The sequence below is a fragment of the Streptomyces exfoliatus genome (genome assembly GCF_000725545.1).
In the GTDB taxonomy this organism is placed as follows: Bacteria; Actinomycetota; Actinomycetes; order Streptomycetales; family Streptomycetaceae; genus Streptomyces; species Streptomyces exfoliatus.
The window spans coordinates 1-57,544 of sequence record NZ_JNZP01000003.1 but is presented as its reverse complement, the minus strand read 5'-3'; the positions used below and the strand labels follow the sequence as shown (position 1 = coordinate 57,544).

At 72.3% G+C, this 57,544-nt stretch carries 48 protein-coding genes, 1 tRNA gene and 1 riboswitch (1 of these 50 cut by a window edge); of the genes, 31 read left to right on the top strand and 18 right to left on the bottom strand.

What is annotated here, in order from left to right:
• Together glmU and IO20_RS0105205 are read right to left on the bottom strand one after the other, a co-directional pair.
• Positions 1-265: the beginning of a bifunctional UDP-N-acetylglucosamine diphosphorylase/glucosamine-1-phosphate N-acetyltransferase GlmU gene (gene glmU, locus IO20_RS0105210; RefSeq protein ID WP_030546494.1), read on the bottom strand. Its footprint begins 1,184 nt before the window's first position; only the first 265 of its 1,449 coding nucleotides appear in the window; its start codon is at positions 263-265; the stop codon falls past the left edge of the window.
• 109 nt (positions 266-374) lie between these two features.
• Positions 375-446 (bottom strand) — tRNA-Gln (locus IO20_RS0105205).
• A gap of 131 nt (positions 447-577) precedes the next feature.
• On the opposite strand from IO20_RS0105205, the gene IO20_RS0105200 reads away from it, so the two are divergent.
• Positions 578-1,891 (top strand): sensor histidine kinase, encoded by a 1,314-nt coding sequence (locus IO20_RS0105200; RefSeq protein WP_030546492.1) that lies wholly within the window; start codon positions 578-580, stop codon positions 1,889-1,891.
• A gap of 10 nt (positions 1,892-1,901) precedes the next feature.
• On the opposite strand, the gene IO20_RS0105195 is transcribed toward IO20_RS0105200, so the two are convergent.
• Both IO20_RS0105195 and IO20_RS0105190 read right to left on the bottom strand, forming a co-directional pair.
• The gene (locus IO20_RS0105195; protein WP_030546490.1) at positions 1,902-2,393 is read right to left on the bottom strand and encodes an SUKH-3 domain-containing protein; all 492 of its coding nucleotides are present in this window, start codon (positions 2,391-2,393) and stop codon (positions 1,902-1,904) included.
• 10 nt (positions 2,394-2,403) lie between these two features.
• Positions 2,404-2,916 (bottom strand): YwqJ-related putative deaminase, encoded by a 513-nt coding sequence (locus IO20_RS0105190; RefSeq protein ID WP_030546488.1) that lies wholly within the window; start codon positions 2,914-2,916, stop codon positions 2,404-2,406.
• 267 nt (positions 2,917-3,183) lie between these two features.
• Between IO20_RS0105190 and IO20_RS0105185 the strand changes: the two genes are divergently transcribed.
• The 6 genes from IO20_RS0105185 to IO20_RS0105160 all read left to right on the top strand — a co-directional run bounded on the left by IO20_RS0105185 (position 3,184) and on the right by IO20_RS0105160 (position 10,028).
• Positions 3,184-4,182: an SMI1/KNR4 family protein gene (locus IO20_RS0105185; protein ID WP_030546486.1), complete on the top strand. Its 999-nt coding sequence runs from the start codon at positions 3,184-3,186 to the stop codon at positions 4,180-4,182.
• A gap of 7 nt (positions 4,183-4,189) precedes the next feature.
• A complete protein-coding gene (locus IO20_RS37450) occupies positions 4,190-6,793 on the top strand; it encodes an SUKH-4 family immunity protein (RefSeq protein ID WP_051874282.1) in 2,604 nt (867 codons plus the stop codon).
• Between the two features lie 154 nt (positions 6,794-6,947).
• Positions 6,948-7,871 (top strand): coiled-coil domain-containing protein, encoded by a 924-nt coding sequence (locus tag IO20_RS0105175; RefSeq protein WP_030546482.1) that lies wholly within the window; start codon positions 6,948-6,950, stop codon positions 7,869-7,871.
• 188 nt (positions 7,872-8,059) lie between these two features.
• Positions 8,060-8,632, top strand: coding sequence for a dihydrofolate reductase family protein (locus IO20_RS0105170; protein WP_030546480.1), 573 nt, complete (start codon positions 8,060-8,062; stop codon positions 8,630-8,632).
• 63 nt (positions 8,633-8,695) lie between these two features.
• Complete coding sequence (locus tag IO20_RS0105165) at positions 8,696-9,232, top strand: VOC family protein (protein ID WP_030546478.1); 537 nt, start codon at positions 8,696-8,698, stop codon at positions 9,230-9,232.
• On the top strand, positions 9,225-10,028 hold the full coding sequence (locus IO20_RS0105160) for a MerR family transcriptional regulator (protein WP_030546476.1): 804 nt from the start codon (positions 9,225-9,227) through the stop codon (positions 10,026-10,028). The genes IO20_RS0105165 and IO20_RS0105160 overlap by 8 nt, the downstream gene beginning before the upstream one ends.
• Positions 10,029-10,058: 30 nt before the next feature.
• Here IO20_RS0105160 and IO20_RS0105155 read toward each other — a convergent pair whose 3' ends face one another.
• The gene (locus tag IO20_RS0105155) at positions 10,059-10,547 is read right to left on the bottom strand and encodes an ATP-binding protein (RefSeq protein WP_211270347.1); all 489 of its coding nucleotides are present in this window, start codon (positions 10,545-10,547) and stop codon (positions 10,059-10,061) included.
• A 103-nt stretch (positions 10,548-10,650) separates the two neighbouring features.
• On the opposite strand from IO20_RS0105155, the gene IO20_RS0105150 reads away from it, so the two are divergent.
• Together IO20_RS0105150 and IO20_RS0105145 are read left to right on the top strand one after the other, a co-directional pair.
• On the top strand, positions 10,651-11,511 hold the full coding sequence (locus IO20_RS0105150; protein ID WP_030546472.1) for a helix-turn-helix domain-containing protein: 861 nt from the start codon (positions 10,651-10,653) through the stop codon (positions 11,509-11,511).
• Positions 11,508-11,696 (top strand): DUF397 domain-containing protein, encoded by a 189-nt coding sequence (locus IO20_RS0105145; protein WP_030546470.1) that lies wholly within the window; start codon positions 11,508-11,510, stop codon positions 11,694-11,696. The genes IO20_RS0105150 and IO20_RS0105145 overlap by 4 nt, the downstream gene beginning before the upstream one ends.
• Before the next feature lie 74 nt (positions 11,697-11,770).
• On the opposite strand, the gene IO20_RS0105140 is transcribed toward IO20_RS0105145, so the two are convergent.
• The 5 genes from IO20_RS0105140 to IO20_RS0105120 form a co-directional block, all read right to left on the bottom strand.
• On the bottom strand, positions 11,771-12,322 hold the full coding sequence (locus IO20_RS0105140; protein WP_030546468.1) for a DinB family protein: 552 nt from the start codon (positions 12,320-12,322) through the stop codon (positions 11,771-11,773).
• An 11-nt stretch (positions 12,323-12,333) separates the two neighbouring features.
• Positions 12,334-14,955 carry a caspase, EACC1-associated type gene (locus IO20_RS37445; RefSeq protein WP_051874281.1) on the bottom strand — a complete coding sequence of 874 codons (2,622 nt, stop codon included), beginning with the start codon at positions 14,953-14,955 and terminating at the stop codon, positions 12,334-12,336.
• Between the two features lie 3 nt (positions 14,956-14,958).
• The gene (locus IO20_RS36265) at positions 14,959-15,324 is read right to left on the bottom strand and encodes an effector-associated constant component EACC1 (protein ID WP_051874280.1); all 366 of its coding nucleotides are present in this window, start codon (positions 15,322-15,324) and stop codon (positions 14,959-14,961) included.
• A gap of 138 nt (positions 15,325-15,462) precedes the next feature.
• Positions 15,463-15,801: a hypothetical protein gene (locus tag IO20_RS0105125; RefSeq protein ID WP_157850726.1), complete on the bottom strand. Its 339-nt coding sequence runs from the start codon at positions 15,799-15,801 to the stop codon at positions 15,463-15,465.
• Between the two features lie 119 nt (positions 15,802-15,920).
• On the bottom strand, positions 15,921-17,420 hold the full coding sequence (locus IO20_RS0105120) for an MFS transporter (RefSeq protein ID WP_030546460.1): 1,500 nt from the start codon (positions 17,418-17,420) through the stop codon (positions 15,921-15,923).
• A 201-nt stretch (positions 17,421-17,621) separates the two neighbouring features.
• Between IO20_RS0105120 and IO20_RS0105115 the strand changes: the two genes are divergently transcribed.
• The 3 genes from IO20_RS0105115 (at position 17,622) to mfd (ending at position 24,821) form a co-directional block, all read left to right on the top strand.
• Positions 17,622-18,461 carry an ABC transporter ATP-binding protein gene (locus tag IO20_RS0105115; RefSeq protein WP_397792484.1) on the top strand — a complete coding sequence of 280 codons (840 nt, stop codon included), beginning with the start codon at positions 17,622-17,624 and terminating at the stop codon, positions 18,459-18,461.
• Positions 18,458-21,031 carry an ABC transporter permease gene (locus IO20_RS0105110; protein WP_030546456.1) on the top strand — a complete coding sequence of 858 codons (2,574 nt, stop codon included), beginning with the start codon at positions 18,458-18,460 and terminating at the stop codon, positions 21,029-21,031. Before IO20_RS0105115 ends, IO20_RS0105110 begins: the two co-directional genes overlap by 4 nt.
• 253 nt (positions 21,032-21,284) lie before the next feature.
• The gene (gene mfd / locus IO20_RS0105105) at positions 21,285-24,821 is read left to right on the top strand and encodes a transcription-repair coupling factor (protein WP_030546453.1); all 3,537 of its coding nucleotides are present in this window, start codon (positions 21,285-21,287) and stop codon (positions 24,819-24,821) included.
• Between the two features lie 46 nt (positions 24,822-24,867).
• Here the strand turns inward: mfd and IO20_RS0105100 are convergent, their stop codons facing one another.
• The gene (locus IO20_RS0105100; protein ID WP_030546451.1) at positions 24,868-26,127 is read right to left on the bottom strand and encodes an SGNH/GDSL hydrolase family protein; all 1,260 of its coding nucleotides are present in this window, start codon (positions 26,125-26,127) and stop codon (positions 24,868-24,870) included.
• Positions 26,128-26,155: 28 nt separating this feature from the next.
• Positions 26,156-26,734, bottom strand: a complete 579-nt coding sequence (locus IO20_RS0105095) for a TetR/AcrR family transcriptional regulator (protein ID WP_030546450.1) — start codon at positions 26,732-26,734, stop codon at positions 26,156-26,158.
• Between the two features lie 150 nt (positions 26,735-26,884).
• Here IO20_RS0105095 and IO20_RS0105090 point away from each other — a divergent pair, with 150 nt between their 5' ends.
• From IO20_RS0105090 to IO20_RS0105080, 3 genes are all read left to right on the top strand, one after another.
• A complete protein-coding gene (locus IO20_RS0105090; RefSeq protein WP_051874293.1) occupies positions 26,885-27,793 on the top strand; it encodes an SCO6745 family protein in 909 nt (302 codons plus the stop codon).
• Positions 27,794-27,833: 40 nt separating this feature from the next.
• Complete coding sequence (locus tag IO20_RS0105085; protein WP_211270346.1) at positions 27,834-28,532, top strand: HNH endonuclease family protein; 699 nt, start codon at positions 27,834-27,836, stop codon at positions 28,530-28,532.
• A gap of 61 nt (positions 28,533-28,593) precedes the next feature.
• Positions 28,594-29,340, top strand: coding sequence for a hypothetical protein (locus IO20_RS0105080; RefSeq protein ID WP_030546445.1), 747 nt, complete (start codon positions 28,594-28,596; stop codon positions 29,338-29,340).
• A 69-nt stretch (positions 29,341-29,409) separates the two neighbouring features.
• On the opposite strand, the gene IO20_RS0105075 is transcribed toward IO20_RS0105080, so the two are convergent.
• A complete protein-coding gene (locus IO20_RS0105075) occupies positions 29,410-30,183 on the bottom strand; it encodes a hypothetical protein (protein WP_030546444.1) in 774 nt (257 codons plus the stop codon).
• 100 nt (positions 30,184-30,283) lie between these two features.
• Positions 30,284-31,081 (bottom strand): DUF4190 domain-containing protein, encoded by a 798-nt coding sequence (locus IO20_RS0105070; protein ID WP_030546442.1) that lies wholly within the window; start codon positions 31,079-31,081, stop codon positions 30,284-30,286.
• Between the two features lie 318 nt (positions 31,082-31,399).
• Between IO20_RS0105070 and IO20_RS0105065 the strand changes: the two genes are divergently transcribed.
• The 4 genes from IO20_RS0105065 to IO20_RS0105050 all read left to right on the top strand — a co-directional run bounded on the left by IO20_RS0105065 (position 31,400) and on the right by IO20_RS0105050 (position 36,432).
• Positions 31,400-33,511, top strand: a complete 2,112-nt coding sequence (locus IO20_RS0105065) for an N-6 DNA methylase (protein ID WP_030546440.1) — start codon at positions 31,400-31,402, stop codon at positions 33,509-33,511.
• Between the two features lie 122 nt (positions 33,512-33,633).
• On the top strand, positions 33,634-34,218 hold the full coding sequence (locus IO20_RS0105060) for a hypothetical protein (protein ID WP_030546438.1): 585 nt from the start codon (positions 33,634-33,636) through the stop codon (positions 34,216-34,218).
• The gene (locus tag IO20_RS0105055; RefSeq protein ID WP_030546436.1) at positions 34,215-35,900 is read left to right on the top strand and encodes a serine/threonine-protein kinase; all 1,686 of its coding nucleotides are present in this window, start codon (positions 34,215-34,217) and stop codon (positions 35,898-35,900) included. Before IO20_RS0105060 ends, IO20_RS0105055 begins: the two co-directional genes overlap by 4 nt.
• Positions 35,901-36,027: 127 nt before the next feature.
• Positions 36,028-36,432 (top strand): LppU/SCO3897 family protein, encoded by a 405-nt coding sequence (locus IO20_RS0105050; RefSeq protein ID WP_030546433.1) that lies wholly within the window; start codon positions 36,028-36,030, stop codon positions 36,430-36,432.
• Positions 36,433-36,501: 69 nt separating this feature from the next.
• On the opposite strand, the gene IO20_RS0105045 is transcribed toward IO20_RS0105050, so the two are convergent.
• On the bottom strand, positions 36,502-38,859 hold the full coding sequence (locus tag IO20_RS0105045) for a YfhO family protein (RefSeq protein ID WP_051874278.1): 2,358 nt from the start codon (positions 38,857-38,859) through the stop codon (positions 36,502-36,504).
• 126 nt (positions 38,860-38,985) lie between these two features.
• Between IO20_RS0105045 and IO20_RS0105040 the strand changes: the two genes are divergently transcribed.
• The 3 genes from IO20_RS0105040 (at position 38,986) to IO20_RS0105030 (ending at position 41,694) form a co-directional block, all read left to right on the top strand.
• Complete coding sequence (locus IO20_RS0105040; protein ID WP_037634726.1) at positions 38,986-39,981, top strand: glycosyltransferase family 2 protein; 996 nt, start codon at positions 38,986-38,988, stop codon at positions 39,979-39,981.
• Positions 39,982-40,061: 80 nt separating this feature from the next.
• A complete protein-coding gene (locus IO20_RS0105035; RefSeq protein ID WP_030546430.1) occupies positions 40,062-40,706 on the top strand; it encodes a SurA N-terminal domain-containing protein in 645 nt (214 codons plus the stop codon).
• Between the two features lie 19 nt (positions 40,707-40,725).
• Positions 40,726-41,694 (top strand): nucleoside triphosphate pyrophosphohydrolase, encoded by a 969-nt coding sequence (locus IO20_RS0105030; protein WP_030546429.1) that lies wholly within the window; start codon positions 40,726-40,728, stop codon positions 41,692-41,694.
• A 4-nt stretch (positions 41,695-41,698) separates the two neighbouring features.
• Here IO20_RS0105030 and IO20_RS36260 read toward each other — a convergent pair whose 3' ends face one another.
• Positions 41,699-42,898, bottom strand: a complete 1,200-nt coding sequence (locus IO20_RS36260; RefSeq protein WP_030546428.1) for a globin domain-containing protein — start codon at positions 42,896-42,898, stop codon at positions 41,699-41,701.
• Positions 42,899-42,996: 98 nt separating this feature from the next.
• Between IO20_RS36260 and IO20_RS0105020 the strand changes: the two genes are divergently transcribed.
• The 9 genes from IO20_RS0105020 (at position 42,997) to IO20_RS0104980 (ending at position 53,595) form a co-directional block, all read left to right on the top strand.
• Complete coding sequence (locus IO20_RS0105020) at positions 42,997-44,292, top strand: cytochrome P450 family protein (RefSeq protein WP_030546426.1); 1,296 nt, start codon at positions 42,997-42,999, stop codon at positions 44,290-44,292.
• Between the two features lie 94 nt (positions 44,293-44,386).
• Positions 44,387-45,475, top strand: coding sequence for a LysM peptidoglycan-binding domain-containing protein (locus tag IO20_RS0105015; RefSeq protein ID WP_030546424.1), 1,089 nt, complete (start codon positions 44,387-44,389; stop codon positions 45,473-45,475).
• A gap of 258 nt (positions 45,476-45,733) precedes the next feature.
• A riboswitch (cyclic di-AMP (ydaO/yuaA leader) is annotated at positions 45,734-45,907 on the top strand.
• Between the two features lie 3 nt (positions 45,908-45,910).
• A complete protein-coding gene (locus tag IO20_RS0105010; RefSeq protein WP_030546422.1) occupies positions 45,911-46,624 on the top strand; it encodes a LysM peptidoglycan-binding domain-containing protein in 714 nt (237 codons plus the stop codon).
• Between the two features lie 369 nt (positions 46,625-46,993).
• Entirely contained in the window at positions 46,994-48,280 is a 1,287-nt protein-coding gene (gene eno / locus IO20_RS0105005; RefSeq protein WP_030546420.1) for a phosphopyruvate hydratase, read from the top strand.
• Between the two features lie 109 nt (positions 48,281-48,389).
• A complete protein-coding gene (locus IO20_RS0105000) occupies positions 48,390-48,860 on the top strand; it encodes an FtsB family cell division protein (RefSeq protein WP_030546418.1) in 471 nt (156 codons plus the stop codon).
• Between the two features lie 30 nt (positions 48,861-48,890).
• Positions 48,891-49,442: a DUF501 domain-containing protein gene (locus tag IO20_RS0104995; protein WP_030210731.1), complete on the top strand. Its 552-nt coding sequence runs from the start codon at positions 48,891-48,893 to the stop codon at positions 49,440-49,442.
• Positions 49,439-50,353, top strand: coding sequence for a Ppx/GppA phosphatase family protein (locus tag IO20_RS0104990; protein WP_030546416.1), 915 nt, complete (start codon positions 49,439-49,441; stop codon positions 50,351-50,353). Before IO20_RS0104995 ends, IO20_RS0104990 begins: the two co-directional genes overlap by 4 nt.
• A gap of 380 nt (positions 50,354-50,733) precedes the next feature.
• Positions 50,734-52,113: an NAD(P)/FAD-dependent oxidoreductase gene (locus IO20_RS0104985; RefSeq protein WP_030546414.1), complete on the top strand. Its 1,380-nt coding sequence runs from the start codon at positions 50,734-50,736 to the stop codon at positions 52,111-52,113.
• 174 nt (positions 52,114-52,287) lie between these two features.
• Positions 52,288-53,595 (top strand): SAM-dependent methyltransferase, encoded by a 1,308-nt coding sequence (locus IO20_RS0104980; RefSeq protein WP_030546412.1) that lies wholly within the window; start codon positions 52,288-52,290, stop codon positions 53,593-53,595.
• Between the two features lie 61 nt (positions 53,596-53,656).
• Here IO20_RS0104980 and IO20_RS0104975 read toward each other — a convergent pair whose 3' ends face one another.
• A complete protein-coding gene (locus IO20_RS0104975; RefSeq protein WP_030546410.1) occupies positions 53,657-56,188 on the bottom strand; it encodes an ABC transporter permease in 2,532 nt (843 codons plus the stop codon).
• Positions 56,189-56,271: 83 nt separating this feature from the next.
• Positions 56,272-57,042 (bottom strand): ABC transporter ATP-binding protein, encoded by a 771-nt coding sequence (locus tag IO20_RS0104970; RefSeq protein ID WP_030546408.1) that lies wholly within the window; start codon positions 57,040-57,042, stop codon positions 56,272-56,274.
• Between the last annotated feature and the right edge of the window lie 502 nt (positions 57,043-57,544).

Genomic DNA, 57,544 nt, shown 5'->3' with positions numbered 1-57,544 from the left:
CGGCGTGCCCGGTGCCGTTCTGCTCCTCCTGGACGGCGGTACGGGTCCCGGCGTAGTGCTCCTCCAGGTGACCCTTCACCTGCTCACGGGCGTGCCCGACGACCACGACGAGGTGCTCGGGCTCCAGCTCGCGGGCGGCCGAGACGACGTGCCCGACGAGGGACCGCCCGGCGATCTCGTGCAGGACCTTGGGGGTCTTCGACTTCATGCGGGTGCCCTCACCCGCTGCGAGGACGACGACGGCTGCCGGGCGATTGGCGCTCACGGGAATGCCCTTCGGCTTTGGGTGGTGGACGCACGAAGGATACCGGGGTGACGGGCGGCGGACATGAGTGCGGGTCCTGACCCGTGAGGGCAGGACCCGGATGAAGAAGCTCCCCCGCCAGGACTCGAACCCGGACATAAGGCACCAAAAGCCTCAGTGCTGCCAATTACACCACAGGGGATGGCGTGTAGTGCCAAAGCGGACATCCCGTCGGTCCTGTGCCCTGGCGGCCTCCACTATGCCGTACCAGGCGCCTTCCATGCGACGGTATAGCTCGGCACTGCCGGGGGGCACGCCCGTAGGGTGGGTGGCATGACCGTGACGGGGGCAGACCGGGACGCTGGGGGCGTCCGGAGTTGGTTGTGGTGGGGGAGACGGCGGAGTGCCGTCCTCGATGTCGGGCTCGCGTTCGTGTCCGCGCTGGAGTGCGCGGTCGAAGGCGTCGGGTTCGCCGAGAAGGCCGGGCTTCCCGTGCCCGTGGGGGTGCTGTTCGGGCTCGTCGTCGGGTCCGTCCTCGTCGTGCGGCGGCGGTGGCCCATCGGCGTCGTGCTCGTGTCGATCGCCGTCGCGCCCGCCGAGATGGGCTTCCTCATGGGGATCGTCGGGCTGTACACGCTCGCCGCCTCCGAGGTGCCGCGCCGGATCACCGCCGTGCTCGCGGGGATGTCGACGGTCGCCGTGTTCGTCGTGACCGTGGTCCGGATGCGGCAGGACGTCGCCCAGGCCGACGTCGGAGAGCCGGACATCGACCCGAGCGGCTGGTACGTGCCCGTCGTCTCGGTGTTCATGACCCTCGGGCTCAACGCGCCGCCGCTGCTCTTCGGCCTCTACATAGGGGCGCGCCGCCGGCTCATGGAGAGTCTCCGGGAGCGGGCGGACAGCCTGGAGCAGGAGCTGTCGCTGCTCGCGGACCGGGCGGAGCAGCGGGCGCAGTGGGCGCGGCAGGAGGAGCGGACGCGGATCGCGCGGGAGATGCACGACGTGGTGGCGCACCGGGTGTCGCTGATGGTGGTGCACGCCGCCGCGCTCCAGGCGGTGGCCCTGAAGGATCCGCAGAAGGCCGTGCGGAACGCCGCGCTCGTGGGGGACATGGGGCGGCAGGCGTTGACCGAGCTGCGGGAGATGCTGGGGGTGCTCCGGGAGGGGACGGCTCCGGCTCCGGCTCCGGTGCCGTTGGCCGCTGTCGGTCGGGCGGCCGCCGCGGCGGCGGAGGCCGCCGCCGAGGACGGGCCGTGCCTGGACGCCCTGGAGGCCCTGTGCGAGCAGTCGCGGCTCGCGGGGGCGGCGGTGGAGTTCGTGGTGGTGGGTGAGCCACGGGCGTACGCGCCGGAAGTGGAGCGCACGGCGTACCGGGTGGTGCAGGAGGCGCTCACGAACGTCCACAAGCACGCGGCGGGCGCGAAGGTCGTGGTCCGGCTCGCGCACCGGGAGGCCGAGGTCGCGATGCAGGTGGAGAACGGTCCGTGTCCTTCGGACGCGGGTGACGCGGACGTACGGCTGCCGAGCGGCGGGAACGGGCTCGTCGGGATGCGGGAGCGGGTGCTGCGGCTCGGCGGCGTGTTCGTCTCGGGGGAGACCGACGCCGGCGGGTTCAAGGTGTCCGCGGTACTGCCCGACCGGCCCTAGGTCCTGGGCCCTAGCCCGCGGTGAGGCGGGTCGGCTGGGCGCCGGTGACGAGGGTCGAGAGGGCCGCGTCGATGTCCTTGCCCAGGTACCAGTCGCCCGCGTGGTCGAGGCTGTAGACGCGGCCTTCGGCGTCCATCGCGAGGAGGGCCTGGTGGTCGCCCTCCTCGCCGAGCGGTGCGATCTCCGTGTCCAGGGCGCGGCCGAGGTCGGCGAGGGTGCGGGAGAGGTGGAGTCCGGCGAGCGGGTCGAAGCGGACGGCGGCGGGAGCTATCTGCCGGCCGTGGCCGGGTGCGGTGATCCGCAGGCCGCCGAATTCGGCCCAGGCCTCGACGGCGGCGGGGAAGACGCTGTGCCGGTGGCCGGCGGGGGAGACGTGGGCGCGCAGGGCGTCGGCCCATTCTTCGGCGAGCTTGATGTCCCAGCGGCCGGGCTGCCAGCCGGCCTCGCGGAGGGCGGCGTCGACGTTGACCGGGAAGCGGGTGGTGCTGAGGTGGTCGGGCATGGGTGTGCGGTCAGCCGTTCTCGACAGGCGTGGTGGGGTCGACGGCGCGGACGCCGAAGTGGGCGAGCATCGCCGTACAGGAGCGGCAGGGCGCGGCGTAGCTGCCGTGCAGCGGGTCGCCGTCCTCGCGGATGCGGCGGGCGGTGATCTTGGCGTGCTTGAGGGAGCGGCGGGCCTCGCCGTGGGTCAGGGGCTTGCGCTGCGCGCGCTTGGAGCGGCTCGTCTCCGTGGCCGTGAGGTGCCGGGAGAGCAGGATCGCTTCGGGGCAGCGCCCGGTGAAGCGCTCCCGCTGGCTGCTGGTGAGGGTGTCCAGGAAGTCCTGGACGAGGGCGTGCAGGGCCGGCGGGCGGTCACCCCGGCCGGCGGTGCACGTGAGGGTCTCGCCGCGCACGGAGAGGGCGGCCCCGACGGTGGGAAGGATTCCGTCGCGACGGTGACGCAGTAAGGGTGCCCGGGTGGCCTCGGCGCTGCTGCTCCAGTTGAGGCGTGGGTCACCCTGTGTGGGTGTCGTTGCTGTGTGCATGGTGCTGGTCTTCCCCTCCTGCAATCCCCCGAGTTGCGTGCACAGCCTGCCAAATAGGAAGCCACATGGGGAAGCTGGGGCGGGGAAACGTGGCTTCGGTGTGTCGGAATCATGGTCCACCTGTCATGGGCTCGTGACACTTGGTGACCGTCGGATCGGGCCGGTTCGGGCTCTTGTGGCAGCGCATAGGCTGTGCGGCATCAGTCAGCAGCAGCCAGCGGCTGCGGGTAGTAGCAGTCAGCGACGCCAGTGCAGGGGGCAACCGCCATGACGACAGGTCGGCTCGGGCAGGACACCGCGCCACCGAACGCGGCCTATGCCGGGCAGGTCGTGCACTTCCCGGACCCGGTCCGTGCCTCCCGGCATCCGCGAGGGGTGCGGGTCGACGAGTTCGGCCATCCGGACTTCTCGCCGTACGCGCGTGCGGCGGCGGAGATCGCCGACCCGCCGGAGGGCTTCGGGGTCGACGAGCTGCGGCTCACGGACTACGTGTCGGCGAACGCGGCGATGGCCGCGACCGGCCATGAGCTGTGGGACACGATTCCCGCGGTGGCGACGCCGCACGGCTGGACGTGGCACCACGTGGCGCGCAGTCGCCGGATGGAGCTGGTCCCGGTCGAGGTGAAGGCGCTCCTTCGCCACCACGGCGGGGTGGCGACGGCTGCCGTCGACCACGCGAAGCGGGGTACGCGTCCGCTGCAGGAGACCCGGCCGGTGCACTTCGGGCTGCCGAAGGGCGTGGTGTCGGTGTCGGAGCAGCAGTTGCAGGGTGTCGAGGAGGACCTCGGCTACCGGCTGCCGGGGGCGTACCGCTCGTTCCTGAAGGCGGCGGGCGGCTGCGCCCCGGTGGGTGCGGCGCTGGACGCGGAGCTGGGGCTCCTGGTGGACCAGCCGTTCTTCACGGTGCGGGAGGAGGCGGGCGTCAACGACCTGGTGTACGTCAACAAGTGCCTCCGTGACCATCTGACCAAGGACTATCTGGGCGTGGCGTTCGTCCAGGGCGGTCTGATCGCGCTGAAGGTGCGGGGCGAGGGGGTCGGGTCGGTGTACTTCTGCGCCTACGACGACGCCCGGGACTCCGGCGAGGTGGCGGCCGGCTGGTCGGTGGGTGAGCGGGTGGAGCGTCTGCTGCTGCCCTGTGGTGCGGACTTCGACGTGTTTCTGCAGCGTCTCGCGGGCAATCCGCCGGAGCTGGAGACGGTGGCGAACCTGATGGTGGACGGTGGCTTCGCGCGTGCGGTGCCCGTGGTCCCGGTGGGGGAGTGAGTGGGCTGTGGTGACGTTCGCGCAGGCGCAGGAGCGCGCCGAGGAGTGGATCAACGGCGAGCTGCCGTCGTACCAGCACCGTGAGGTGCGGGTCCGGGAGTTCGAGCTGGGGTTCGTGGTGTGGGCGGAGGACCGCGAGGGCGGTCCGACGTCGGACGGCGGGCGTCAGCGGCTCGTGATCGCCCGGGACAGCGGTGAGGCGACGCTGTGGCCGGGGCTGCCGGTGGGTGAGGTGATCCGGCGGTACGAGGAGGAGTACGGGGCGGCGGAGGAGGTTCCGGCGCAGGCGGCTGTTCCCGCGGCCCGGATCGATCTGAACCAGACGTCCTTCCTGCTGACTCCGCCGGAGTGGTTGCAGGACGCGGCGGACAAGGTGGGTCTGCCGCAGCGGCCGAACGTGTCGCAGGAGAGCGGGAGTTCGTCGGCTCCGGCGGATGACGCGTCCGATCCGGTGAGCGCGGTGGGGGCGGGGCCGTCGGCCTCGGTGGCTTCCTCCACCTCCTCTGCCTCCTCGGTTTCTTCGGCTTCGTCTGCTTCGTCTGCTTCGGATTCGGTGGGCGGTGGCGTCGCGTACGAGCCGACGGCGATGGACGGGGTTCCGGCGGAGACGCCGGCGGCGCCCGTACCTACGCCCGCGCCCGTACCCGCGCACGCGCCTGCCCCGGCGGCTCCGCCCGCGTCCGTGGCCAGCCCGTGGGTCGACGCCAACGCGAGCTCCGGCGGGGCCGACGGGGCGGTGCCGTTGCCCGCGACCGTCTTCGCGCCGGCACTGTCCGGGGCGGACGACGAGGACGCCCCGCCTCCGCAGGTGGGTGCCGACGCGCCGACCGCCCTGATGCAGGGGGGCAGCGCGCTGCCCCCGACCGCCGTGGCGCCCCGGCTCGACCCGGCCGCGCCGAGGCCGGGCGGTGTTCCGGCGCCCCCGCCCGGGCCGCCCGCCCCCGCGATGCCCGGCCCCTCGCCGCTGCCTCCGCAGGCCGGTCCTGCCGGCCAGGCCGGTCCCGTCGCCCCGGGTGGGCCCGGGGTTCCGCCGCCGCCCGCTCCCGCGCCCTCGGCGCCCGGCGGCGCGGACATCGCGGATGCCGCGACCAGCAAGGCCACGCTGCCGCCGAAGGCCGGACGCGGTCCGGCGTCGCCTCCTCCGCCGCCCGGAGCCCCGGGCGTGCCGGGTGCCTCGTCGGGTGCCAACGCGTACATCCCCACGCAGCTGGTGTCGCAGCTCGGGCCCGAGGGGCTCCAGCCGCCCGCGCCGCCCGCTCAGCCCGGGCCGCCCGGTGCGCCGCCCGCTCCGGCTCCGCCCGGTCCGCCGACGCCGCCGCAGCCCGTGCACCACGCGGCGACGATGCTGGCGCACCCGAGCCAGGGCGGTCAGGCCGCGCCCCCGCCGCCTCCGCCGCCGCCGGGCATGCCCGGTGCGCCCGGTACGCCGGCGGGCGGCATCGCGCATGCCGCGACGATGCTGGCGCACCCGGGTCCCGCCGGCCCTTCGGCGCCGCAGCCTCCGGGTCCGCCGGCTCCGCCGCCGCCGGTGCACGGTCACACGCCCCCGCCGGTGCACGGCGGTCACGCGCCGCCGCCCGGGCCGGGGCCCGTCCCCGGTCCCGTACCCCCGGCGTACGGATATCCGCAGCCGGCGGGTCAGCCGACGGTCGGACCCGGCTACCAGGCGGTGCTGCGCTATCGGGCGCCCGACGGTTCCGAGGCGCAGATCATCCGGCGTTCGGCGCCGGGCACTCCGCATCCGGAGTGGCAGATCCTGCACGAGCTGCGCGCGATGAACGTGCCGCCGCAGCAGGTGCTCGAACTGCACACGGAGCTGGAGTCCTGTGAGCTGCCGGGTGGTTACTGCGCGCGGATGATCCGGGAGACGTGGCCGCAGGCGCGGATCACCAGCATCGCCCCGTACGGTCGCGATCACACGGGCCGTCAGCAGGGCATGCGGCAACTCCTCACGCATCAGGGCGAGTTGCACCAGGTCGCGGACGGTCCGGCGCGGCCCGCGCCGGTACGGGCGCCGCTGCCGCAGGTGCAGCCGGCTCCGCCGGTTCCGCCGGAGGCGATCGCGCAGGAGCTGGCCGGGGCGTTCGGTCCCGGCATCCTCCGCTTCGACCAGCGCGCGGTGTCCCGTCAGGGGGTGCCCGAGCTGGTGGCGCGGACGCTGGTGTGGGCGGGTCTGCCGGCCGACTTCGGGCCGTTCTTCTGGGCGCAGCCGGCCGTGCCGGTGGTGCCGACGCTGGCCGAGCTGGCGGCGCAGCGGCAGGTCCAGGCCGCGCCGGACGCGAGCTCGTACCTGGTGCTCGGTTCGGACTTCGGGCGGGCGCTGTGCGTCCAGTACGGGACCGCGCACATCGTGGCGGTGCCGGTGGAGGCCGGTCCCGGCGGGCAGTCGGTGCCGCCGCAGTTCGTGAACACCGGGCTGCCGGAGTTCGCCCGCTCGATGGCGCTCCTCGGCCGGATGTGGCGGCTGCGGTTCGGGCTCAACCCGGAGCAGGCGGGCCGCTGGACGGTCGACTTCCAGGCGCAGTTGGCGATGCTGGACCCGGCGGCGCTGTCGTCGCCGGAGAACTGGTGGTCGGTGCTCCTGGAGCAGATGTGGGACGGCCTGCTGTGAGGACGGCGGTCCAGGTTTCCCGCTGACCCGGGTGGACAGGATGCGCTGAACGGAATGTGATGAAGGGCGCTCGACGTGTATGCACGTTGAGCGCCTTTTGTCCGTTCCGATGGAGCATCCTGGACGTTCGGGACAGAGGGAAGGGGCGTCAGGGATGGGTTTCGCTGTCGGACGGGGGCGCGGGTACCGGCCCGAGCAGGTCGACCGCTATCTCGCCGCGCTCTCCGAGGACCGCGACGGAGCCTGGGAACGGGCGGCCCGGCTGACGGTCCTGGCGAAGGAGATGGAGACCGAGGCGGCCCGGCTGCGGGAGGTCGTCGAGGCGCTCGCGCCGCAGCGGTACGAGTCGCTCGGCGCCCGCGCCCAGAAGATCCTGGAGCTGGCCGAGCTGGAGGACGAGACGCTCGTACGGGAGGCGGAGGCGGAGGCCCAGTCCCTCGCGGAGGCGGCCGACGCGGCGGGCCGGGAGGCGGCGGAGGCGGCGCGGGCGTACGCGGAGGGCGTCCGGGAGGCGGCCGAGGCGGCGGCCCGCGCGACCCTGGAGGCGGCGCGGGGTCGGGCCGAGGGACTGACGACGGAGGCGGACCGCGAGGCGGAGGAGCTGCGGTCGGCGGCGCGCGAGGTCTTCGAGGAGACCGAGCGGCGCGCGGCGGAACTCCTGGCGGCACAGCGCGAGGAGCAGACGGCCGTACGGGACGAGGCCGAGCGCGAGGCGGAGGGCCGCGCGGCCGTCCTGGACGCCCGCCACGACGAGCAGCTCGCCCGCGCGGAGGCCCGGCTCGCGGAGGCGCAGAAGGCACTGACGAAGACGGAGGAGCAGGCCAGGCACGGCCAGGAGGACGCGGAGGCGCGAGCGGGAGAACTGCTCGCGGAGGCGCGGCTGAAGGCGGAGCGGACCGAACGCGAGACGGAGCGGGTGCTGCGGGAGCACGAGGAGGCGCGGGACGAGATGCACGCGCACATGGACCACATCCGCAACGCGCTCGCGGCGCTGACGGGGCGGGGGGCGGACCCGGCCCCGGCACCTGACCGGGAACCGGACGAGGACGGGCGTCCGGGCGCCGACGAGGAGAGCTGACCCGGGTCGCCGCTCGTGCGACGCGACGCGAAGGGGGTCTGCGCACCCCGGAGTTCAGGGGCCGGCGCTCCGGGGCCCGATGGCCCGGAAATTCCTTCCGCCGGAATGTCGAGCGGTGTCGGTCGGCTCCGACCAAGGGGTGAGAGCGGGCCGCAAGGGCGGTGCGCGTCACCGGAAGGCAGGACCCCGTGGGCCGGATCATCCACTTCGTGCACCAGTCCCTCGACGGCTTCATCGCCGGGCCGAACGGTGAGTTCGACTGGCCGGCCATGGGCCCCGAGCTTTCCGCGTACACCGGGGAACTGACCGCCGGTGACACCGTCTTCCTCTACGGCCGCAAGGTCTGGGACCTGATGTCCGGCTTCTGGCCGAATGCCGAGCGGTACTCGCGGGACCCGCACGACCTGGCCTTCGCGCCGGTCTGGCGCGAGACCCCGAAGGTCGTGGTCTCGCGGACCCTCGCCGGCAGGGACCTCGGCTGGAACACCACCGTCGTCTCCGAGAACGTCGCCGCGGAGCTGACGGCGCTGGCGGAGGCCGGCAAGACCCTGGTGCTGTTCGGCGGAGCCGAGCTGGCCGCCCACCTCGGCGCGCACGGTGCCATCGACGACTACCACGTCGTCGTCCACCCGGTGCTCCTCGGCGGCGGCGCCCCGGCTTTCCGCCCCGCGGAGCACCGTACGGAACTGGAGACGGTGGAGACCCGGACGTTCGACGGCCGCTCCGTCCTCCTGCGCCACCGCGTCGTACGCGAGGCCTAGGGGACTGTCCGCCCGTGGATTCCGCTTGACCCTCACGTTGCGTGAGGCTGGAGGGTGGCGTGCATGAGCGACTACTACAACGCGTTCGAGACCAGCCCCGTCCCCTCTCCCGGCCCGGACGCGGTTCCGCCGGAGCTGTTCCGCGGCATCTACGGAATGCCCGCGTTCGTGACGATCCCCACGAGTGATCTGGCGGCGTCGGTGGACTTCTGGGTTCGAGGGCTCGGGTTCTTCGAGCTGTTCAGCATCCCCGGGACGCTGGTGCATCTGCGCCGGTGGGCGTTCCAGGACGTACTCCTCGTCCAGGCGGAGAGCGTTCCGGAGCAGGCGCCGGCGATGAGCCTCAGTTTCGCGTGCGTGCTCAGCCAGGTCGATTCCCTTGTCGAGGCCTGCCGTGCGTTGCGCCCGGACTCGGTCGACGGCTCACGGGACACCCCTTGGAACACCCGCGATGTGGAGGTGATCACCCCCGAGAACGCACGGATCGTCCTCACCGCGGCGAAGCCCTTCGATCCGGCCAGTCAGGAGGCGCGGAACCTCGAAGCCATCGGGATCACCCCACCGGGCGCCGGTGGTGGGGACAATGGGGAGCATGCCTGATGCCACTGACGCCGATGGCCTGACCGTCGGTCAGGTCTCGGCGCGCCTGGGCGTGACCGTCCGCGCGCTGCACCACTGGGACGAGATCGGTCTGGCGCGACCGTCGCTGCGCACGGCTGCCGGATACCGGCTCTACACCGCCGGTGATCTCGAACGCCTGCACCGCATCGTCGTCTACCGGGAGATCGGACTGGGCCTGGACAAGATCCAGGGCATCCTGGACCACTCGACGACGGACGTGCCCGGCGCGTTGCGCGCGCAGCGCACCCAGGTCGCCGAACGGATCGACCGCCTTCAGCGGCTCGGCGTCGGACTGGACCGGATGATCGACGCCCACGAGCGCGGCCTGCTGTTGACCGTCGAGGAGCAGGCCGCGATCTTCGGCCCCCAGTGGGACCCGGACGGGCCCGCCCGAGCCCGTCAGCGCTACGGAGACACCACGCAGTGGCGGCAGTACGCCGAGCGCTCGGCGTCTCGCGGTCCGGAGGAATGGCAGGCCGTCGCCGACGCCATGGTCGGCCTCGACCGCGCGCTCGCGGATGCGATGGACGCCGGCGTCGCACCGGGCAGCGCGGAGGCCGGTCGACTCGTCGGCCGGCACCGCGAGGTCTTCGCCTCGTACTTTCCCCTCACCAGGCAGATGCAGGTCTGTCTCGGCCGCATGTACGAGGCCGATCCTGGATTCGCCGCCCACTACGACGGCATCCGCTCCGGTCTTGCCGCGTGGCTCCGCCGCATCATCGACGCCGATGCGCGCGCGCATGGCATCGACCCCGACACCGCGACCTGGCAGTAGGCCGGGGCCCGGGTGCCCGCCCCCCGGCCCTCAGGTGAGAAGACACTCCGCCCACACCGTCTTGCCCGGGGCGCCGAGCCTCGGGCACCAGCCCCAGCGCTCGGCGAGCGCCTCGACGAGCAGCAGACCCCGCCCGCCGTCGCCGAGTTCCGCACTGGTCCCGGGCAGCTTCCCCGGCCGGGGCGGTACGCGCTCGGCCCGGGTGTCGCTCACCTCGATCCGCGCGACGGGCCGGGGCGCGCCCGTGACCCGGAGGACCAGCCGGAAGTCCCGCCCCGGCACATGCCCGTGCCGCACCGCGTTCGCGGCCAGCTCGGCGGCGACCAGGACGACGGTCTCGTGCGGACCGGTCCCGTACGGGACGCCCCACTCGTCGAGCCGCACGCCGACCAGTCGGCGGGCGAGCCGGGCGCCCCGGGGGGTCGAGGTGAACCGCAGGGCGAAGACCCTGCATCCCAAGTAAGGCGAGGGGCAGCCGAGTTGGGCGGGGTCGGTGGGGCTGAGGTTGTTGCTTTTCATGCCTCCCAAGCTCCTCTTGGTGGCGTAGCGTGACCAGTGGTGACGCACCGACGCGGTCACCCTGTACGTGATGTGTCGGTGCGCGTACGAGAGGTGGGGTGCGATGGCGGAAGAGCGGGCGGAGCCAGAGGCCGACGAGGCGGAGGGCGCCCAGACGGCGGACAGGTCCGGGCGGGGTGTGGTGGCCGCGTTCGGGCAGAGTCTGAAGACGCTGCGGACGCGGGCGGGGATGGAGCGGGAGGAGTTCGGCAAGCGGCTGGGCTACTCGGCGTCCACCATCGCCTCGTTCGAGCAGGGCCGGAGGATCCCGCCGCCGCGCGCGATCGACCGGTCGGACGAGGTGCTCGACGCGGGCGGACTCCTGACGGTGTGGAAGGACCAGCTGGAGAGGGCGCAGTACCCGGCGTTCTTCCAGGGGATGGCCCAGCTGGAGAAGCAGGCGATAGAGCTGCTGGCGTACGACACCTTGGTGGTCAAGGGCCTGCTCCAGACCGAGGAGTACATGAGGGCGCTGCTCGCCAACCGGCGTCCGCCGCTCGATCCGGAGACGATCGAGCAGCGCGTGACGGCCCGACTGGCCCGGCAGGAAATCTTCGAGCGGCGGCCCGCGCCGTTGCTGAGCTTTGTCATGTGCGAATCGGTACTGCGGCGGAAGTTCGGCGGCAAGGACGTGCTGCGCGGACAGCTGGAGCAGCTTCTCCTCATCGGTCAGCGGACGAACGTCGAGCTCCAGGTCATGCCGCTCGACAGTGAGGACAACTCAGGTGTGGACGGGCCGTTCACCGTCATCACGCGTGACGACGGCAAGAGGTTCGTCTACTCCGAGGCCCAGGGCGCCAGCGCCCTGGAGACGGAGGCCAAGCAGACCGTTCTCGGCATGGCCCGCTATGGGATCATCCGGTCGCAGGCTCTCCCCCCGCGAGAGTCGTTGGCGTTCATCGAGAAGTTGCTGGGAGAGCTATGAACAACATTGAATCCCTCGCCTGGTTCAAGAGCAGCCACAGCGGTGCTGAGGGCGGCGACTGCGTCGAGGTCGCGACCGGCGACGGCGCCGTGCACGTCCGTGACTCCAAGGACGTGGCCCGGCCGGCCCTCCGGGTGTCGCCCCAGGCGTGGGCCGGGTTCGTCGGGCTCGCCTCGGCGGAGTAGTACAGCCCGCCTTTGTACGTGGGAGAGCCCTGCCGTCCGAACCGGACGGCAGGGCTCTCCGGTTCGGGGCCCCTTCACCTCGGCGGGTCCTCGCCCGTGAGGCCGTCGACGGATTCGCGGATGAGGTCGGCGTGGCCCGCGTGGCGGGCGTACTCCTCGATGAGGTCCAGCAGGATGCGGCGGAGGTTGGGGCGTTCGCCGCTGCGGGTGGTGTAGGCGCCGAGTTGGTCGAGGCCGCCCGCGTCGAGTGCTTCGGCGACGATGGCGCGGGAGCGGTCGACCGATTCGCGCCAGAGGGCGAGCAGTTGCTCGGGGGTGTCGTCGGCGGCGGACCGGTAGGCCCAGTCGGGAGTGCTTTCCCAGTCGACGCTGTTCCAGGGGGCGCCGACCGCAGTGTTGAGCCACAGCCGGGCGAAGTGGCTGTCCTCCACGTGCGCCAGGTGCTTGAGCAGGCCGCCCAGGGTGATCGTGGATGCGCCGACCGTGGCCCGCAGGCCGGGGGAGTCCAGGCCGGAGCACTTCCAGGCCAGCGTGGCCCGCTGGCGGTCGAGGGCGCCGAGGACGGCTTCCGCCTCGGTGCCGGCGAGGGGAGGTTCCGGCCACGTGTCCACTGTCGTCTCAGTCACGGCTGCAGACCCTAGCGCCGCCGGAAGCGGTCGAGCAGGCGGGGGCCGACGGTCGGAGGCGGGTCGGGCGGCGGGGCCGGGAGTTCGGGGGCCGGGACGCCCAGTGACTCGGCGAGCTCCCGCCGCTGGGTGTTGCTCAGTCGGGTGGAGGCGTTCTCCAAGGCGTACCGGGCGAGTTCCCGCAGTCCCGCCTCGTGCAGGGAACGCACGAAGCCCATGAACAGCTCCGGGAACATCCACCGGGCCCCGCGCACGACGGCTTGGGCGTGGTTCCTGTGGCCCCGGGTCTCCAGGATCTGGAGCAGTTCCCTCACCTCGTTGGGCGACGGCTGCCGCGAGTACTCCTCCAGGACCTCTTCCACCTGCGCCGTCAGGCCCGCGTAGGACAGGACGGCGATGACGTCGACCTGGTCGAGCGACCAGGTGCCGCCGACGACGAGGCTTCTGACCGTAGGGGCGGACAGGCCCTCCATCGGCCGACCGGAGGTCTCCAGGAACGTGTGCAGGACCTTCTGGTCGACCGGCATCCTCGCCGTGCGGAGCCGTGGCAGCTGCCGCGCCGCCCGCTCGGGGTCGGTCTGTGCCAGCCTGCGCAGCACGAGGACCGCGACCTCGTGCTCGCCGGCTTCGTGCAGCGTGGCGAGGAGGTCCGTGAACTCCACCCCCGTCGTCCCGCACAGCTGGTCGAGCAGGGCGTCCCGGGGCCGGCTCACGGTGTGCAGGGACCTGATGAGCCGGGCCTGCAGCAGGATGTCGCCCGCCACGGCGGCCAGCACGCGCGCCGAGTCCTGGGGGGCGCCGTCCGTGTCGAGCAGGGCCAGCAGCGCGGCCACGCTCGCGGCCGAGCGCCGGGCCGCGGTGCCCTTCACCAGCGCCTCGGCGTCCAGGGGGCGGCCCATCGTGCGCAGGGCGTCGACGAGCGCGGGAAGCTGCTCGACGGGGCGGGCGGCGGCCGCCTGCTCGAAGAGGGGCCGCAGGGCCCCGTCGTGGCCCTCGGCGTGCAGCAGCTCGGCGAGCGCCACCACCTCCGCGGTGTCGAGCTCGCCGCTCACGAAGGTCAGGAGCCGTTCGGCGCGGTCGCCCATGCCGGCCGTCCACAGGGCGTCGCACAGCCCGGCGAGGTCGCGCACCGTGGACGCCGCGTCGGCCGCGGCCCGCAGCAGCTCGTCCGTCGCCGCCGTGCGCCCCGCCTCGTCCGCGATGCGCAGCACCCGGACCAGCCCCGCGGAGTCCTCGGCGACGGCGGGGAGCCATCGGAGGGAGAGGTCGAGGGCCTCGTCGACCCGGCCGATGGAGCGCAGGGCGTCGGCGAGCCTGACCGCTTCCTGGGGTGACGAGAAGGAAGGCGCCGCCAGAACCCGTGTGGCCTGCTCGTCGAGCTGCGCCGACCACAGTGCGCCGGCAAGGCCGAGTACCGCCTCGGTGGTCCCGAGGGTGCCGATCGCAGCCGCCAGGAGCGCGTCGGCCACGCCCGCCTCGTCCTCGTACAACGGGCGGAGGACGGCGGCCACGTCCTCCGGGGCGCGCCCCGCCACCGTGGTCAGGAGCCGCTCGACGTCCTCGCCGTCGTCCAGCGCCCGCAGCGCCCGGACCACGGTCACCAGGTCGGCCGGGGAACGCCGGGCGCCGACCGTGGTCAGCATGGCCCGTGCCTCCGGGTCGCGCCCCTGTCGGCGCAGCAGGTGCGCGAGGGCCGCCGCCTCCTGGGCGGGCCGGGTCCCGGCGGCCAGCTCCAGCAGCTCCGCCGCCGTGGCCGGTTCCGTCGATCGCAGCCGCTCCGTGTACTCGGCGATGCGCCGGGGCTGGGACCGCAGCAGTACGCGGAACCGGTCCGGCACCGCAGGCCGGGCGGCGGGGGGCGGTGGCGCGGCCGGCGTGGCCCCGCCGGGCAGGCCATGGCGGTTGCGGGCCAGGACCAGGTCGCGCCCGGTGTTGCTGAGCCGCTGCTGGGGGATCGGTCGTCCCTTGGCGCGCAGTTCGCCCGTCACGTGCTCGTAGAGTTCCGTGGCTCCGATCAGCGGACCGGCACCGGGCAGCCCGCCGGACAGCGCACGGATCAGCTCGCCGGTGAAGGCGGTGTGGGGTTCGTCCGGCGGTGCGACGGCCAATCGGTTGGGGCCGCAGGCCGTGAGCAGGTACGTGCCCGTGATCCGGGCCTGCTCGGCCATCGTCACGGGCCCGTTCATGCCCCCGGTCATCGCCTGGCCGCTGTAGCAGCAGTCCAGGATCACCACCCGGTTCACCTTCCGCCCGGCGTCCAGCACTTCCCGCCGCACGTTCGCGAAGTCGACGGAGGTGTAGGGGCGTTCGGGGTCGGACGAGGGCAGGGCGAGCAGCAGACCGTCGACCTCTCCCGGTCCCACGAGGCCGTGGCCCGCGTAGTAGACCAGGAGCGTGTCGGTGGCCCGGCGGGCCGCTTCGCGTACGGCGTCGAGGAGCTGGGCGGGAGACGACGGCTCGGCGACCCGGGTGACGTGGTCCGGCGGCAGCCCCCAGACGCCGGGGTCCTCCAGGAGCCGCCCGAGGTCCTCCAGGTTGCGGGAGACCGCCGGCAGGTCCTCGAGGTCCGGGGACTCGTAGGACGACGAGCCGATGAGCACGGCGTACGACCCCAGGGGGTCGGGGAGCTCCACGGGTCAGCCGTCTTCCGGTCGCCCGGGCTCGGAGAACGCTCGGAGGAGCTGCTGCACGGCCTCCTCGGAGCCCTCCTCCACCGTCACGGTCAGCCCGTCGGACGCCCGGGTGAAGGTGAGGGCGGCCCGGCTGCGCCGGGCCTTGCGCCAGGTCGCGTACGCCACGGTGAGGTTGGCGAGACCCACGGCGTGGGTGAGGACCACGTCGATGACGTCGAGGCCGCCGCTCATGCTGCCCGCCACCGGCTCCGAGGCGAGCCGGATCGTGCCGGGGGCCTCCTCCTCGTCGCCGAGCCAGCGGTAGAAGTCCCGCAGATCCGTGCTGTCCTCGGGATCGGCCACCCCGATGCTCAGCCGGCTCTCCTGCATGCCCCGCCACCTCCGTGTCGTGTCGTCCGCACCTTCGGTGAGAGCGTCGCACACGGCCGGTCGGGGAACGGCGGGTTCCGTGAACTGCTGCTCGGGTGAGCGCTGTTGCGCCTCTTCGTCGCGTCCGCCGGGCCTGCCTCAGGCCGCCGCCCAGATCACGAGACCGACCGCGATCGAGCACATCGCGAGACCGGTGACGAGGGCGCGGGCCGGGACGGACAGGCGGCGGACGGCGGGTGTACGGAGCAGGGTGACCGGTACGGCCGTGATGGCGAGGCAGATCGGCAGCCAGTGGAGCGGGATCCCGTCGGTCGGCCCGGTGTCCGCCGCCGCCCACAGCGCCAGGAACCCCAGGCCCGAGAGCAGCAGGAGGGCGACCGCCCACAGGAGGGCCGCCACCACGGCGACGCCGGTTCCGCGAAGGGACGGCGTCGGGCGGGCGGGGCCGTAGAGCCGCGCGTACGTGTCGGGGTGCAAGGCCGGCTCCTTGGGACGGGGTGACTCCATCGTCGGGTCCAGGCGCCGTACGGGCATGGGTCCGCGTGCTCATCTCCGGCCGGGCGCGTACTCAGCCGGCGTGATCCCCGAGGCGGGTCCTAGTCCGCCTCTTTCAGGACCGGGAAGCGGCGGGGGGCCAGGGTGAGCAGGGCCAGGAGGGCGAGGGCCGCCGCGGCCGCCGCGCCCAGGTACACGTAGTCCACGGCCGCGTCGACGGCCCGGCGGGTGGCGTCGGTGGTGTGGAGGGCGCCCGCCAGGCTGTCGAGGTCGGTGTCGGCGCCGAGGCGGGCGGCCAGGACCGCGTTCGCGACCGCGCCGAAGAGGGCCGCGCCGATGCTCTGGCCGACCTGGCGGCAGAAGAGGACCGAGGCCGTCGTCGTGCCGCGTTCCTCGTACGGCACGGTCGACTGGACGCCGACGATCAGCGGCAGTTGGAAGAGCCCGAGGGCGCCGCCGAGCAGCAGCATCAGGAGCGTGGGCTGCCAGGGTTCGCCGGGGAACGGCAGGAACGGGAACGCAAGGAGCAGGACCAGGGCGAGGGAGATGCCCAGGATCGCGGTGAGGCGGAAGCCGATGCGGGTGTAGAGCCGGTTGGAGAGCGCCGCCGCGATGGGCCAGCTCAGGGTCCAGGAGGACAGGACGAAGCCGGCGGCGATCGGGCCGAGGCCCAGGACGGACTGGGCGTACGTCGGCAGGAAGACGGCCGGGGCGACCATGAGCAGGCCGAGGGCGCCCAGGGAGAGGTTGACGGCGGCGATCGTGCGGCGGCGCCAGACCCAGCCGGGGACGATGGGTTCGGCGGCGCGGCGTTCGACGACGACCGTGACGGCGCCGAGGACGGCCGCTCCGGCGAGGAGGCCGAGGGAGGGCGCGGAGAGCCAGGGCCAGGCGACGCCGCCCTGGACGAGCGCGGTGATGAGCAGCGCCCCGGTGGCGAAGATGCCGAGGGCTCCGGCCCAGTCGATCCGTACGGGCGCGCGGGGTGCGGTGCGGGCGGGTTCGACCAGGTGGCGCCAGATCAGCCAGAGGGCGACGAGGCCGACGGGCAGGTTGATCAGGAAGATCCAGCGCCAGTCGGCGTAGCCGGCGAGGAGTCCGCCGGCGGCGGGTCCCGCGACCGAGGAGGCGGCCCACACGGAGGACAGCCGGGCCTGGATCTTGGGGCGTTCCTTCAGGGGGTAGAGGTCGGCGGCGATGGTCTGGACGGTGCCTTGGAGTGCGCCGCCGCCGAGGCCCTGGACGACGCGGAAGGCGATGAGGGAGGCCATGCTCCAGGCCGCCGCGCAGAGCAGGGAGCCGATGAGGAAGAGGACGACTCCGGCGATGAGGACGGGCTTGCGGCCGAAGGTGTCGCTGAGCTTCCCGTACACGGGCAGGGTGACGGTCACGGCGAGCAGGTAGCCGGCGAAGAGCCAGGAGAAGACGGCGAGTCCGCCGAGGTCGCCGACGATCTGGGGGACGGCTGTGGCCACGATCGTGCCGTCGAGGGCGGCGAGGCCCATGCCGAGCATGAGCGCGAGGACCACGGGGCGTCGGTGTGCGGGGGCGGGCGCCGGGGCCGGGTCGGCTTCCGCGCGGCTGGTCGACGGCTCCGTCACCGGGACACCTTTCCTTTCTTCGTACACCTAAATGCTCGCGGACAGCGTGCCACTCGGACCCCGGGTGGAGGAACCCCTAGGGGCTTCTCCCCCATACGGCCCAGGGATCGTTCGTCCCGGCGGAGGACGAGAAGGGGCGCTCCGGCTTCTTAACTTGAACTTACAAACCCACCCGCTCCACTCCACCCCTAGGAGAAGACCGTGACCACGGCTGTGACCAACCCCAGGCACGGGGGCGAAGAGGAAGGTGCGGCGCGGAGCGCCTCGTTGAGGGGCGGTGGTCGGGCGGCGGGAGGGAGGACGGCCGTCGTCGCGCGGGCCCGTCAGGTCGTCAAGGCGTACGGCTCCGGGGAGACCCGGGTCGTCGCGCTCGACTCCGTCGACGTCGACATCGCCCGTGGGCAGTTCACCGCGATCATGGGCCCCTCGGGGTCGGGCAAGTCGACCCTGATGCACTGCCTCGCCGGGCTCGACACCGTCACCAGCGGTGAGATCTTCCTCGACGACACCGAGATCACCCGGCTCAAGGACAAGAAGCTCACGCAGCTCCGCCGGGACCGGATCGGCTTCATCTTCCAGGCGTTCAACCTGCTGCCCACCCTGAACGCCATCGAGAACATCACGCTCCCCATGGACATCGCGGGGCGCAAGCCGGACGCCGAATGGCTGCGCCGGGTCGTCGACACCGTCGGCCTCTCCGACCGCCTCAAGCACCGGCCGAACCAGCTCTCCGGCGGCCAGCAGCAGCGCGTCGCCGTGGCCCGCGCGCTCGCCGCCCGGCCCGAGATCATCTTCGGTGACGAGCCCACCGGCAACCTCGACTCGCGGGCCGGCGCCGAGGTCCTCGGCTTCCTCCGCACCTCCGTCGACGAACTGGGCCAGACCATCGTCATGGTCACCCACGACCCGGTCGCCGCCTCCTACGCGGACCGGGTCCTCTACCTCGCCGACGGGCGGATCGTCGACGAGATGGAGCGGCCCACCGCCGACGCCGTCCTCGACCGCATGAAGGACTTCGACGCGCGCGGGCGGACGTCATGAGCGTCCTGAAGACCTCCCTGCGCAACTTCCTCGCGCACAAGGGCCGGATGGCGCTCTCGGCCGTCGCGGTGCTCCTCTCCGTCGCCTTCGTCTCCGGGACCCTCGTGTTCACGGACACGATGAACACGACCTTCGACAAGCTCTTCGCCGTCACCGCCTCCGACGTCACCGTCAGCCCGAAGAACGGCTCGGTGAGCGACGAGACCCCGCAGACCGGCCGCCCCGAGGCCTTCCCCGCCTCGCTCGTCGAGCAGGTGCGGAAGGCCGAGGGCGTCCAGGCCGCCGACGGCGACGTCACCTCCCTCAGCGTCACGGTCGTCGACGCCGAGAACAAGAACGTCGGACCCACCGGCGGCGCCCCGACCATCGCCGGCAACTGGAGCCCCGAGGACCTCCGTTCGGTGGATCTCGTCTCCGGCCACGAGCCGCGCGGACCCACCGACGTCGTCGTCGACGGCGCCACCGCCGACAAGCACGGCTTGAAGCTCGGCGACGAGCTGCGGACGATCTCCGTCGCCGGTGACTTCACCGCGAAGATCTCCGGCATCGTCGATTTCAAGGTCACCAACCCCGGCGCCACCGTCGTCTACTTCGACACCGCCACCGCGCAGCGTGAACTGCTCGGCAAGGAAGGTCTGTTCACGCAGGTCCTCGCCGAGGCGAAGCCGGGTGTCTCGCACGACGCCCTCAAGAAGAACATCGCCGCCTCGATCGGCGGCGACTACAAGCTCCAGACCGCCGCCGAGGCCGCCGACGCGGGCCGCGAGGACGTCGCCGGCTTCCTCGACGTCATGAAGTACGCGATGCTCGGCTTCGCCGGACTCGCCTTCCTCGTCGGCATCTTCCTCATCGTCAACACCTTCTCCATGCTGGTCGCCCAGCGCACCCGCGAGATCGGCCTCATGCGGGCCATCGGCTCCAGCCGCAAGCAGGTGAACCGTTCCGTCCTCGTCGAAGCCGTACTCCTCGGCGTCGTCGGCTCGATCGCCGGTGTCGCGGCCGGCGTCGGCCTCGCCGTCGGGCTCATGGAACTCATGTCCTCCATGGGCATGGAACTGTCCACCCGCGACCTCACCGTGAAGTGGACGACCCCCGTCGTCGGCCTCGCCCTCGGCGTCGTCGTCACCGTCCTGGCCGCCTACATCCCCGCCCGCCGCGCCGGGAAGGTCTCCCCGATGGCCGCCCTCCGCGACGCGGGCACCCCCGCCGACGGCAAGGCCGGACGGGTACGGGGCGCGATCGGCCTCGCCCTCACCGCCGCCGGAGCGGCCGCCCTCGTGACGGCGGCCCGCGCCGCCGAAGCCAGCCCCGGCTCCCTCTGGCTCGGCGTCGGCGTCGTCCTCACCCTCCTCGGCTTCGTCGTCATCGGCCCGCTCCTCGCGGGCGGCATCGTCCGCGCCCTCGGCGCCGTCGTCCTGCGGGTCTTCGGCCCCGTCGGCCGGATGGCCGAGCGCAACGCGCTCCGCAACCCGCGCCGCACCGGCGCCACCGGCGCCGCCCTCATGATCGGCCTCGCGCTCGTCGCCAGCCTCTCGGTCGTCGGCTCCTCGATGGTCGCCTCGGCCACCGACGAACTCGACAAGTCCGTCGGCGCCGACTTCATCGTGCAGTCCGGCACCGGGCAGCCGATCGTGCCGCAGGCCCAGGCCGCCCTGGAGAAGGCGCCCGGCCTCGACCACGTCACCGAGTACAAGTGGGTCGACGCCACCGTCACCGACCCGCGCGGAAAGACCACGACGGCCGACCTGGCGGCCACCGAGCCGACGTACGTGAAGGACCTGCGCCGGGAGGTCACCGCCGGCACCCTCACCGAGGCGTACGGCCCCGGCGCGATGTCCGTCGGCAGCGACTACGCGTCGGAGCACGGCGTGAAGGTCGGCGACGTGCTGACCCTCGCCTTCAAGGGCGGCGAGAAGGCGAAGCTCAAGGTCGCGGCGATCACCGCCGACACCGGCAACGTCGACAACGGGGCGATGTACATCAACATCACCACCCTCGCCGAGCACCTCCCCGCCGACCGCGTCCCGCAGAGCCTGCTCCTCCTCGCCAGCGCGAAGGACGGCCAGGAGACCCAGGCCTACCAGGCCCTCAAGGACGCGCTCGCGCCCTACCCGCAGTACAAGGTGAGCAACCAGGCCGACTACAAGGAAGAGCTGAAGAACCAGGTCGGCCAGCTGCTCAACATCGTGTACGGGCTCCTCGCCCTCGCGATCGTCGTCGCGATCCTCGGTGTCGTGAACACCCTGGCCCTCTCGGTCGTCGAGCGCACCCGCGAGATCGGCCTCATGCGGGCCATCGGCCTCTCCCGCCGCCAGCTGCGCCGCATGATCCGCCTGGAGTCCGTGGTCATCGCCCTCTTCGGCGCGCTGCTCGGCCTCGGCCTGGGCATGGGCTGGGGCACGGCGGCCCAGAAGCTCCTGGCCCTGGAGGGCCTCGGCGTCCTGGAGATCCCGTGGCCGACGATCCTGACGGTCTTCGTCGGGTCGGCCTTCGTGGGCCTGTTCGCGGCGCTGGTCCCGGCGTTCCGGGCGGGCCGGATGAACGTACTGAACGCGATCGCCAGCGAGTAGCCGCGGCCGCGAAGCGACCCGGGTGCCGACCCCCTGCCAGGGGCCGGCACCCGACCCGTTTCCCGGCGGGCCCAGCCCCGGGCGCCGCAGGCCGCGGAAGTGCAGGTGGGTCGTGTTTCGGGGGCGGGGGGTCGTGGCGCGTCGTAGGCTGGGGCGGACCGGGCCGTACGTGTCCGGGACCACCCCGGCCCGTGACACGTGTCGGGCTGTTCGCGTTGTCCGCCCCCGTAGTCCGAACCCGGGATGGAAGTCCATGAGTCTGCACGGTCTGCTCGACGTCGTCGTCAAGGACGCCGCCCTCGCCGAGGCGGTGAAGGCCGCCGCCGACGGCAACCGGCCCCACGTCGATCTGGTCGGGCCGGCGGCCGCGCGGCCCTTCGCCGTCGCCGCGCTCGCCCGGGACTCCGGGCGGCCGGTGCTCGCGGTGACCGCGACCGGGCGGGAGGCCGAGGACCTCGCCGCCGCGCTGCGCTCGCTGCTCGACCCGGACCGGGTCGTCGAGTACCCCTCCTGGGAGACGCTGCCGCACGAGCGGCTCTCGCCCCGCTCCGACACCGTCGGCCGACGCCTCGCCGTGCTGCGCCGGCTGGCCCATCCCCGGGACGACGACCCGGCCGCGGGCCCCGTCAGCGTGGTCGTCGCGCCGATTCGGTCCGTGCTTCAGCCGCAGGTCAAGGGGCTCGGTGACCTTGAGCCGGTGAGCCTGCGCAGTGGGCAGACCGCCGATCTCAACGACATCGTCGAGGGGCTCGCCGCCGCCGCGTACTCCCGCGTCGAGCTGGTCGAGAAGCGCGGCGAGTTCGCCGTGCGCGGCGGCATCCTGGACGTCTTCCCGCCGACCGAGGAGCACCCCCTCCGGATCGAGTTCTGGGGCGACGACGTCGAGGAGATCCGTTACTTCAAGGTCGCCGACCAGCGGTCCCTCGAAGTCGCCGAACACGGCCTGTGGGCGCCGCCCTGCCGTGAGCTGCTGCTCACCGAGGACGTACGGCAGCGGGCGGCGGCGCTCGCCGAGGAGCACCCGGAGCTGGGCGAGCTGCTCAACAAGATCGCCGAGGGGATCGCCGTCGAGGGCATGGAGTCCCTCGCGCCGGTCCTCGTCGACGACATGGAGCTGCTGCTCGACGTGCTCCCCAAGGGCTCCATGGCCGTCGTCTGCGACCCGGAGCGGGTGCGGACCCGGGCCGCCGACCTCGTCGCCACGAGCCAGGAGTTCCTGCAGGCCTCGTGGGCGGCGACCGCCGGCGGCGGCGAGGCCCCGATCGACGTCGGCGCGGCCTCCCTGTGGGGGATCGCGGACGTACGGGACCGGGCGCGCGAGCTCGGCATGGCGTGGTGGTCGGTGTCGCCGTTCGCGGCCGACGAGTCCGTGCCGGGCGACAGGGACACCCTCACCCTCGGCATGCACGCCCCCGAGTCGTACCGGGGCGACACCGCCCGCGCGCTCGCGGACACCAAGGGCTGGCTGGCCGACGGCTGGCGCACGGTGTACGTGACGGAGGCCCACGGGCCCGCCACCCGTACGGTCGAGGTCCTCGGCGGCGAGGGCATCGCCGCCCGCCTCGACGCCGACCTGGCGGAGATCTCGCCGTCCGTCGTGCACGTGTCGACCGGCTCCATCGACTACGGCTTCGTCGACCCGGCGCTCCGGCTGGCCGTGCTCACCGAGACCGACCTGTCCGGCCAGAAGGCGGCCGGCAAGGACGGCCAGCGGATGCCGGCCAAGCGCCGGAAGACGATCGACCCGCTGACCCTGGAGGTCGGCGACTACATCGTGCACGAGCAGCACGGTGTCGGCCGGTACGTGGAGATGGTCCAGCGGACCGTGCAGGGCGCGACCCGCGAGTACCTCCTCGTCGAGTACGCCCCCGCGAAGCGCGGCCAGCCGGGCGACCGGCTGTACATCCCGACCGACCAGCTGGAGCAGGTCACCAAGTACGTGGGCGGCGAGGCGCCGACCCTGCACCGGCTCGGCGGCGCGGACTGGACGAAGACGAAGGCGCGCGCGAAGAAGGCCGTCAAGGAGATCGCCGCCGACCTGATCAAGCTGTACTCGGCGCGGATGGCGGCGCCCGGTCACGCCTTCGGCCCGGACACCCCCTGGCAGCGGGAGCTGGAGGACGCCTTCCCGTACGCGGAGACCCCCGACCAGCTGTCCACCATCGCCGAGGTGAAGGAGGACATGGAGAAGACGGTCCCGATGGACCGGCTGATCTGTGGCGACGTCGGCTACGGCAAGACGGAGATCGCCGTGCGGGCGGCCTTCAAGGCCGTCCAGGACGGCAAGCAGGTCGCGGTGCTCGTCCCGACGACCCTGCTGGTGCAGCAGCACTTCGGCACGTTCAGCGAGCGGTACTCGCAGTTCCCCGTGAAGGTGCGGGCGCTGTCCCGTTTCCAGTCGGACACCGAGTCCAAGGCGACCCTGGAGGGGCTGCGGGAGGGCTCGGTCGACATCGTCATCGGCACCCACCGCCTGTTCTCCTCCGAGACGAAGTTCAAGGACCTCGGTCTCGTCATCGTCGACGAGGAGCAGCGGTTCGGCGTCGAGCACAAGGAGCAGCTGAAGAAGCTCCGGGCCAACGTCGACGTGCTGACCATGTCGGCCACCCCGATTCCGCGCACGCTGGAGATGGCGGTGACGGGCATCCGCGAGATGTCGACGATCACCACTCCGCCGGAGGAGCGGCACCCGGTCCTCACCTTCGTCGGGCCGTACGAGGAGAAGCAGATCGGCGCCGCCGTCCGGCGTGAGCTCCTGCGCGAGGGCCAGGTCTTCTACATCCACAACCGGGTCGACTCGATCGACCGGGCGGCGGCGCGGCTGCGCGAGATCGTGCCCGAGGCGCGGATCGCGACGGCCCACGGCCAGATGGGCGAGAGCGCCCTGGAGCAGGTGGTCGTCGACTTCTGGGAGAAGAAGTTCGACGTGCTCGTCTCGACGACGATCGTCGAGTCCGGCATCGACATCTCCAACGCCAACACCCTGATCGTGGAGCGCGGCGACAACTTCGGCCTCTCGCAGCTCCACCAGCTGCGCGGCCGGGTCGGTCGAGGACGGGAGAGGGGTTACGCCTACTTCCTCTACCCGCCGGAGAAGCCGCTGACGGAGACCGCGCACGAGCGGCTCGCGACGATCGCCCAGCACACCGAGATGGGCGCCGGCATGTACGTCGCGATGAAGGACCTGGAGATCCGGGGCGCGGGCAACCTGCTCGGCGGCGAGCAGTCCGGCCACATCGCGGGCGTCGGCTTCGACCTGTACGTACGGATGGTCGGCGAGGCGGTCGCGGACTACCGGGCGCAGATGGAGGGCGGGGCCGAGGAGGAGGCTCCCCTCGAGGTGAAGATCGAGCTGCCGGTCGACGCCCACATGCCGCACGACTACGCGCCGGGGGAGCGGCTGCGGCTCCAGGCCTACCGTTCGATCGCCTCCGCGAACTCGGAGGAGGACATCAGGGCCGTACGCGAGGAGCTGACCGACCGCTACGGCAAGCTGCCGGAGCCGGTCGAGAACCTGCTCCTGGTGGCGGGCCTGCGGATGCTGGCGCGGGCGTGCGGGGTCGGCGAGATCGTCCTCCAGGGGCCCAACATCCGCTTCGCGCCGGTGGAGTTGCGCGAGTCGCAGGAGCTGCGCCTGAAGCGCCTGTACCCGCGCACGGTGATCAAGCCGGCGGTCCATCAGATCCTGGTGCCGCGCCCGACGTCGGGCAAGATCGGCGGCAAGCCGGTGGTGGGTCGCGAACTCCTCGCGTGGACGGGCGAGTTCCTGACGACGATCCTCGGGTCGTAGTCGGTCTCAGGGGTGCGTGGGACTTCTTCCACGCACCCCTTCCCGCTCAGAGCTCGTCGAGGTCCAGCGCCTCGGCCATCGCGGTGTAGCCCGCGTCGTTCGGGTGGAGGCCGTCGCCCGAGTCGTACGCGGGGAGGATGCGGTCCGGGTCGGTCGGGTCCGCGACGGCGCGGTCGAAGTCGACGATCGCGTCGTACGCGCCCGAGGTGCGGACCCAGGTGTTGAAGGCGTCCCGCTTGGCCTCGTTGGCCGGACTGTCGTAGGAGGAGCCCTTGACCGGGGTCAGGGTCGCGCCGATGACCTTGAGGCCCTTGGCGTGGGCTTCGCGGATCAGGGTGCGGTGGCCCGCGATCAGCCGGTCGACGGGGACGTCGGGGGTCGCGGCGGAGGGGAAGTCCACCGTGCTGCCGCCGATGTCGTTGATGCCTTCGAGGATGACGACGGTCCGCACGCCGGGCTCGGTGAGGACGTCCTGTCGGAAGCGCGTCAGGGCCTTCTCGCCCGCCCAGGTGGTGTCGTTGACGACCTGGTTTCCGGCGATGCCGTGGTTGAGGACGGCACGGGGGCGGCCGGCCGAGGCGAGGCGTTCGGCGAGCTCGTCGGGGTAACGGTGGTCGGTGTCCTGGGTGGATCCCACGCCGTCGGTGATGGAGTCGCCGAAGGTGACGACGCCGCTGCGGCGCGCGGTGTCCCGGCCGCCGGTGACCTCGACGCCGGAGAGGAAGTACCAGGAGGCGCTGGTCTCCTCGAAGGCCGTGCCGGTGAGGTCGGCGCGGTGGTCGCCGGTGGCGCGGTAGCTGGTGGCCGAGGAGAAGTGGTGGAAGGTCGCGGGTCCGGTCTCGTCCGCCAGGTAGAGCGTGACGGTCAGCGATCCGAAGGCGTCTACGGGGAGGTGCGCGGCGTCGCTGAGGAGGGTGCCGCCGGCCGGGATCGTGACGGACGGCCGACCGTCGAAGCGGAGGTGGCGCACGGATCCGGGGCGCACGGCGCCGCCTTCCGCCGTGCGGGCGACGGTGGCCCCCGTGATCCGCAGGGGGTTGGTGCCGTAACGGTTCGTCAGCTCGATCCGGGCCCGGGTGCCGCCGGTCGTGACGCGGACGACCTGGCGGACCGTGTGGTTGTCGAAGCCCTGCTGCGACCAGTTGGCGCCGAAGGGCGCGGTCGGCGACTGCGGGGAGGCGGCCCAGGCGGCCCGCCAGTCGGGGCCGTGGTGTCCGGTGTCGGCGAGGGCGGTCGGTGCCAGCGCCAGGGCGGCGGTGGTGACGAGGGCCAGGGCGGTGCGGCGGAGGGTGTTCGTCGTGTGCATGCTTCGGTCAATTACCGGAGGGTGCCTCCTATTCCCCCTCGGCCAAAGGGAGTTGGCCGGCGAAGAGCAGGCCGGTGAGGGATCGGAAGTAGTCCTCCGGGTCGCTGTCGCCCAGCGCGTCCCGCACGTTGTGGGTGAGGAGCAGGGTCGCGAAGCCGTGGGCGAGGGACCAGGCGGCGATGCCCGCCGTGCGGGCGTCGGGGAGATCCGTCAGGCCGGCGACGCCCGCGCGGAGTTCGGCCGAGGCGCGTTCCTTGGCGGCCAGGAGGTCCGGGTCGTCGGCGCGCAGCAGGTCCGGCTGGAACATCACCTGGAAGTGGGCGGGGTGCTCCACGGCGAAGCGCACGTACCGCACCCCGCGCTCGCGGAGGTCCGGCGCGGCGGCCAGGGTCTCGGCGAGGAGCCCGTACCCCTGGGCGGCGAGCGCCGTGAGGAGTCCGGTGCGGTCCTTGAAGTGGTGGGCGGGTGCGGCGTGCGAGACGCCCGCGCGGCGCGCGAGGTCGCGCAGGCTGAGCGCCCCGGGGCCGTCGGCGGCGATGACGTCGAGGGCGGCGGCGAGGACGGCCTGCCGCAGGTCGCCGTGGTGGTAGGTGCTCCGACTCGTCATGGCAGCAGCGTATCCCTCATCTAGTCATTGACAAGTTCGGGCGGGTCCGCGCACTATCTAGTCAGTGACAAGATGATGAGTGAGTCCGTTCGCGAGGAGGACGCCGTGGAAGACGCCGTGGAAACTGTGGAGACCGGACGCGTACGTCAGATGTGGCACCTGCTCGAACCCCTGCACGCCCTGCTCTACTACGCCCCCGAGGCCTTCCACGAGGCCGCCGCCCTCGGCTACGACACCAGCGAACGCTGGCCCGCCTACTTCGCCTGGCGCGCCGCGCCCCTCGGAGCGGCCGACGTCGACCGGGTCGCCTCCGCCTTCTACAGCTTCAGCCCCGCCATGGTCGCCCGGTACGTCCCCGCCGCCTGGGAGACCGCCGAACCGGCCGAGGTCCTTGCCGGCCGCCTCCGGGCCGTCGACCGCACCTACCGGGCGCTCTTCGGCGACCTCGTCGACCGCCCCGAGTTCGCCGAGGCCGCCGCGCTCGCCCGCCGCGCCGCCGACGCGGCGGTGAGCCCCGACGGCGTGACCTCCGGCCCGGTGGCCTCCGATGCGGCCGAGGCCCCCGGCCCGGTGCGCTCCCGCCCTGCGGGGCGCCCGCTCGCCGCCGCCAACGCCGGACTGCCCTGGCCCGAGGCCCCGCACCTGGCCCTCTGGCAGGCCGCGACGATTCTGCGCGAGCACCGGGGCGACGGGCATGTCGCCGCCCTCGCCGCCGCCTCCCTCGACCCGGTCGAGGCGCTCGTCTCCTTCGCGGCCGTGGGCGCCGCCCCCGAGCCCGTCTTCGCGAGCCGGGGCTGGAGCGCGGCCGAGTGGACCGCCGCGCGGGAACGGCTGGGCGCCCGGGGACTCGTGGACCCCGAAGGGGTGGCCACGGACGCCGGCCGGGCGCTGCGCGCCGGGGTCGAGCGGCGCACCGACGAGCTGGCCGCCGCGCCCTGGACCGCCCTCGGCCCCGACGCCACCGCCCGCCTCGCCGACCTGCTCGGCGGCCCCTGGCTGGCCGCGATCGGCTCCGGCCTGCTGCCCGCGGAGAACACCCTCGGCATCGGGAAGGTGTGAGCCCCGGGCCGCGACGGCACCCCCCGCCTAGGATTCCGGGGTGCTGACGTATCGAAGGACCCTGGCCGCCTCGGCGCTCGCCGCCGCCACCCTCGTGACCACCGCATGCTCGACGGGAGCCGACGTTCCGGGCTCAGGCGCGGGCGCCGGCTCCGGTACGGGCGGAAAGCCCGCCGCGCACGGCACGGCGCTGGCCGCCGTGGACACGCTCACCGTCAAGGGCCGGTCGCCCAAGACCGGTTACGAGCGGGAGAAGTTCGGCCGCGCCTGGGTGGACGTCGACGGCAACGGCTGCGGGACCCGAGACGACATACTCAAGCGCGACCTGGACCGTGTCCGCTTCTCGGACGGCCACTGCAAGGTCGCCTCCGGCACCCTCGCCGACGACCCGTACACCGGCACCTCCGTCACGTTCGTACGGGGCCGCAGCAAGGTCGACATCGACCATGTCGTCGCGCTCTCCGACGCCTGGCAGAAGGGCGCGCAGAAGTGGGACCCGGGCACCCGGCGCCGCTTCGCGAACGACCCGCTCAACCTGCTCGCCGTCGACTCGGCCACGAACCGCCGGAAGTCCGACGGCGACGCGGCGACCTGGCTGCCGCCGAACAAGGCCTACCGCTGCCCTTACGTGGCCCGCCAGATCGCGGTGAAACAGAAGTACGGGGTGTGGGTGACGCGCGCCGAGCGGGACGCGATGAAGCGGGTCCTCGACGGCTGCCCGCAGCAAAGGCTTCCGTAGAGGTGGCTCGCCACGGGGAAATTCGGTTGGGCGTCCGGTAAACGATCTTTACCCTGCGGGTATGGACCTCAACATATCGACCCTCGCCGAGCGCCCCGAACTGGAAGGGCCGATGTGGGGCATGCGTGACCTCTGGCCCGAGTTCATGATGTACGACCCGGTGGGCTGGGCGAACATCGGGCAGATCGTGCGGCAGCTGCCGGAGTACGTCCTCGTCGCCACCGACGCCGACGGCAAGGTCGTCGCCCGGGGCTTCAGCGTCCCCTTCCGGCTCGACGCGGACGGCCGCCGCGAGCTGCCCGCCCGGGGCTGGGACGAGGTGCTGCTCTGGGCGTTCTCCGACCTGAAGCACGGCCGCGAGGCCGACACCGTCAGCGCCATCGAGATCACGGTCGACACGAGCGCCCTCGGCCAGGGCCTCTCGCACCGGATGCTGGCCGCCATGCGGAAGAACGTGGCCGAGCGGGGCTTCTCCGAACTCGTCGCCCCCGTCCGCCCCAACGGCAAGCACCTGGAGGCCGAGGCCTCCATCCACGAGTACGCCTTCCGCACCCGTGAGGCCGACGGGCTGCCGCACGACCCGTGGCTCCGGGTCCACGTGCGCGCGGGCGGTGTCATCGAGGCCGTGGCCCCCGCCTCGATGACGGTCGCCGGCTCCGTCGAGCAGTGGCGGAAGTGGACCGGCCTCCCCTTCGACACCGACGGTCCCGTCGAGGTCGAGGGCGCGCTCGTCCCCGTCCACTGCGAGGCCACGCGCGGCTACGCGGTCTACGTCGAGCCCAACGTGTGGGTGCGGCACCGCGTCTGACCCGCACGCGAGCGAGAGGGCCGTCCCCGGTGGGCGGCCCTCTTCGCGTACCGCCCTGCTGCCCGTCGGTCAGGACTCGACGTCGACGATGTCCTTGGCCGCCGGTACCTTCGCCGCGACCGGCTTCCCGTACTTCGAGAAGGTGAGCGTCCCCGGCTCCTCGCCGCCCTTCGTGACGATCCGCAGGACGTACGGCGTGCCCTTCGTGGCCACGTAGACCGTGCTCGTCTCTCCGCCCGTGCCAGGCTCCGTCAGGGCCAGCGCGCTCTGCCCGTCGATGGTCGTCTCCTTGCCCTTCGCGATGCCGCTCGCGCCCTGCTCGAATCCGCTGAGCAGCCCGTCCAGATCGCAGAGAGCCAGCATGTCCTCGGAGTCCGGGTCGGAGGCGGGCGTCTTCACCCAGCGGCCCCTGAGCTCCTTGACCGTGGCGTCCTGCACCTCCTGGCTCTCGTCCTTGACCTGCTCACGCAGGAAGGCCTCGTCGAAGCGCAGGTAGACGTTCTTGTCGTCGGCCTTGATCAGCTCGGTCGTGCGGTCGACGCCCATGGTCAGCGTGCCGGCGCAACGTCCCTGGCCGTCGAGCGAGAGGTAGGCCTTGGTCGGGTCGTCGGCGGTCTTCAGGTCGACGTCGACGGTGAGCGACTTCGCGGACTTCGTCGCCGCGAAGGCCTTGTCGACGATCTGCGACCCCGTCAGGTCTCCGAAGGGCCCCGCGGGCTTCGTCGCCTGCGTCGGCTTCGCGTCGTCCGTGGTCGACCCGCAGGCGGTGGCGCCGAATGCGAGGGCGGCACACAGGACGGCGGCGACGGCGGCGGTGGGGCGGGTGCGGGGGTGAACGGGCACGGTGGTGTCTCTCCGAGAGGGGTCGTACGGGGGAGGGGGCCCCGTAGGGCCCCTGGTCCTGTGGTGTCGGCGGCGCGGTGCCGCCGTCGGCGCGGCCGGGTCAGCCGATCTTCAGCTCCCACTGCGAGGCGTCGTAGGTCCAGCCCGGGTTGACCTCGACGGTCAGGTTCTTCGCGTCCTTCGGGGCGTCGAAGGCGTAGGTCACGGTGGCCTTCTTGCCCGGCATGACGGTGCCTTCGAAGCCCGCGCCGATCTTGTCGTCGTAGATCTGCTCGGCCGTGACGCTGTTCGCGCCGGCCCGCGCGCTCAGCTGGACGGCGGTGGCGTCGAACTTCTCCTTGCCCGCGTTCTCGATCACGACGGTGACCTGGTAGGCCTTGTTGCCCTTGGTGTGGCCGACCGCGTACTCGTCGACGCTGTACGGCTTCGGGTCGGAGACCGTGATCTCGAGGTCGTCCTCGTAGACCAACGTGTCGCCGTCCTCCAGGGCCTTGTTCTTGTCGGCGGCCGCGGGCTTGGACGCGGAGCCCGAGGGCGCCTTGGCCGACGGGTCCTTCGGGGCCGCGTCCTTGATGCCCTTGTCGAGCTCGTCGACCGCGGCGCTGACGGCCGTGAACGTGACGATCGCGCCGACGACCGACAGGACCAGGGACACGAGGCCGAGGATCGCGCCGGTGAGCGCCACACCCTTGTTGCTCGCCTCGCCGCGCTTCACGCGGCCCTTGCCGACGAGGCCCAGGATCAGGGCGATCAGACCGAGGATGCCGGCCAGCCAGAAGAGCACCATCGTCACGCCCGACAGCGTGCCGATGATGCCGAGGATCAGGGCCGCCGTGCCGAGCCCGTTGCGCAGGGGCGTGTGCGGGGCGGCGGGCGGTACCTGGGTGTCGTACGACATGGGTGTGTCCTCCCGGACAGAGAAGATGTCTGGCGCGATGGGTCAATCAGACCAGAGCCTGTGAACCGAGTCAACACGGTTCACAGAAAATGGATCGGCTCACGCTGTGAAGTGGTGCGGCGGGTGTTCCTCGGTAAGATCGGAGTCACACGAGGACGCGTCAGAGGTGAGCCAGGGGAGATGGGTCAGGTGCCGGAGAGCGCAGCAGAAGCAGGCGGCGGAGCAGAAGCGGATGCCCCCGAGGTCGGTGCCCCCAAGGCCGGTGCCCCCGAAGCCGGTGCCCCCGAGACCGGCGCCCCCGAGACCGGCGCCACGGAGGTGACCGCCGCCGGGATCGCCCGGCTCGCCGGGGTCGGCAGGGCCGCCGTCAGCAACTGGCGCCGCCGCCACCCCGACTTCCCCAAGCCCGTGGGCGGCACGGAGACCAGCCCGTCCTTCGCCCTCGCCGACGTCGAGCGGTGGCTCCGCGAGCAGGGCAAGCTGGCCGAGGTCCCGCTCCGCGAGCGCGTCTGGCAGCAGATCGCGGGCCATCCGGCCGGCGCGGTCAACGCCCTCGTGCACGCGGGCTGCGCGCTCCTCCTCGTACGGGACAGGTCGGCGGCCTGGCCCTCGCTCGCCGAGCTGCCGGACAGGCGGCTCGTGGACCTGCTGCCGCTCGCCCTGGAGGAGACGCTCACCGAGCGCCTCGGCCCGGAGCGGGCCGTCCGCACCCCCACATCCTCCGCGCTCTCGGGCTCCGTCGCGCTGCTCCGGGGGGCCGCCGAACTGGCGGCGGAGACGGGGGTCCGGCAGACCTTCGAGTTCCTGCTCGGCCGGCACCTCGACGCCAACCCGCGCCAGTACACCCTGACCCCGCCCGGCCCGGCCGCCCTCATGGCGGCCCTCGCAGGAGCCACGGCCCCCACGGAGACCGGGAACGAGCCGGCGGAGACCGGGAACGACCCGGCCCTCACCCCCCTCACCGTCCTCGACCCCGCCTGCGGCACCGGAAGCCTGCTGAGCGCGGTCGAGCGCCCCGGCGCCGTCTGCGGACAGGACGCCGACCCGGACCTGGCCGCGCTCACGGCCCTGCGCCTGGCCCTCTCCTCGGACGGCGACATCCGGGTCAGGTCGGGTGACAGCCTGCGAGCCGACGCCTTCCCGGCGCTCGCGGCCGACGCGGTCCTCTGCCACCCGCCGTTCAACGAGCGCAACTGGGGGCACGACGAGCTGGCCTACGACCCGCGCTGGGAGTACGGCTTCCCGGCGCGCACCGAGTCCGAACTCGCCTGGGTGCAGCACGCCCTGGCCCGGCTCCGCCCCGGCGGGACCGCCGTCCTCCTGATGCCGCCGGCCGCCGCCTCGCGCCGCTCGGGCCGCCGGATCCGGGCCGATCTGCTGCGCCGGGGCGCCCTGCGGGCGGTCGTCGCCCTGCCGGCCGGTGCCGCGCCCCCGTACGGCGTCCCGCTGCACCTGTGGGTGCTGCGCAGGCCCGTCCACGGGGAACGTTCCCCCGCCGAACTCCTCCTCGTCGACACCGCGTCCGAACACACGGGTCAGGGCAGGGACGGCCAGGGCAGGGACGGCCAGGGACGTGACCGGCTCGACTGGGCGGCCGTCCACACCGCCGTACTGGAGGCCTGGACGCTCTTCGACCGGGACGGAACCCTCGTCGGGGCGCCGGGCGCGAGCCGTTCCGTACCCGTCATCGAGCTCCTCGACGACGACGTCGACCTGGCCCCGGCCCGTCATCTGCCGCCGCGGGCCGCGGCCGAGGGCGCGGCCCAGCTCGCGGGGGTGCGCGAACGCCTCACGGAGACCCTGCGCCGTACGCGGGAGCTGACCCCGCCGCCCGTGACCGACCCGGCGGGCGCCGCGGGCGTCGGCCGGCTCACGACGACCGTCGGGGAACTCGCGCGCGCCGGTGCCCTGGTCCTCCGCGCCGGCGGCGTGGGCACGACCCCGGCCGACGCCCCGGTCGCCGTGCTCACGGACCACGACGTCCTCGCCGGGCAGCCGCCGTCCGGCGCCCTGCCCGACGGCCCGCCCGAGGAGCCGGTCCTCCTGGCCGCCGGTGACGTGGTCGTCCCGGTCCTCGGCGGCGGCGCGGCCGTCCGGGTCGTCGACGCCACGGCGGCGGGCGCCGCGCTCGGCCGCAACCTCCAGCTCCTCCGCCCCGACCCGGCGGCGCTCGACCCGTGGTTCCTGGCGGGCTTCCTGCGGGCCACCGCCAACAACCGGCAGGCCAGCAGCTACGCCTCCACCGCGACCCGCCTCGACGTGCGCCGCCTCCAGCTGCCGCGACTGCCCCTGGCCGAACAGCGCCGGTTCGGGGAGCGGTTCCGCGCCCTCGCCGCGTTCGAGGACGCGCTGCGCCAGACGTCCCGGCTCGGCGACCAACTGGTCCAGGGCCTGTACGACGGCCTCGCCGACGGCACGGTGGCGCCCTGAGCCGCGGTTCCTGACCGGTCCCGGGCTCCGTCCGGCAACGGTTCCGCACATCCTGCGGCCGTTGTCGGCGGACGTGTATACGCTCGTCTCCGCACCCGATCCGTTCGAGCAGGAGCAGCAGGATGTACGGCCCTCCGCAGGCCCCGCAGTCGCCGCAGGTCCCGCCGCCGAAGAGCCCCGCCTCCGGTGGACTCGTCGCCCTGCGTGTGCTGTTCTGCGCGCTGTCGCTGCTCAGCTGCGGCTTCCTCTCCTGGACGCCGCTGCTGCGGCTCGCGGTCGTCACCGGCAAGCGGCGGGACTGGGTCCTGTTCGGTCTCGCCCTCCTGGGCTCGGCGGGCCTCTTCACGTACATCGTGGTCACGGGTGAGGAGACCGGCAGTGACCTGGAGGCCTTCCTCGGGATCGGCGCGATCGTGCTCCTGGCGGCGGGCTCGATCACGTACTACCTGGTGGCGGAGATCCGCCACTTCGAGCGCCTCCGTGCCCAGCCCCCGACCCAGCCCCCGTACCGGCCGATGGGGTACGCGTACGGCGCCGACGGCACCGCCGTCACGGCGCCGAGCGCGCCCGGCGCCCCGAACCCGTACATCTGCGCCCCGCCCCCGGTCCCGCCCGTCCCCGCACCCCGGATCGACCAGGTGCGCGCCGAGCTCGACGAGCTGAGCGACCTCCTCCGTACCCGCGGCGAAGACGACGGCCGGGCGTGAACGGACGTGTCATCGGCGGGCGCTACGAGCTCGCCACCGTCATCGGGCAGGGCGGCATGGGCCAGGTCTGGACGGCGTACGACGGCAGGCTGGACCGCCGGGTCGCGGTGAAGCTGCTCCGGCCGGCCACCATGACGGGTCCCGCGACCGCCGCCGAAGAGCTGCGGCGCCGTTTCGTGCGCGAGTGCAGGGTGACCGCGCGCGTCGACCACGCCGGTCTCGTCACCGTCCACGACGCGGGCAGCGAGGGCGACGACCTCTATCTCGTCATGCAGTACGTGGAGGGCGCCGACCTCGCCGACCACCTCGCCGAGCACGACCCGTACCCGTGGGAGTGGGCGGTCTGTGTCGCCGCGCAGCTCTGCGCCGTCCTCGCCGCCGTGCACGCCGTCCCGATCGTGCACCGCGACCTCAAGCCGCGGAACGTGATGGTCCGCCCCGACGGTTCGCTCGTCGTCCTCGACCTGGGCGTCGCCTCCGTCCTGGACGCCGACACCACCCGCCTCACCCAGACCGGTTCCCCCATCGGCAGCCCGGCGTACATGGCGCCCGAGCAGGCCATGGGCGGCGCCGTGGGCCCGTCCACCGACCTCTACGCGCTCGGGGTCCTGCTCCACGAACTCCTCAGCGGCAACGTGCCGTTCGCCGGGTCCACCGCGCTCGGGGTCCTCCACCGCCATCTGCACGAGCCTCCCGCGCCGCTCCGGCAGCTGCGGCCCGAGGTCCCCGAAGCCCTGGAGGCGCTGGTCCTCCGGCTGCTCGCCAAGGACCCGCGCGAGCGCCCGTCCGGCGCGCACGAGGTGTACGAGCACCTCCTGCCGCTGCTGCCCGCACGCGGCGTCCCGACGGGCCCGATGGACCCGACCCGGCCGTTCCTCCGCCCGCACGCGCCCTGGCCCGACCGGGCACCGGCGGCCAGGCCGGTGGGAGCCGCGCCCGCTCCGGCGGCGGCGGTTCCGGGGCCCGACCCGCGCACCAGCGCACCCGGCCGGCTCCACGCTCCCGGGCAACTGCACACCCCCGCCCCGCTCCACACCCCTGCCCCGCTCCACGCCCCCGGCGTGCTCGCCGACCCCCGTACGGGCCTCCCGTCCGCCGCCCTCACCTACCCGAGGGTGGTCCCGCCGCCCGCGCGTCCCGACATCGCCGCCGCCGTCGACGAGGTCAAGCGGCTGCTGGGGGAGGGGCAGCTCACCCGGGCCGTGGACATCCTCGGCGGCATCCTGCCCGCCGCCGAGGCCGAGCACGGCGAGCGTTCGCCGGTCGTCCGCATCCTGCGCAAGCAGTACGCGTCGACGCTGATGGACGACGGCCGGTACCGGCAGGCGCTGCCCGAGCTGCGCCGCCTGGCGGCGGACCGCGACGCGGAGGCGGGGCCCGCGGACCCGCAGGCCGTGCAGTTCCGTTACGACGCGGCCGTGTGCCTGGAGCAGCTCGGGGAGACGGCCGCCGCGCTCACGGAGTTCCGCGCGGTGCTGCCGTACTACGAGCGGGATCTCGCCCGCGCCTTCGACATCCGGCAGCGGATCGGGCTGTTGCTGGTGGCGACGGGCGCGCACGCGGCGGGCCGGGAGCAGCTCCAGCGGCTGCTGTTCGACGCCGAGCGGGCGTACGGCCCCTATCACCCGCTTCCGGTGGAGTTGCGGCGCGTGCTCGACCACCAACGGCAGCTGGGGGCGTGACGCTGACGGGACGCCAGCATCACGACTCGGCAACTGATCCGGAAGTGGATCTTCATGATCCTTTTTGCCTGTTTTGGCGCATGTAACGTTCGCGTCTGATCATGTCCGCGCTCACAAGGAACTCCACATGACGACGCCGTCCGCGCCCCTCTCGCCCGAGCAGCAGCCCACCGCCCCCGAGGGCCAGCCCGCGGCTCCCGCGAAGAAGGGCAGCAGCATCCTCAAGAAGGTCGGTGGAGTCCTCGTCGCGATCGCCATCGCCCTCGCCGTCAAGTTCGGCCTCCCGTACCTCACCGGCGAGGCTCCGGTGCACGCCAAGGCCGGCGAGTGCGTCACCGTGACGGGCCCCGACAACGACCCCAAGGTCGACACCGTGGACTGCTCGGCCGGCAAGGCCGACACGTTCAAGGTCGTCAAGGTCGTCGAGGACACCTTCGACGTGAACAAGTGCGGCACGGAGCTGTCGGCGCTCGCGCAGCAGCTGGAGTCGGACAAGTTCGTCCTCTGCCTCGAAGAGGTCGCCGCGAAGTAACGCGCGGTGCGCGTCCGCGCGCGTGCAAGGGCCGGAACCCGCCTGGGGTTCCGGCCCTTCGCCGTGCGCTCAGCGACCGACCGACCGTGGCACGGCCCCCGGCTCGGCCCCGGGAGGGACAGGGCGCCTTCCCCCACGCCGCCCCCGCGCCCCCGCCCATACGGACACGCCCAGAAGCACAAGACCCGCCATCCCCGCCGCCAGGCCCGCCCGGAGGCCCGGCGGGCGGAAGGCGCAGTCCAGTGTCCTGGTGCCGGGGCCGACGCCGACCGCGAGCAGGCCGCCGTACGACGTGGTCCGCGCGTGCTCGCAGCGCCAGCCCGCGATTCCCGGGGCCGCCACCACCGCCGTGCCCGTCGTGCCGGGCGGCAGTTCGGCCCGTATCCCGTCGGGTGTGGCGTGGACCGTGACGGCCGCACGCGCGCGCAGGGCCGTGACCGCCGCGCGCAGACGGTCGTGGTCCAGGCAGCCGAGTTCGCCGGGGCCCGGCAGGACCGGCTTCAGACCGGGGGTCCGCTGGACGCCGAGGGACGTCATCGCCGCCCGCCGTTTCGGCTGCCCGCCGAGGAGCCGGGTCTCACGGTCACCGAGGCGCGCGGTGCCCGTCGCGTCGGGAGCCCACAGGAACGCCTCGGTGCCGACCGGGCAGGCGCCCGCGCGCGGAGGCCCGTACACCCGCGCGCCGAGCAGGAGTTCCTGGTTGCGGAAGGGCGACGGGCCGTAGACCGGGGCGGGACCCGGCGGCCGTACCGTCACCAGCGGCAGATACGTCTCCGTACGGACCACCGCGCCGTCCCGCCACCGCGCCCCCACCCCGAACAGCGCGTCCGTCACCGGGTGGTCCAGGCTCAGCAGGTTCCGGCCCCGCGAGGTCCAGCCGCCGCCGAGCGCGGTCAGCGTCTCCGTGAGGACCGCCGGGGTGTGGCTGGAGTAGTACGCGGCGCCCTGGCCGCCGAGGAGCAGCGGATCGTTGCCCGCGAACCGGGGCAGACCGGAGTCCGTGCGGTACGCGGGCCAGCCGTCGGCCGCCGCCAGGGCCGCCGCCCGCCGCTCCTGCTCCGCGCCCAGCGGTGGGTAGTCGTCGAGCCGGGCGAGCCGCTCCCGGTCCGCGTACGCCGTCGTCGCCGCCGACTGGCCGAGCAGGGTCCCGATGACGAGGAGCGCGGCGAGCACCCCGTACCGGCCCCGCGTCGGAAGCAGCAGTGCGGCCCCCACCGCCACCAGGCCCAGGGCCGCGAGGAGCAGCGCCCAGTCCGTGAGGAACGGGCTCGGCAGCGCCCCCGCCGCCAGGACCACGACGACCACCGCCCCGCCGAGCAGCGCCCTGCGGTCCGGCCCGCCGCGGCCGAGGCCCGTCCAGGCGGCGATGACGAGGACACCGGAGAGGACGAAGGTCTGCCGGTACGGGCTGCCGTTCGGGGTCGCGAAGGCATGCCACAGCAGGTGCGTCGGGCCCCACTGCATCGAGGCGACGACCGCCGCGCACAGGCCCGGACACAGCCACCGCTCACGCCCCGGCACGTCCCGGCGGAACAGCAGCGCGCCCGTGAGCAGCAGGACCGCCGTGGAGACGTAGGCCGCCGGGGTCGAGAAGCTGTACGTCACCGGGAGGAGCCGGGCCAGGAGGTCCGTGAGGGGCGCCGGGTCGAATTCCCGCACCAGACCGGGGTGGGCGTGCCGGGAGCCGAGGAAGACGGGGACGAGGACGGGCGCCGAGAGGGCGATTCCGATGCCCGTCGTCACCACCGCCCGCAGCAGGGTCCGTACCCGGAAGCCGTCCGTCACCGCGAGCCGGAGGAGGAGGACGAGGGCGGCGCCGAGGGTCGCCATGTACGCGGTGTAGAAGTTGGCCGTCCAGCAGACCGCCACCACCAGCGGCCCGAGGAGCGGCCGGCGGCCCTCCCGTACCCACTCGCCCACCAGGCAGAGCAGCGGGAAGGCGATCAGGCCGTCCAGCCACATCGGGTTGTACGTGCCCTCCGCGAGCGACCAGCCGCACAGCGCGTACGACGCGCCCAGGACCGCCGCCCACCACCACGCGCCGGGGCCGAGCCGCCGCAGCAGGAACGTCATCGCCGCCGCCGCGACCGCCGTCTTCAGGACGGTCACCGCGTACACCGCGTACTCGATGTCCCCGCGCGGGAAGAGCGCGACCAGCGGGGCGAAGGGGCTCGACAGATAGGTGCCGTAGTCGGGGAGGAAGCTCGTGCCCCAGCCCGCCTGCCAGTCGAGCAGCAGACCGCCGTCCGCCCGGCCGTGCAGCAGGTCCCACAGGTGCGCGTGGAACGGTACGAACTGGTTCGCGAGGTCGTTCACCGCCCGGTGGCGCGGCCCGAAGGGGAAGACCCGGGCGACGGCGTCCCCGCCGCAGACGGCGACCACGGCGAGAAGGGCGGCCAGGAGGGGTGAGCGTCTGGTGTTCGGCATGACGGCTCGAATATGCCAGCGCCCGGCCGGGAAATCCCGGGCCCCGAAACCCAGTTCATTCAATGGTCGTCTGAAGGCCATCCACGCGGACCGGCCGGGTCACCGCACTCCGTTGTCGTGGTCCGTGTGCTTCTCTCGATCGTCGTCCCGTGCTTCAACGAGGAGGACGTCCTCGCCCGCTTCCATGACCACGTGAGCCTCGAACTCGCCAAGCTCGACGGTGCGTACGAGATCGTCTACGTGGACGACGGAAGCCGGGACGGGACCCTCCCGCTCCTCCAGGAGCTCGCCGCGCGCGACCCGCGCCACGTCCGTTACGTCTCCTTCAGCCGCAACTTCGGCAAGGAGGCGGCGATGCTGGCCGGGCTCCGCGACGCCGCGGGCGACGCGGTCGTGATCATGGACGCCGACCTCCAGCACCCGCCCGAGCTGGTGCACCGCATGGTCGCCCTGCACGCCGAGGGCTACGACCAGGTCGTCGCCCGCCGCACCCGCGAGGGCGACCGCGTCACCCGCACCCTGACCGCGCGCCTCTACTACCGGGCGATCAACCGGCTCGTGGACGTCGAGCTCGTCGACGGCGTCGGCGACTTCCGGCTGCTCTCCCGCCGTACCGTCGACGCGGTCCTCGGGCTCGGCGAGTACAACCGCTTCTCCAAGGGCCTCTTCTCCTGGGTCGGCTTCCGCACCACGACGTTCTCCTACGAGAACGCCGTCCGCGAGCAGGGCCGCTCCAAGTGGACCTTCGGCAAGCTCCTCAACTACGGCCTCGACGGGCTCCTCTCCTTCAACAACAAGCCCCTCAGGGCCGCCGTCCACCTGGGGTTCCTCCTGGTCCTCCTCGCCCTCGGCTACGCGGCCTGGATCGTCGGCGACGCCCTGGTCAACGGCGTCGACACGCCCGGATACGTCACCCTGCTCGTCGCCGTCACCGCCCTCGCGGGCGTCCAGATGGTCATGGTCGGACTCATCGGCGAGTACGTCGGCCGCATCTACTACGAGGTCAAGCGACGCCCCCACTACCTGGTGCAGGAGACACACGAGGGACCCGAGACGGGTGTGATGCGGGCCGACACCCGGCGTGCCGGTGAGTCGTTGTGGGAAACAGTCGCACCGAAGTAGTGGCTCCGGCCCCGGCGACTCCCTAACATCGATCACCGCAAGGTCGTTCAACTGACGCACGACCAGCCCGGGAGGCTCCTTTGCACCGCCGCACTGCGCTCACCGTCTCCGCCGCGCTCCTCGCCGCGGCCTCGCTGCTCACCGCCTGCGGCAGTGACGCCCACCCAGGAGCGGCAGCCGTCGTCGGCGGCGAACGGATCGACGTCTCCAGCCTCCAGGCCCAGGTGAAGGACGTACGGACCGCCCAGGAACGCTCCCCGCAGGCCGCCCAGCTCGTCCGGGCCACCGGCGACCTGTCCCGGCGCAAGCTCAACGTCATGATCTTCGACCGGGTCGTCGACAAGGTCGCCGCGGACAACGGCGTCACCGCCACCCGCGCGGAACTCCAGCAGACCAGGACCGCCTTCGTCCGCGAGAGCGGCGGCGAGGAGCGGCTCGCCACCGTCCTCCTCCAGGAGCAGGGCGTGGCCCCGGGGCAGATCGACGACGTCGTCCGCCGCAACGTCCTCATGAACAAGATCGCCGCCAAGCTCGGCGTCACGGACACCCCCGAGGGCCAGCAGAAGATGACGGACGTCTTCTCCGCCGCCTCCAAGGCCCTCGCCATCGACGTGAACCCGCGCTACGGCGCCTGGGACGACGCCCAGGTCCGGCTCTCCGCCACCACCGCGCCCTGGCTCCGCCAGATCGGCCAGGACCCGGCCGCCGTCCCGGCCGGTGCCTGAGGCGAGGTAGTTTCGAGGGGTGACATCTGAGAGCCCCGGCCGCATCGTCCTGCTGACCGCCAGCCACCGCGTGGCACCCGGACTCCTGTCCTGGCCCGCCTGGCAGGCGCTGGGCGCCGCGGACCGGGTGCTCTGCCCCGACGAGCACCACCCCCAGCTGCCGTACCTGCGGGAGGCCGGGATCGCCGTCGAGCACCTCAGGCCCACCGCGGAGGAACTCGTCGAGGCCTGCGCCGGAGGCCGGACCGTCCTGCTGCTGCCCTCCGGCGAGGGCGACCGCGCCCTGACCGACGGCCTCGCCCGGCTCGCCGGCTCCGGCCGCTTCTCCATGCCCGACCTGGAGCTGCTGCCCGGCTCGTACGACCTGCCCGGCGCCCGGCTCCTCGACCTCGTGCAGATCATGGACCGCATCCGGCGCGAGTGCCCCTGGTCCTCGCGGCAGACGCACAAGGGACTCGCCAAGTACGGCATCGAGGAGGCGTACGAGCTCGTCGAGGCGATCGAGGACGGCGACCGGGAGGAGCTCCGCGAGGAGCTCGGGGACGTCCTGCTCCAGGTCGTCTTCCACGCCCGGATCGCCGAGGAGGACCCGGAGGAGCCGTTCTCCGTGGACGACGTCGCCGGGACGATCGTCGAGAAGCTGATCCACCGGCACCCCCACGTCTTCGGCGACGCGACCGCCGAGACGCCGGAGGAGGTCAAGGCCCACTGGCTGCGGACGAAGGCCGTCGAGAAGCAGCGGGAGTCCGTGACCGACGGCGTGCCGCTCGGACAGCCGGGGCTCGCGCTCGCCGCGAAGCTCGCGGGCCGGGTGCGGACGGCCGGCCTCGACGTGCCGCTGCCGGAGGGCGAGGGCATCGGGTACGAACTGCTCGGCCTCGCCGCACGGGCGGAGGCGGCCGGCGTCGACCCGGAGGCGGCCCTGCGCGCGGCGGCCCGCACCTACCGGGACGCGATCCGCGCGGCGGAGGGCGTGACGTCCGCCTGAGGGATCAGTCCTCGCGCGGGACGCGGGCGGACGGGTTGTGCCAGAGCGGGGCGGGCGGGCCCAGGAGGCGTTCGGCCGCGGAGTTCGGGCGGACCGTGAAGCGGCCCACGGGCGGCAGCGTGTCGTGGTGGATCCGCGCCGGGTCCGTGCCGAGGTCCACGAGCGCCTCCGTGACCTCCGTCAGGAAGGCCGGAGGACCCGCGAGGTAGACGTCGTGCGCGGCCCAGTGGACGCAGGCCCGCAGCGACTGCAGAAGCCGCTCCGTCGCCTGGTCCTTGCGGTGCCCGGGCGCGGACGTGATGTAGGTGACGCTGAGACCGGGCAGCAGCTCCTTCAGCCGCTCCGCGTCCTGCCGCCCGTACAGGTACTCCTTCGCGCGCGCCACGACGAACAGCCGGCCCTTCAGATCCGGCTCGGCCTCCGCCGCCCGCGTGAGCAGCGCCCGCACCGGGGCCCAGCCCGTGCCCGCGCATATATAGGTACGGAGGCCGCCCGGCTCCGTCCGCGCGGTGAGGGCGCCGCCGGGCGCGCTCAGCCGCAGGGTCTCGCCGGGAGCCGTCTCCTCGACCAGCGCCGTGCTCATCGCGCCGCCCGGGATCCGGCTCACATGCAGCTCCACCGTGCCGTCGGGGCGCGGCGCGTCCGCGAGGGAGTAGGTGCGCCAGACGCGCGGCACGCGCAGCGAACTGACGCTGACGTACTGGCCGGGGAGGTACGGCAGGGGCTGTCGGGGCCGCAGGGTGAGGACGGCCAGGTCCGCGCCGAACCGCTCGTGCCGCACGACGTCCGCGTCCCACCAGGCCGGCTCCCCGGCCCCGGCCGCCTCGGCGGCGCCCGCCAGCATCAGATCGGCGACGTGCCCGTACGCCTCGGTCCAGGCCTTCTCGGCCTCCTGGGTCCAGGCGGATCCCGCGGCGTGCGCGAAGGCGGCGAGCAGGCTCGACCCGACGGCGGAGTAGAGCGCGGGGGAGGCGAGGAACTTGCGGTGGTCGCGGCCCAGCTGCCCCAGGTACGCGGCGAGCCCGGGGGACTCCAGGTGGGTCACCACGTGTGTCAGCGCGGCGAAGAGGCGGTCCCGCTGGGGAAGCATGTCCTCGGGGAACAGCTCGCGCACGGCGGGGTTGTTCCAGAAAAGATGCGCATAGAAGAAGGCGACGGCGTGTTCGGCCCGTCTCTCGACGACCGCGAACGTGCTTCTGAGCATCTGAGGATCCACCGACAAGAATCTAAGGCACGACCCCGCTTCTTGATCACAGGATCTCCACACACCTCACCTTCCGGACCGCCCTGTACCGTCGGGGGGTGAGCACCACCCCCGCCCCCCGCCCCTCCTCCGAGCCCGCTCCCTCCCTCTTCACCTGGGAGTTCGCGAGCGACCCGTACCCCGCCTACGCCTGGCTGCGCGAGCACGCGCCCGTGCACCGGACGACACTGCCGAGCGGCGTGGAGGCCTGGCTCGTGACCCGGTACGCGGACGCCCGGCAGGCCCTCGCGGACCAACGGCTCTCGAAGAACCCGGCGCACCACGCGGAGTCCCCGCACGCGAAGGGGAAGACGGGCATTCCGGGCGAGCGCAAGGCCGAGCTGATGACCCATCTGCTCAACATCGACCCGCCCGACCACACCCGGCTGCGGCGCCTGGTGTCGAAGGCGTTCACCCCGCGCCGGGTCGCCGAGTTCACCCCACGGGTGCAGGAGCTGACCGACCGGCTCATCGACTCCTTCGTCGAGAAGGGGAGCGCCGACCTCATCCACGAGTTCGCCTTCCCGCTGCCCATCTACGCCATCTGCGACCTGCTCGGCGTGCCCGAGGAGGACCAGGACGACTTCCGGGACTGGGCCGGGATGATGATCCGGCACGGCGGCGGACCCCGGGGCGGTGTCGCGCGGTCGGTGAAGAAGATGCGCGGCTATCTCGCCGAGCTGATCCACAGGAAGCGGCTCGATCCGGGCGACGACCTGATCTCCGGGCTCATCAAGGCGTCCGACCACGGCGAGCACCTCACCGAGAACGAGGCCGCCGCGATGGCCTTCATCCTCCTGTTCGCCGGGTTCGAGACCACCGTGAACCTCATCGGCAACGGCGTGTACCAGCTGCTGCGCCACCCCGAGCAGCGCGAACGGCTCCAGGCCTCGATCGCGGCGGGGGAGACCGGCCTCCTGGAGACGGGCGTGGAGGAACTGCTGCGGTACGACGGGCCCGTGGAGATGGCCACCTGGCGGTACGCGACGGAGTCGCTGACCATCGGGGGGCAGGAGATCCCGGCGGGCGACCCGGTGCTCGTGGTGCTCGCCGCCGCCGACCGGGATCCCGAGCGGTTCGACGGGCCGGACACGCTCGACCTCGCCCGGCGCGACAACCAGCACCTCGGGTACGGACACGGCATCCACTACTGCCTCGGCGCACCGCTCGCCCGGCTCGAGGGACAGACCGCGCTCGCCACCCTGCTGACCCGCCTGCCGGACCTGCGGCTCGCTGCCGAGCCGGGTGAACTGCGGTGGCGCGGAGGGCTCATCATGCGCGGATTGCGGACGCTTCCGGTGGAGTTCTCCCCTTCCGTACGAGTCCAGAAGCCTGACAGCGTGTCAGAAATGTGATCTTCGCGTGATCGTGAGGCCATCGACTTGTGACGAGCGTTCGAATACCGCTACGTTCGCCGCTGTCTCAGCCGTCACGCGAAAGGCCCCTCCTATGCGTTCCGGGAACGGACGACACCGTCGCCCCCGTCAGGCCCCCGCCCTCGTCGTCGCCGCGGGCGTGACCGGATCCGCCATGGCGCTGCCGCTGCTCGCCACCGGGTCCGCCTCCGCCGCCGACGCGGCCACCTGGGACCGGGTCGCCGAGTGCGAGTCCGGCGGCCAGTGGAGCGCCAACTTCGGCAACGGCATGTACGGCGGGCTCCAGTTCACCCAGGACAGCTGGGAGCGACACGGCGGCCTCGTCTACGCGCCCAGCCCCGACCTGGCCAGCCGCGCCCAGCAGATCGCGGTGGCCGAGAAGGCGCTCGCCCAGGGCAGTACCGAGTGGGCCACCTGCGCGCCGATCGCCGGCCTGACGAACGACGGTCGGTCCACCGGCGTGGACCCCGGCCCGACCGCCGTCCCGAAGGTGCCCACGGGGCCGGTCGCCGAGTCGAACCGGACCTCGGGACTGCCGGCGGGCTCCACCGGCTCCGTCGCCGCCGGGGACGCCGCGAAGAAGGGCGCGGAGACTGTCGCGCCTTCCGCCCCCGTCACGCCTTCCGCGCCCGTCACGCCGACCGCGCCCGGCTCCACCGCGCCGGTCGCGCCGACCACGCCGGTGAGCCCGTCCGCGCCGGTCGACCCGAGCGCGCCGACCACTCCCGTCGCGCCCGATTCATCCGTTAAGCCCGGTACGCCGGTTACGCCCGGCGCGCCGACGGATGACGTGTCGTCGGCCACGCCGGGAACCGGGAAGCACCGGGGTGACGCGGCGCCGGAGGAAGGCGCCAAGTCGGACACTTCGGCTGAAACGGGTCGGCGCGCCTCATCTGGTAGCGAGCTGACCGAAAAGCCCGTCACCGCGACCCCGGTTGACGACGCGAAGGATTCGGGCTCAACGGACACTCGGGGCACTTCGGACGCGTACACCGTCCGGCCCGGCGACAGCCTGTCCGACATCGCGCGCCAGAACGAACTCGCCGGAGGCTGGACCGCCCTCTACGACGCCAACCGCCAGACGGTGGGCCTCGATCCGGACCTCATCCTCCCTGGTCAGAGCCTCGACCTGACGGACGGTTCGGCCACCGAGGCCGAGTGATTCGGGGGCGTATGTCCGGTTCTGGGCAAGTGAGACATGGGTCTCTTCGTCCCAACTGGCGTGTCCTGCCCGTGACCTCCGCCCCCGTCACCTCTCACCTGCGTAAACGCCCCCCATCGGAGGGCAAGTAGGGGCGATATTTCCGCAATACGCCTCTTTGAACTTCCGGTGGGTCTGTGTCTACGGTCTTAACCGCTCGCCACCGCGGGCCCCGTCGACCGAAACGCCGAATCCTGCCGTCGGCCGATGGGAACAGTCGTCGCGCAAGCGCCGAAGGCAGGAGTGGGGGACCCAAGGTAAGTGCCGGTCCCGGCCGTTGAGAAAGACGGCCGATGATCGGCTTGGGGTGAAGCCGCGTGCTAGGACACGCGGCCGGGCAACTTTCCGGCCCGAACCCGACAGCTCACCTCACAGGCGTCGGTGAGGAGAATTTCCATGCTGTTTTCCGGTAAGGGCAAACACCGCCGTCCCTCCAAGGCCACCCAGGTCGCCACGCTCGTCGGCGTCACCGGTGTCGCCGTCGCCGCCCCGCTGATGACCGCGGGCACCGCCTCGGCCGCCACGGCCTCCGAGTGGGACCGCGTCGCCCAGTGCGAGTCCGGCGGCAACTGGTCCATCAACACCGGCAACGGCTACTACGGCGGCCTGCAGTTCTCCGCCTCCACCTGGGCCGCGTACGGCGGCACCGCCTACGCCTCGACCGCCAACCAGGCGTCGAAGTCCCAGCAGATCACCATCGCCGAGAAGGTCCTCGCGGGCCAGGGCAAGGGTGCCTGGCCGAGCTGTGGCGTGGGCCTCTCCAACGCCCCCTACGGCGGCGGCGCCGCCGAGCAGAGCCCCGCCCCGGTGCGGCCGGCCGAGCGCCCCACCCGCAGCGAGCAGCGCCAGGCAGCCAAGAAGGCCGCGCCGCAGCAGACCGCCAAGAAGGCCGCGCCGCAGCAGACCGCCAAGAAGACCGTCACCACCCCGACCGGCAAGAAGGTCAAGAAGGGTGACGGCGAGTACAAGGTCACGGCCGGCGACACCCTCAGCACCATCGCCCAGAAGCAGGGCGTCGACGGTGGCTGGGCCGAGCTCTACGACCTGAACAAGGACGTCGTCGAGAGCGCCGACCTGATCTACCCGGGCCAGCAGCTCCACCTGAGCTGAACCCGGCGGCTCGCGTGAGTCCGGCGGCTCACGCGACCTCCACGACCCTCCCGCGGTGACCACCCCGGTCCGGCGCGCCTCTCCCCCCGTGCGCGCCGGACCGGGGTTCCGCCGTTCACGGCCCGTCCGTTGCGCGGCCCTTCTCTGTCCGGGTCGGTCCGTTTGGGCGCCCGGCCGTGCCCGCCGACGGTTACCGTCCAGTAGATCTGGGGTCCTTCGTCCCGACATGCATGCCCTTGGGTCCTTTTTCGTCCCAGGGGGCGGGCGCCCGGCTGGCCGGAGCCCCCGAGCCGGTTAGGCTCTTGTCGCAAGGCCGAGCGACCCTGCACCGGCCATGCGTCACATCCAGCGTCACATCCCAAAAAGGAGATGCTCGTGCCGTCCATCGACGTCGTCGTAGCCCGGGAAATCCTGGACTCCCGAGGCAACCCCACGGTCGAGGTCGAGGTCGGCCTCGACGACGGCAGCACCGGCCGTGCTGCTGTTCCGTCCGGCGCCTCCACCGGTGCGTTCGAGGCCATCGAGCTTCGCGACGGTGACCCCAACCGCTACATGGGCAAGGGTGTCGAGAAGGCCGTCCTCGCCGTCATCGAGCAGATCGGCCCGGAGCTCGTCGGCTACGACGCCACCGAGCAGCGCCTGATCGACCAGGCCATGTTCGACCTGGACGCCACCGAGAACAAGGGCTCCCTCGGCGCCAACGCCATCCTCGGCGTCTCGCTCGCCGTGGCCCACGCCGCCTCCGAGGCCTCCGACCTCCCCCTCTTCCGCTACCTCGGCGGACCGAACGCGCACCTGCTGCCCGTTCCGATGATGAACATCCTCAACGGTGGGTCGCACGCCGACTCCAACGTGGACATCCAGGAGTTCATGATCGCCCCGATCGGCGCGGAGTCCTTCTCCGAGGCCCTTCGCTGGGGTGCGGAGATCTACCACACCCTCAAGGCCGTCCTGAAGCGCAAGGGCCTCTCCACCGGCCTCGGCGACGAGGGCGGCTTCGCCCCGAACCTGGAGTCGAACCGCGCCGCCCTGGACCTCATCATCGAGGCCATCAAGGAGGCCGGTTACGCCCCGGGCACCGATGTCGCGCTCGCGCTCGACGTCGCCGCGTCCGAGTTCTACAAGGACGGCTCGTACGAGTTCGAGGGCAAGTCCCGCTCGGCCGCCGAGATGACCGAGTACTACGAGGAGCTCGTCTCCGCGTACCCGATGGTCTCCATCGAGGACCCGCTGTACGAGGACGACTGGGCCGGCTGGAAGGTCCTCACCGACAAGCTGGGCGCCAAGGTCCAGATCGTCGGCGACGACCTCTTCGTCACCAACCCGGAGCGCCTCGCCCGCGGCATCGAGGAGGGCACCGCGAACGCCCTCCTGGTCAAGGTCAACCAGATCGGCTCGCTGACCGAGACCCTCGACGCCGTCGAGATGGCCCAGCGCAACGGCTTCAAGTGCATGATGTCCCACCGCTCCGGCGAGACCGAGGACGTCACCATCGCCGACCTCGCGGTCGCCGTGAACTGCGGCCAGATCAAGACCGGCGCCCCGGCCCGCTCGGACCGCGTCGCCAAGTACAACCAGCTGCTGCGCATCGAGGAGATCCTCGACGACGCCGCGGTCTACGCCGGCCGCAGCGCCTTCCCGCGGTTCAAGGCCTGAGGCACCGCTGAGAGCTGACACCTCTCCGTAGTGCAGCTTCCGGACGTCCCCGTACTCGGTCCCGTACCGTGTGCGGGGACGTACGCGTGAACAGGGGAGGCGACACGACATGGCCGCGAAGGACCGGGACCGGTTCTCGACCGCGACCCGGATCAGGCTGCTCGGCGAGCAGACCGCCGCCCGTGTCTACCGCTCCCAGACCCGCCGCCAGGCCCGCCGCTCGCGGCTCACCGGCCGCGCGGCCTTCCTCGCCCTGGTCGTCTGCTCCCTCGTCGTGGCGCTCGCCTATCCCATGCGGAGCTACGTCTCCCAGCAGGGCGAGATCGCCGAGCAGGAGCGCAGGGCCGCCGAGGCCGCCCGGCGGGTCGAGGAACTGAAGGACGAGAAGGCCCGTCTCCAGGACCCGGCCTACGTCCGCCGCCTCGCCCGCGAGCACCTGCACTACGTGATGCCCGGCGAGACCGGCTTCACCGTGAACGACCCCGACGCGGAGCAGCGGCCCCGCGGCGAGCAGGGCGCGGCGGACCGCCCCTGGTACGACAACCTCTGGGACGGCGTCGACCACGCCGACCGCCCGTAAGCCCGTAACGAACTGACGAGCAAGGCAGACATGGAAACGCCCCCTCCGCAGACCGAACGCACCGAGCCCACCGAGGCGGACATCGCGGCCTTCGAGCAGCAGCTCGGCCGGCCGCCCCGCGGCCTGCGCGCCATCGCGCACCGCTGCCCGTGCGGCAACCCGGACGTCGTCGAGACCGCGCCGCGGCTCCCCGACGGCACCCCGTTCCCGACCACGTACTACCTGACCTGCCCCCGGGCGGCCTCGGCCATCGGCACCCTCGAGGCCAACGGGGTCATGAAGGAGATGCAGGGCCGGCTCGCCACCGACCCGGAGCTCGCCGCCGCCTACCGGGCCGCGCACGAGGACTACATCGCCCGCCGTGACGCCATCGAGGTCCTGGAGGGCTTCCCGAGTGCCGGCGGCATGCCGGACCGGGTCAAGTGCCTGCACGTCCTCGTCGGCCACTCGCTCGCGGCCGGTCCCGGCGTGAACCCGTTCGGCGACGAGGCCCTCGCGATGCTGCCGGAGTGGTGGGCGAAGGGCCCGTGCGTCACGCCGTGCGTGGACAAGGACAAGGACAAGGAAGAGGAGGCGAAGTGACCAGGGTCGCCGGAATCGACTGCGGTACGAACTCCATCCGCCTCCTCGTCGCCGACGTCCACCCCGAGACGGGCGAGCTCGTCGAGCTGGACCGGCGGATGACGATCGTCCGGCTCGGCCAGGGCGTCGACAAGACGGGCCGGCTCGCTCCCGAGGCCCTGGAGCGCACGTTCGCGGCCTGCCGCGAGTACGCGGCGGTCATCAAGGAGCTGGGCGCCGAGCGGCTCCGCTTCGTCGCCACCTCCGCCTCCCGCGACGCCGAGAACCGCGAGGACTTCGTGAACGGGGTCGTGGAGATCCTGGGCGTCGAGCCCGAGGTCATCACCGGCGACCAGGAGGCCGCGTTCTCCTTCACCGGCGCCACCGGCGAGCTGCACGGCACGGAGACCTACCTCGTCGTGGACATCGGCGGCGGCTCCACCGAGTTCGTCACCGGCAACAAGCACGTCGAGGCGGCCCGCTCCGTCGACATCGGCTGCGTCCGGCTGACCGAGCGGCACGTCCGGCACGACCCGCCGACCGCCGAGGAGGCCGAGGCGATCCGCGCGGACGTGCGGGCCGCGCTCGACCTGGCCGCGGAGACCGTGCCGCTCACCACCGCCGGGACCCTCGTCGGCCTCGCCGGCTCCGTCACCACGGTCGCCGCCATCGCCCTCGGGCTTCCCGCGTACGACTCCGAGAAGATCCACCACGCCCGGATCTCCGCCGCCCAGGTCGCCGAAGTCACCGACCGGCTGCTCGCCTCGACGCACGCCGAGCGGGCCGCGATCCCGGTCATACACCCGGGCCGGGTGGACGTGATCATCGCCGGGGCGCTCGTCCTGCGGGAGATCGTGGAGCGGGTCGGAGCCTCCGAGGTCGTCGTCAGTGAGCACGACATCCTCGATGGGATCGCCCTATCCGTGGCATAGCGGGCGTCTATCGGGCCTCCCGACGACACCCCGTCGGAAAACTTCGTGAAGTTCTTCACAAGGAAAAGCGCCCTGATGGCACTTGAAGGGGGCTTGAAGGGGGTCTTCAGCCCCTCCGAGGGGTGCCGCGGGGCCCTTTCGCAGGCGCGGGGGCCGATTCGCTCGATGTTTCCATCGTGTGAACGGGCCCCGCGGTTCAGCGTTACCGAGGGCTCTCCTGGCCAGTTCACAAGGGGTGAACAACGTTCGCCCTTGCATCCCGGTTCCTTTGCAGCACCATGACATGGATCACGTGGGCGGCGGAGTGTAGCAGAGGTGTCCGAAGACCTTGTGAAGGGGCGCACGAGCACCCCCCTCTGGAGGGGTGGATACTCGATCTCATGAGCACCACGGAGCGTCCCAGGATCCTCGTAGTAGGCGGCGGGTACGTAGGCCTGTACGCAGCTCGGCGCATCCTCAAGAAGATGCGCTACGCGGAGGCGACCGTCACGGTCGTCGACCCGCGGTCGTACATGACCTACCAGCCCTTCCTCCCCGAAGCCGCCGCCGGCAGCATCTCGCCGCGCCACGTCGTCGTCCCGCTGCGACGCGTCGTGCGCGGAGCCGAGGTGCTCACCGGCCGGGTCACCACCATCGACCAGGACCGCAAGGTCGCCACGATCTCGCCGCTCGTCGGCGAGGCCTACGAGCTGCCTTTCGACTACCTCGTCATCGCGATGGGCGCCGTCTCCCGTACCTTCCCGATCCCCGGCCTCGCCGAGCAGGGCATCGGCATGAAGGGCATCGAGGAGGCCATCGGCCTGCGCAACCACGTCCTGGAGCAGCTGGACAAGGCTGACTCCACCACGGACGAGGAGGTCCGCCGCAAGGCGCTGACCTTCGTCTTCGTGGGCGGCGGCTTCGCCGGCGCGGAGACCATCGGCGAGGTCGAGGACCTGGCCCGTGACGCCGCGAAGTACTACCAGAACGTGTCGCGCGAGGACATGCGCTTCGTCCTGGTCGACGCGGCCGACAAGATCCTCCCCGAGGTGGGCCCCAAGCTCGGCCAGTACGGCAAGGAGCACCTCGAGGGCCGTGGCATCGAGATCTACCTCGAGACGTCCATGGACTCCTGCGTCGACGGCCACGTCGTGCTGAAGAACGGCCTCGAGGTCGACTCCAACACGATCGTCTGGACCGCCGGCGTGAAGCCGAACCCGGCGCTCTCCCGCTTCGGTCTGCCGCTCGGCCCCCGCGGCCACGTGGACTGCAACGAGAAGCTCCAGATCAACGGTCTCGACTACGCGTGGGCCGCCGGCGACAACGCCCAGGTCCCGGACATGGTCGGCCGCAAGGCCGGCAACCCGAACGCCTGGTGCCCGCCGAACGCCCAGCACGCCCTGCGCCAGGCCAAGGTCCTCGGCGACAACGTGGTGGCCGGTATGCGCGGCTTCCCGCAGAAGGAGTACAGCCACGCCAACAAGGGCGCGGTGGCCGGACTCGGTCTGCACAAGGGCGTCGCGATGATCGTCATGGGCAAGGTGAAGATCAAGCTCAAGGGCCGTCTCGCCTGGTACATGCACCGTGGCTACCACGGCATGGCGATGCCGACCTGGAACCGCAAGATCCGTGTCTTCGCCGACTGGACGCTCGCGATGTTCCTCAAGCGTGAGGTCGTCTCCCTGGGTGCCATGGAGACGCCGCGCGAGGAGTTCTACGAGGCGGCCAAGCCCGCTCCGGCGCCGGCCGCCCCGGTGCAGGAGAAGGCCAAGGCCTCCTAAGTACCACCCGCAGTACACGCAAGGCCGTAAAAGGGCCGTCCGCCATCCGTGGTGCGGACGGCCCTTCGCGTGTTTTGCCGACTGATTGCGCTGCGGCGGGAGTGGAAATACCTACGGACGGTGTTCCCATGGTGACGAGCATGTCTGGGGCACGACATCACGGAGGTGTGCACCATGGCCGACGCCGCGTCGCGGCTGACGACTCTCGCCGAGGAACTGCTCGGCGGACCGCTCCCGGTCCGGCTGCGGGCCTGGGACGGCAGCGAGGCCGGACCAGTGGGCGGGCCCGTCCTGATCGTCCGCGACCGCCGCGCCCTGCGGAGGATGATCTGGAAGCCCGGCGAACTGGGCCTGGCCCGCGCCTGGGTGGCCGGGGAGCTCGACGTCGAGGGCGACCTCTACCAGCTCCTGGACAGCCTGTCGGGCCTTCTGTGGGAGCGTACGGAGGACACCAGGGGCCTGCTGGAATCCGTACGCGATCCGGGGCTGCGGGCCGCCGCCCGCTCCCTGCTGCGGCTCGCCGGGCCGCTGCCGCCGCCGGCGCCGCCGGCCGAGGAGATCCGGGGTCGGAGCGGCAGCCGGCACAGCAAGCGCCGGGACAAGCAGGCGATCAGTCACCACTACGACGTGGGCAACGACTTCTACCGGCTCGTCCTCGGCCCCTCGATGGTCTACAGCTGCGCCTACTGGTCCTCGCACGGCTCCGACGCGACCCTGGAGGACGCCCAGCGGGACAAGCTGGACCTCGTCGCCCGCAAGCTGAACCTCAAGGAGGGCGACCGGCTCCTCGACGTGGGCTGCGGCTGGGGCTCCATGGCCGTCCACGCCGCCCGCGAGTACGGCGCCAGGGTCGTCGGCGTCACCCTCTCCCGCGAGCAGGCCGCCTACGCCCGCAAGCGGATCGCCGAGGAGGGCCTGACCGACCTGATCGAGATCCGGGTCCAGGACTACCGGGACGTCGACGACGGCCCGTACGACGCGATCTCCTCGATCGGCATGGCCGAGCACGTGGGGGCCGTGAAGTACCGGGAGTACGCCGACACGCTGTACGGGCTCCTCAGGCCCGGCGGACGGCTCCTCAACCACCAGATCTCCCGCCGCCCCGAACCCGACGAGGAGGCGTACGAGATCGATCCCTTCATCGACTCCTACGTCTTCCCCGACGGTGAACTCGCCCCCATGGGACGCACCCTGAGCACCCTGGAGGACGCCGGGTTCGAGGTGAGGGACGTGGAGGCGATCCGCGAGCACTACGCGCTCACCCTGCGCCGCTGGGTCGCCAACCTGGAGGCGGACTGGGAGCGGGCGGTCCGGCTGACCTCGCCGGGCCGGGCGAGGATCTGGCGCCTCTACATGGCCGCGTCCGCCGTCTCCTTCGAGCGCAACCGGATCGGCGTCAACCAGTTCCTCGCCGTGAAGACGCCGGTGTCGGGGAAGAGCGGGACGGCGTTGCGGCCGCGCGTATGGAACGAGCGGCCCTGAGGTACGCCCGAGGGCCGGGTTCCCGCGGGAACCCGGCCCTCGACGCGCTTCACCGAGGTCGTCACTCGGCCTTGATGGCGGCCAGCATGTTCAGCTTCGCCGCGCTGCGGGCCGGCCACAGGGAGGCGAGGACGCCGACCAGGCCGGCCAGGACCAGGAAGATCCCGATCCGGTCCCAGGGCAGGACCAGGGCGTAGCCCGGGAGGCTGTTCTTGAAGGTCTCGCCGATCGCCCAGCCGAGGAACGAGCCGAGGCCGATGCCGACGATCGCGCCGAACACCGAGATGACGACGGCCTCCAGACGGACCATCCGCTTCACCCGGCGCCGGTCGAGGCCGATCGCCCGCAGCATGCCGATCTCCTGCTGACGCTCGAAGACGGACATCGCGAGGGTGTTGACGACACCGAGGACGGCGATGAGCAGGGCCATGGCGAGCAGGCCGTAGACGATGTTCAGGAGCAGGTTGATCTGCCCGCCGAACTCGTCGCGGATGTCCTTCTTGTCCATCACCGTGATCGCCGGGTTGTCGCCCAGGGCCTTCGACAGGGCCTTCTGGTTGGCGTCGGACGGGCCGCCGTCCATGGTGACGAAGATCTGCGGGGTGTACGTCTCCTGCTCGTGGGCGTCGATCAGCTTCTGGTCGATCAGGACCGGCGAGAGGAACTCGCTGTCCTCGTAGATCGCGCCGATGGTGAGCTCGTCCTCGGCCTTGTCGAGGTACTCGACCGGGACGGTGTCGCCGACCTTCAGGCCGCGCTTCGCGGCGGTCTTCTCGGCGACGGCGATCTGCCCCTCGCCGAGCGAGGCGAGGGAGCCGTTCACGGTGGTGATCTTGAGGACCTTCTCGATGTCACCGGGGGTGACGCCGGAGGCCGAGACGTAGGAGCCCTTGATCTCCAGGGCCCCGGCCTGCTGCGGGGAGGCCGCGGTGACGCCCGGGGCCTTCGCGAGGGCGGTCAGCGCGTCCTCGCTGAGGCTGGTCTGGCTCGCCATGGTGATCATGTAGTCGGCCCTGATCTGATCGACCGTCATCTTGTCGAGGGCCTGGCCGACGGTCGCGCCGATCACCGAGAGGCCGGTGACCAGGGTGAGGCCGATGGCGAGCGCGGAGGCGGTGGCGCCGGTGCGGCGCGGGTTGCGGACCGCGTTGAGACCGGCGAGCTTGCCGGAGACCCCGAAGAGGTTCACGAAGACGGGGCGGATCACGGCGATCACCGGGCGGGACAGCATCGGGATCAGCACGATCACGCCGATGAGGGTGAGGAACGCGCCGCCGGCGATGAGCATCCGGCCCGTGTCACCGCCCTTGCCCGCGCCGAGCACGATCAGGACCGCGCCGATCGCGGTGAGGGCGGCGCCGATGGAGTTCCGTACGACGAGCGACTTGGTGCTCGCGGTGGCGTGGACGCTGCTCATGGCGGCGACCGGCGGGATCTTCGCGGCGCGGCGACCCGGCAGCCAGGCGGCGAGCATGGTGATGAGGACGCCGACGGCGAACGCCGAAAGGACCGGGGTGGCTCCGAGGACGAGGTCGCCGTCCGGGACCTTCAGGTCGAAGGCGCTCATGGCCGAGCGGAGCCCGACCGCGAGGCCGACGCCGAGGAGGTATCCGACGGCCGAGGCGACCAGGCCGACCACACCGGCCTCGGCGAGGACGGAACGGGTGATCTGCTTGCGCGAGGCGCCGACGGCGCGCATCAGCGCCAGCTCCTTCGTGCGCTGCGCGACCAGCATGGTGAAGGTGTTGGAGATCAGGAAGACGCCCACGAAGAGCGCGATGCCGGCGAAGCCGAGCAGCACCTGGTTGAGGCTGCCGAGGCCGGCCTCGATGTCCTTGGCCTGCTCTTCGGCGAGCGCCTGCCCGGTCTGGGCGGTGGCGGCCTTCGGAACGACCTTCAGGACCTCGTCGAGGAGCTTGTCCGCGTCGGCGCCGGGAGCGGCGGTGACGGCCAGGTCCTGGAAGTAGCCGGGCTTCAGGTAGAGCTTCTGCGCGACGGAGGTGTCGAAGAGGATCAGGCTGCCGCCCGCGTTGACGGCGCCGTCCTCGGTGGTGAAGACACCGGCGAGGGTGAACTCCTTCACGGGGCCGTTGGTGGCGACGCGGACGGTGTCGCCGACCTTGTAACCGCCCTTGTCGGCGCTGTCCTCGTCGAGCGCGATCTGCGTGTCCCGGACCGGCCCTGCACCCGCGACGAAGGTGTACGCGCGGTCCTTGCCGTCCTTGCCGGGCGCGAAGTTGGTGCCCTTGCTGGACCAGCCGACGCCGATCAGCTTGCCGTCCTTGTCGGGGACACCGGCGAAGCCGTCGACGCGGGGGGTGACGGCGGCGACGCCGTCGAGCTTCGCGACGCGGTCGACGTCCTTCTGGGAGAGGCCGGGGGTCTTCTGGGCCTCCTCGGCGCTCGGGTACATGCTGACGGCGACGGCGACGTCTTCGTAGCTCTTGGTGGACTGGCTGCGGAAGGCCTGGGAGAGGGTGTCGGTGAAGACGAGGGTGCCGGAGACGAAGGCCACGCCGAGCATCACGGCGAGGACGGTCATCAGCAGTCTCGCCTTGTGCGCGAGGACGTTGCGCAGGGCGGTACGGAACATGGGTGTGTCCTGGAGGAGGGTGGGGCGGGACGGAGGGTCGGGGGTCGCGCGGGGGGTGTCGTGTCGGTACACCCCCTCCGGCGTCAGCTCGTACGGCCCTTGGCGTCGAAGGCCTTCATGCGGTCGAGCACGCCGTCCGCCGTCGGGTGGAGCATCTCGTCGACGATCCGGCCGTCGGCGAGGAAGATCACGCGGTCCGCGTAGGAGGCGGCCACCGGGTCGTGGGTGACCATGACGACGGTCTGGCCCAGCTCGCGTACCGAGTTGCGCAGGAAGCCGAGGACCTCGGCGCCCGAGCGGGAGTCCAGGTTTCCGGTCGGCTCGTCACCGAAGATGATCTCCGGGCGGGAGGCGAGGGCGCGGGCCACGGCCACGCGCTGCTGCTGGCCGCCGGAGAGCTCGGTCGGGCGGTGGCTGAGCCGGGCGGAGAGGCCGAGCATGTCGATGACCTGCTGGACCCACTGCTTGTCGGCCTTGCGGCCCGCGATGTCCATGGGGAGCGTGATGTTCTCCAGGGCCGTCAGCGTCGGCAGCAGGTTGAAGGCCTGGAAGATGAAGCCGATCTTGTCCCGGCGGAGCTGGGTGAGCTGCTTGTCCTTCAGGGTGGACAGTTCCGTCTCGCCGATCCGGACGGAGCCGGAGGAGAAGGAGTCGAGGCCGGCCACGCAGTGCATGAGCGTCGACTTGCCGGAGCCCGAGGGGCCCATGATCGCGGTGAACTCGCCCTGGCGGAAGTCCACGCTGACCCGGTCGAGGGCGACCACCTGGGTCTCGCCCTGTCCGTAGATCTTCGACAGATCCGAGGCGCGGGCGGCCACCGCGGTGGCACGGGACACGGTGGGGGTGGTGGTCACGAGGGACTCCTGTCACTGCGGGGCTGTTGCGGGAACCCCTTCATCGTGTCGAGCGTTCCGGCCCGGGACGTCCGTCCACGTGCCCGTTCCCGGGGCAGTCTCGAGTCTGACCGGAGGGCCGCTCCGTCCTCCTGAGGTATGACGGGGGCCCTGAGAGCGGCTTCGCGCCGACCTGACACTCGTGCGACGACTTTTCGTCATTCCAGGGGGTGCGGCTTTGCGCCTGCGACCCCTGTCACAGTTCGACGAAAAGGCCCCCACCTGCACTGACGCACCCTCAGACGTCAATAAAATAAGACAACATCGGGCCGATGTTCCGCTGAACGAGGGACGCGCCCCGATAGGCTCATGTGCCAACGCGGAGCTTCGCGACGCCCGGATGGTGGAATGCAGACACGGCGAGCTTAATACTCCAGCTGTAGATCGTGATCTTCATGTCTGATCGGCGGCTTGCCGGTGGTAATGGCTGGTTCTGGATCGGGCCTGGTGGCGGCGCCGCCAG

Excerpts from the sequence above, each read along its gene's own strand:
- IO20_RS0105200 (WP_030546492.1), top strand. The coding sequence starts at position 578 with ATGACCGTGACGGGGGCAGACCGGGACGCTGGGGGCGTCCGGAGTTGG.
- IO20_RS0105195 (WP_030546490.1), bottom strand. The coding sequence starts at position 2,393 with ATGCCCGACCACCTCAGCACCACCCGCTTCCCGGTCAACGTCGACGCC.
- IO20_RS0105190 (WP_030546488.1), bottom strand. The coding sequence starts at position 2,916 with ATGCACACAGCAACGACACCCACACAGGGTGACCCACGCCTCAACTGG.
- IO20_RS0105185 (WP_030546486.1), top strand. The coding sequence starts at position 3,184 with ATGACGACAGGTCGGCTCGGGCAGGACACCGCGCCACCGAACGCGGCC.
- IO20_RS0105175 (WP_030546482.1), top strand. The coding sequence starts at position 6,948 with ATGGGTTTCGCTGTCGGACGGGGGCGCGGGTACCGGCCCGAGCAGGTC.
- IO20_RS0105165 (WP_030546478.1), top strand. The coding sequence starts at position 8,696 with ATGAGCGACTACTACAACGCGTTCGAGACCAGCCCCGTCCCCTCTCCC.
- IO20_RS0105160 (WP_030546476.1), top strand. The coding sequence starts at position 9,225 with ATGCCTGATGCCACTGACGCCGATGGCCTGACCGTCGGTCAGGTCTCG.
- IO20_RS0105155 (WP_211270347.1), bottom strand. The coding sequence starts at position 10,547 with ATGAAAAGCAACAACCTCAGCCCCACCGACCCCGCCCAACTCGGCTGC.
- IO20_RS0105150 (WP_030546472.1), top strand. The coding sequence starts at position 10,651 with ATGGCGGAAGAGCGGGCGGAGCCAGAGGCCGACGAGGCGGAGGGCGCC.
- IO20_RS0105145 (WP_030546470.1), top strand. The coding sequence starts at position 11,508 with ATGAACAACATTGAATCCCTCGCCTGGTTCAAGAGCAGCCACAGCGGT.
- IO20_RS36265 (WP_051874280.1), bottom strand. The coding sequence starts at position 15,324 with ATGCAGGAGAGCCGGCTGAGCATCGGGGTGGCCGATCCCGAGGACAGC.
- IO20_RS0105110 (WP_030546456.1), top strand. The coding sequence starts at position 18,458 with ATGAGCGTCCTGAAGACCTCCCTGCGCAACTTCCTCGCGCACAAGGGC.
- mfd (WP_030546453.1), top strand. The coding sequence starts at position 21,285 with ATGAGTCTGCACGGTCTGCTCGACGTCGTCGTCAAGGACGCCGCCCTC.
- IO20_RS0105100 (WP_030546451.1), bottom strand. The coding sequence starts at position 26,127 with ATGCACACGACGAACACCCTCCGCCGCACCGCCCTGGCCCTCGTCACC.
- IO20_RS0105095 (WP_030546450.1), bottom strand. The coding sequence starts at position 26,734 with ATGACGAGTCGGAGCACCTACCACCACGGCGACCTGCGGCAGGCCGTC.
- IO20_RS0105090 (WP_051874293.1), top strand. The coding sequence starts at position 26,885 with ATGTGGCACCTGCTCGAACCCCTGCACGCCCTGCTCTACTACGCCCCC.
- IO20_RS0105080 (WP_030546445.1), top strand. The coding sequence starts at position 28,594 with ATGGACCTCAACATATCGACCCTCGCCGAGCGCCCCGAACTGGAAGGG.
- IO20_RS0105070 (WP_030546442.1), bottom strand. The coding sequence starts at position 31,081 with ATGTCGTACGACACCCAGGTACCGCCCGCCGCCCCGCACACGCCCCTG.
- IO20_RS0105060 (WP_030546438.1), top strand. The coding sequence starts at position 33,634 with ATGTACGGCCCTCCGCAGGCCCCGCAGTCGCCGCAGGTCCCGCCGCCG.
- IO20_RS0105050 (WP_030546433.1), top strand. The coding sequence starts at position 36,028 with ATGACGACGCCGTCCGCGCCCCTCTCGCCCGAGCAGCAGCCCACCGCC.
- IO20_RS0105045 (WP_051874278.1), bottom strand. The coding sequence starts at position 38,859 with ATGCCGAACACCAGACGCTCACCCCTCCTGGCCGCCCTTCTCGCCGTG.
- IO20_RS36260 (WP_030546428.1), bottom strand. The coding sequence starts at position 42,898 with ATGCTCAGAAGCACGTTCGCGGTCGTCGAGAGACGGGCCGAACACGCC.
- IO20_RS0105015 (WP_030546424.1), top strand. The coding sequence starts at position 44,387 with ATGCGTTCCGGGAACGGACGACACCGTCGCCCCCGTCAGGCCCCCGCC.
- IO20_RS0105010 (WP_030546422.1), top strand. The coding sequence starts at position 45,911 with ATGCTGTTTTCCGGTAAGGGCAAACACCGCCGTCCCTCCAAGGCCACC.
- eno (WP_030546420.1), top strand. The coding sequence starts at position 46,994 with ATGCTCGTGCCGTCCATCGACGTCGTCGTAGCCCGGGAAATCCTGGAC.
- IO20_RS0105000 (WP_030546418.1), top strand. The coding sequence starts at position 48,390 with ATGGCCGCGAAGGACCGGGACCGGTTCTCGACCGCGACCCGGATCAGG.
- IO20_RS0104995 (WP_030210731.1), top strand. The coding sequence starts at position 48,891 with ATGGAAACGCCCCCTCCGCAGACCGAACGCACCGAGCCCACCGAGGCG.
- IO20_RS0104985 (WP_030546414.1), top strand. The coding sequence starts at position 50,734 with ATGAGCACCACGGAGCGTCCCAGGATCCTCGTAGTAGGCGGCGGGTAC.
- IO20_RS0104980 (WP_030546412.1), top strand. The coding sequence starts at position 52,288 with ATGGCCGACGCCGCGTCGCGGCTGACGACTCTCGCCGAGGAACTGCTC.
- IO20_RS0104975 (WP_030546410.1), bottom strand. The coding sequence starts at position 56,188 with ATGTTCCGTACCGCCCTGCGCAACGTCCTCGCGCACAAGGCGAGACTG.